Genomic DNA, 55,228 nt, shown 5'->3' on the forward strand with positions numbered 1-55,228 from the left:
CCTCGGGCCGGAAGGGTGCAGGCGGCCACCCCTGCGGATGGGGGGTTTCTGGTCGGTGCGGTCCTTCGGCAGGCGGCGACGATGATTCTCCTCATCCCGTCGCAAGGGGAAGATCACCGAGGGCTGCCAGTGGGTCAATCACGGCATGACCGGCAAAACCATCATCCGTGATGGAAAATGACGGTCCGCGTGATGGATTTCACTCACAGGCTTTCCGGGGTCCAGATCTGGAAGGGCAGGAACCGCTGGCCCGGATTGTCGGTCAGCCCGTGATCGCGGGCGTGGATCATCAGGGCGATGGTTTCCTGGCAGACCTGGCGCAGGGGGGTGCTGATGACGACGGACAGGGTGCGGTCCTGCAGGGCCTCGCGCGAATCCGGGGTCAGCTCGTTGACGACCAGCGCCACGTCGCCCGGCTTGCGCAATTCGCGCAGGGCGGCGATGGCGCCCTCCATGCCGCCGCCCGCGCAATAGATTCCGACGATGTCGTTGTGGCGTTCCAGCAGTTCGGTCACCGCCTCGTGGGTCAGCTGCCGGGTTTCCAGGTTCACCTGGGGGTTCAGCAGTTCGAAGTCGGGGGCGTATTCGCGGAAATAGCTGCGAAAGCCGGTTTCGCGCAGTTCGTGGCCATGAAAGCGGTGTCCGCCGATGAAGACCGCGACCTTGCCGGGCCTGCGGGCGATCCTGGAAATCAGCCAGCCCGCCGAACGGCCGACCTTGATGTTGTTGGTGCCGACATAGCTTTCTCGCACCCCTTGGGCGAAATCGGACAGAAGGGAAAAGGTGGGGATGCCCCGCGCGCGCAGGTCGCTGACAGCCGCCGTGACCTTGTGGTGATCCAGTCCCGTGGCCGCCACCGCATCGACCTTGCCCGCCATCGAGGTCAGCAGTTGTTCCAGTTCCCCCGGCAGGGTCGATTGCGCGAACCGCACCGTCACCCGCACCCGGTGCGTGGTGACCTGCGCCGCCTGATCCTGAAATTCGCGCGCGAAGTCCTGATAGAAGGGATGCCGTTCCTTCTGCAGGATCAGCGCCACGTGCAGCTCGGGCAGTTCCGCCATCAGCCGCGCGCGGATGGCGTTCGCGCCGTGGTATCCGATGCGCTGCGCGGCGTCCTGCACGCGGCGGGCGGTTTCCTCGCGCACCTTCAGGCGGCCGTTCAGCACGCGGTCGGCGGTGGCCAGGCTGACGCCCGCCTCGCGGGCCAGATCGGCGATGGTCGGACGGCGCATCAGGCCCCTCCTGCGGTTGTGATGTGATCCGTCAGAATCCTGAGGGTTTCACATCACGCCCCCGCCCGTCAATGTTGCCGGCTGCCCCGCAGATCGACGGGGTGCCGCTTGGCGACTGCCACATCCCGCCGATCTCGGGCCACCCGGCGGATCCGGAAATGCGCCGGACTGGTGGCAGGGCTTGCGAAGTCGCCAAGCGCCCCTTCCCGCCCGACATGGGCCGCGACCTGCCGCCAGTGATGGGGCAGCGCGGGGTCCATCAGGTAATCCTCCACATTGAGGGCAGCGAAGTGGATCCCCTCGCCGATTTTCCGCCTAAGTTGCGGGGTTCTTGATGTAATTGAAGCCGGTCATCGCGTCGCGCCTGCTGGCCTGCCCGGCACGCACCATCAGCGCGGCGTCGCGCCCGGTGCGGCCATCGCCGTTTGCGCGTAAAGGAAGGTCGGCAAGGCGACGGCGATCGCATCCATGTCCCCCGCCGCGTCCGTTGCCCCGATCACGCGCTTCATCGCGCGATGCGGCGTCTCATAGACCGTCAAGACCTGCGGCAGCGCGATTGCACAGGCCTTGCCCGGGTAGCCCGCGCCGATGACGCCGGAACCGATATGCGCCGTCTGTCCCCTCCACCCTTGCGCCATGCCAGGGCCGTGCCGCATCGCGCAGCAAGCGCGGGGTTGAGGGGCAACCCTCAGACACTTTCGGGCATGAAGATCTGGATTTCGGTGGCGACCGATCCGGCCTTTCCGTCCAGCCGGCCGATCAGGCGGGCCATGGTTTCCACGGCCAGCCGCGCCTCCAGCATGGGCTTCTGGTCGATGATCGCCTGCACCTTGCGGGCCTTCAGCATCAGGCGGCGTTCGGGCGTCAGTTCGTGGGTGACGATGGCCAGGGGGCGGTCCTGGCGCAGGGGGGCAAGCGCGGCCACCAGTTCCGAACAGCCGGTGGTACACAGATAGACGCCGCGCAGGTCGGGATTGGCCCGCGCCGCCCGCAGGGCCATGGCGGCGGCGGTGGCCTTGTCCTCGTGGGTTTCCAGCACGTCGCAGACGCGGAGGGCGGGGTGCCGCTCGGCCAGCACATCGACAAAGCCGCCGCTGCGCGCGCCATGGCCCGGCATGTCGAAGCGCCCGATCAGCACCAGCGCCTCGCCCCCGCCCTGGCCGACCAGGTATCCCATCAGGTCGCCCGCCACGCGCCCCGACTGGCGGTCGTCGGGACCGACGAAGGCGGCGCGGCCCCGTGCGGGAACGTCGTCGGCCATGGTCACGACCGGGATGCACGGCGGCAGCGCCTCGATGGCCCGGACGATCTGCGGGGCGGCGGGGACCGTCAGGATCATCCCGTCGGCCCAGGCGGCGGCCCGGGCGATCTGGGCTGCGATGCGGTCGGGCTGCGCGGGGTCGATCTGCTGGACCTGGAACACCAGGTTCAGGTCGCGGTGGATGGCGCGGGCCTGGTCGATGCCTTGGCGCAACTGGTCGTGGAAGGGATTGGACGGCGGCTGGATCAGGATCGCGATGCGCTTGGCGGCCGTGGGCCTGATCACCAGCGTCCGGTCCAGCCCCAGGCGGCGTGCGGCCTGCAGGATCGCCCTTTCCTTGTCCGCCGACACCCCGCCGCGCCGGTTCACCACCCGGTCCACGGTCGCCAGCGACACCCCCGCGGCTTGGGCCACGTCCTCCAGCGTCACCTTGGCCATGACCCCCCTTTTGCGCGCAAGACTGGCGGCTTGAGGGTTTCCCCTCAAGTCCTTCCTTCGCCGGGCGCGCCCTGGACGGTATTGATGACCGAGACCGGAGGCGAGCGATGACCATCACCATCACCACCGCGCCCTGCTGCTGGGGCGTGGACGACATCACGAACCCGAACCTGCCCCCCTGGCGGCTGGTGCTGGATGAGGCCGCCGCCGCAGGCTATGGCGGGCTGGAGCTTGGGCCATACGGCTACATGCCGCTGGATGCCGGGACGGTCTCGGCAGAACTGGACCGGCGCGGGCTTTACGTCGTGGCGGGCACGATCTTCGACGACCTGGTGGATCCTGCGGGCCGTGACCGCCTGGAACGCCAGGCCCGGCAGATCTGCGCGGTCATCACCGCATTGCCGAAGCCGCCGAAGGCAAAGGGCCAGCGGTTCGCCGCGCCCTATCTGACGGTGATGGACTGGGGGCACGAGGCGCGCGATTTCGCCGCCGGCCATTCCGGCCGCGCGCTGCGGCTGGACGATGGGGCTTGGGCGGGCATGGTCTCCAATATCCGTGCCATCGCCCGCATCGCCCGCGATCACGGCGTCCGTGCGGTGATCCACCCCCATGCGGGCGGCCACATCGAATTCGCGGACGAGATCGACCGCATCACCCGCGACGTTCCCGCCGATGAGGCCGGGCTGTGCCTGGATACCGGCCACACCTTCTATGCCGGCATGGATCCCGTCGCCACGCTGGACGCCCATTGGGACCGGCTGGATTATATCCACTTCAAGGACATCGATGCCGCGAAACATGCCGAGGTCATGGCCCGCCGCATCCGCTTCTTCGATGCCTGCGCGGCAGGGGTGATGTGTCCCATCGGCGACGGCTGCATCGACTATCCGGCGATCCGGGCGCTTCTGGACCGGCGCGGCTATGCGGGCTTCATCACCGTGGAACAGGAACGCGATCCCCGGAATGCGGGCGGGTCGCTGGCCGATGTCCGCAAGTCCCGCCGCTATCTGGAGCAGGTGGGCTTTGCCCACGCCAAGGAGGAAACCCGATGATCGACGGCACCCGTCTGCCGAAATCCCCGATCCGCTGGGGCATGGTGGGCGGCGGCAGGGGCAGCCAGATCGGCTATGTCCACCGCTCCGCCGCGATGCGCGACGGCTACTTCGACCTGAAGGCCGGGGCCTTCGACCTGGATCCCGACCGGGGAAGGGCCTTTGGGGCTGACCTGGGGCTGGACCCCGACCGCTGCTACCCCGACTACGAAGCGATGCTTGCGGCGGAATCCGCCCGCATGGACGGCATCCGCTGCGTGACCGTCGCCACGCCGAACAACACGCATTACCCCATCACCCGCGCCGCGCTTCTGGCGGGCCTCCACGTCATCTGCGAAAAGCCCCTGACCTTCACCATCGCCGAGGCGCTGGATCTGCAAGCCATCGCCGCCGAGCGTGGTCTGGTCGTTGGCGTCACCTATGGCTATTCCGGCCACCAGATGATCGAGGAAGCTGCCTGCCTTGTCGCCGAGGGCACCCTGGGGGATATCCGCATCGTCGCGATGCAGTTCGCCCACGGCTTTCACAGCGCGGCGGCAGAGAGGGACGACCCGGCCGCCCGCTGGCGGGTCGATCCGGCCTTCGCCGGTCCCAGCTACGTCCTGGGCGATCTGGCAACGCATCCCCTGTATATCGCGCAGGTGATCTGCCCCGACCTGCGCATCAGGCGGCTGCTTTGCACGCGGCAAAGCTTCGTCGCATCCCGCGCGCCGCTGGAGGACAACGCCACCGTGCTGATGGAATACCACGGCGGCGCGGTGGGGACGCTGTGGACATCGGCGGTCAACGCCGGATCGATGCACGGGCAGAAGGTGCGGATCGTCGGATCCAAGGGCTCGGTAGAGTGGTGGGACGAGCATCCCAACCAGTTGCGCCTGGAGATCCAGGGAGAGCCTGCGCGCATCCTGGACCGGGGCATGCCCTATGTGCACCCCCAGGCGCTGGCCGACGACCGTATCGGCGCGGGCCACCCCGAGGGATTGTTCGACGCCTGGGCGAACCTGCATTCCCGCTTCGCGCGGGCCATCGAGGCACATGAGCAAGGCGATCCGTCCCGCCTGGGGGGCCTGCGCTATCCTGGCATCGCGGCAGGGGTCGAGGGCGTCCGCTGGGTGGAACATTGTGTGCGATCCGCCGATGCCGGCGGGGTCTGGATCGACTACGCCTGACTTCCGCAAGCCGTTGTCGCAAGGTCTTCGTCTTGGCGCTGCTCTGCCCGTCTGCAGCCATGGGTGGTAATGCATGGGCTTGCGGCAAGGGGGACAAAGGCGATCGATTTCCTGATCCAGCCGGGCGGATCGCCACCGGGGCCGGGCTGAAGCTGCCCGCCGGGCCGGCAGGGTGTTGATCTGCTGCCCGAAGGCCGCGCAGTTTCTGCATCCCCTGCCGCGGCCACGCCCTGAACCTGTTCAGGCCTGATGAAACCCGTCTTGCTGCACAGGCGAAGGCGCCGTGCCTTCAAAGGGTCAACAGGGAACAGGCCGAAGGGCCGGGAAGGTGATGATGAGGACACTGACCGCGACGCTGATGCTGACCAGCGCGATCGCGTGGGCGACGGGGGCCACAGCGCAGGAGGGCGATCCGATCAAGATCGGCGTGCTGCATTCCCTGTCCGGCACCATGGCGATTTCCGAAACCACGCTCAAGGACACCGTCCTGATGATGGTCGAGCAGCAGAACGCCAAGGGCGGGCTTCTGGGTCGCCCGATCGAGGCGGTGGTGGTGGACCCGGCCTCGGACTGGCCGCTGTTTGCCGAAAAGGCCCGCGAGCTTCTGACCGTCAGCGAGGTGGACGCCATCTTCGGGTGCTGGACCAGCGTCAGCCGCAAGTCCGTGCTGCCGGTGATCGAGGAGCTGAACGGGCTGCTGTTCTATCCGGTGCAATACGAGGGCGAAGAATCCTCGAAGAACGTCATCTATACCGGCGCCGCCCCGAACCAGCAGGCGATCCCGGCCGTCGATTACATGATGGAGGAACTGGGCGTCGAGAAATGGGCGCTGCTGGGCACCGACTACGTCTATCCGCGCACCACCAACAACATCCTGGACGCCTATCTCAAGGACAAGGGCGTGGCCGAGGGCGACATCTTCGTGAACTACACCCCCTTCGGCCATTCCGACTGGTCGAAGATCGTCGCCGACGTGGTGGCGCTTGGGGCCGACGGCAAGAAGGTCGGCGTCGTCTCCACCATCAACGGCGACGCCAATGTGGGCTTCTACAAGGAACTGGCTGCGGCAGGGGTTTCAGCCGACGACATCCCGGTGATGGCCTTCTCGGTCGGCGAGGAAGAACTGGCGGGCCTTGATACCGCGAACCTGGTCGGGCACCTGGCGGCCTGGAACTATTTCCAGACGGCCGAATCCGACCCCAACGCGGCCTTCATCAAGGAATGGCACGCGTTCATCGGCGACGAGGATCGCGTCACCAACGACCCGATGGAAGCCACGATGATCGGCTTCAACGCCTGGGTCGCGGCGGTCGAGAAAGCCGGCACCACCGATGTCGATCCGGTGCTGGACGCGATCGTGGGGGTCGAGGTTCCGAATTTGACCGGTGGCACCGCGACCGTCCTGCCGAACCACCACCTGACCAAGCCGGTGCTGATCGGCGAAATCCGCGAGGACGGTCAGTTCGACATCGTCAGCCAGACCGAACCGGTGCCGGGCGACGCCTGGACGGACTTCCTGCCCGAAAGCGCCAAGCTGGAAGCCGACTGGCCGGGCAAGACATGCGGCATGTTCAACACCGAAACGAATACCTGCGTGCAGGTCCAGTCGAACTACTGACCCCGCGGCGGGGCGGCCTCTGGCCGCCCCCTTCCTTCCGTTCGGGAACGCGCCCATGATCCGTCCGCTGCTTGCCCTTGTCCTGACCCTGCTGCTGACCGTGCCCGCAGGCGCGAACCCCGCCCTGGAAGCGGTCATTGCCGACAACCTCGAGCAGATAGAAAAGCCGTCGCGCCGCACCGTCGAGCCGCTGGTCGCCGAGATCGCCGCCACCGGCCCCGAGGGTCTGGCGCTGCTGTCCGCCTGGGCCGACCGCTCGCTGGGGGTGACGGATGAAGGGCGGCTGCTGATCGTGGATGGCGACACCGCCACGGATGCCGTGACCGGCCAGCCCGTTCCCGGCGCCGATCCCAAGATGCTGCGCCCCAATTCCGGGGTGCGCGGGGTGATCGAATCGGCGCTTGTGGCACGCGAGATCTCCAGCCCCGATGCGGCCCGCCGCGCCGCGGCGCTGGCGGCCATCGCCCGCGACGGCACCGCCGGCCACCTGGCGGCCCTCCGCGCCGCCCCGCCCGAACCCGACCCCGCCCTGGCCGCGCAGCGTGCCCGCGCCACCAACCTGCTGGCGATCCGGTTCGACCCCGACCCCGCCGCCCGCGTCGCCGCCATCGAGGCCATGGCCGGGGATGTGAGCCTGGATTTCCGCGCCGCGCTGAACCCGCTGCTGGCCACGACGCGCGTCGCCGCGCCCGGCGAACCGTCCGGCGCCAACATCGCCCGCGAACTGACCATCGGCCCCGACTTCCCGCGCGAGGCGGCGGTGGCCCTGCTGACCAGCCAGGGCCTGCTGCAACCGCGCCTGACGCCCGCCGATCAGCGCAACGCCTTGGCGGCGAACATCGTGAACGGCACCGTCGCCGGCATCCCGGTCGCCGATCTTTCCGATCCCGCCGCCCGCGACCGCGCCTACGAGGCGCTCGAGGCCGCGGGCGCGGTTCCCGCCGCCGCCACCGAGGCCGATGCGGAGGCCGCCATCCGCACGCACCGCTTCTTCGAGATCCATGCCGAACCCGACAGCGCCGTGACCGATGCGGCCAGCGCCGCGCAGACCCGCGCGCAGGTGCGGCTGGCGGCGATGACCGGCATCGACCTGGGGCTGGACGCGCTGTCGCTGGCCTCGATCTATTTCCTGGCGGCCATCGGGCTGGCGATCACCTTCGGGGTGATGGGCGTCATCAACATGGCGCATGGCGAATTCATCATGATGGGCGCCTATACCGGCTACGTCGTCCAGACGATGATCGCCAACCGCACCCTGTCGCTGCTGGTGGCGCTGCCGCTGGCCTTCGCGGTGGCCTTCGTGGCCGGCGTGGTGCTGTATCGGCTGGTGATCCGCCATCTGGCCAGACGCCCGCTGGAAACGCTGCTGGCGACCTTCGGCGTCTCGATCGCCTTGCAGCAGCTTGCCAAGAACATCTTCGGCACCCAGGCCCGCCCGCTGACCGCGCCGGCCTGGCTGGAGGGCGCGATCACCATCAACGACGTGATCGGGGTCAGTTCCATCCGGGTGGCGATCTTCGTTCTGGCGCTGCTGTTTCTGGGCCTGTTCCTGTTCATCATGAAGCGCACCCGCCTGGGGCTCGAGGTTCGCGCCGTGACCCAGAACCCCGGCATGGCGGCATCCATGGGCATCAATCCCGACCGCATCGCGATGATGACCTTCGGGCTGGGATCGGGCATCGCGGGGATCGCCGGCGTGGCCATCGGGCTTTTCGCGCAGGTCACGTCCGAACTGGGCCAGCAGTATATCGTGCAAAGCTTCATGACCGTGGTCGTCGGCGGCGTCGGCAACATCTGGGGCACGCTGGCCGGCGCCGGGCTGATCGGCGGGCTGTCCAAGGGGATCGAGTTCCTCAACCCCGCAAACACGCTTGCCGCGCAGACCTTCATGATCCTGTTCATCATCATCTTCATCCAGTTCCGCCCGCGGGGCATCATCCCGCAGCGCGGCCGCGCAGCCGAGGCGTGACATGACCCGAAAGCCCCTGATCCTTCGCAACCCCTCGATCCTGGTCGTGCTGGCGGTGCTGGCGGTGCTGACCCTGGGCGTCACGCTGCTGAGCCAGGCCTACGGGACCGGCGCCATCCCCACCTCGACCGTCAAGGTGCTGGGCAAGACGCTGTGCCTGGCGGTGGCGGCGGTGGCGATGGACCTGGTCTGGGGCTATCTGGGCATCCTGTCGCTGGGGCAGATGGCGTTCTTTGCCCTGGGCGGCTATCTGATCGGGCAATGGCTGATGTATGCGCGCACCGAAGCCATCGTCGCCGCCTCGCTGGCGCAGAACCCGATCCCGCCCACGCAGGCCGAATTGCAGGAAGGCGTGGCCAACCAGATCTTCGGCGTGGTCGGGTCGTCGGACCTGCCGGCGGTCTGGGCCCTGGCCTATTCGCTGCCCGCGCAACTGCTGCTGGTGGTGGCGGTGCCCGGCCTTCTGGCGCTGATCTTCGGCTGGCTGGCCTTCCGGTCGCGGGTCAACGGGGTCTATCTGTCGATCCTGACGCAGGCGATGACGCTGGCCCTGGCGCTGTGGCTGTTCCAGAACGACAGCGGCTTTCGCGGCAACAACGGGTTGTCGGGGCTGCAGAACATCCCCGGCCTTGACGGGGTCGATCAGGCGACGCTGTCGATGTGGTTCCTCTGGGCCTCGGCCCTGGCCCTGGGGCTGGCCTATCTGCTGGCCGCCTGGCTGGTCAGCGGCAAGTTCGGCAGCGTGGTCCGCGCCATCCGCGACGACGAAACCCGCGTGCGGTTCCTGGGCTATCCGGTCGAGGGCTTCAAGCTGCTGGTCTTCACCCTGGCGGCGATGATCACCGCCGTCGCCGGGGCGCTGTATTACCCGCAGGCGGGGATCATCAACCCGGCCGAACTGATGCCGATCGCCTCGATCTATCTGGCCGTCTGGGTCGCCATCGGCGGGCGCGGGCGGCTGTATGGTGCGATCATCGGCGCGGCGGTGGTGTCGCTGCTGTCCAGCTGGTTCACCGGCGGGCGGGCGCCCGCGATCCACCTGCCGGGCTATGTGGTCAACTGGGTGGACTGGTGGCAGGTGGCCCTGGGGCTCAGCTTCGTGCTGGTGACGCTGTTCGCGCCCAAGGGCATCGCCGGCATCGTGGACTGGCTGGGCGGGGTGCTGCCGCCCCGCCGCCGCGGCGCCGACCTGGGGCCCGACCAGGGCGCGCTTCGCGAACAGGAGGCGCGGGCATGAGCGCGCTGCTGGAAGTGGACAGCGTTTCCGTCAGCTTCGACGGCTTCAAGGCGATCAACAACCTGTCCTTCAACATCGCCGAGGCCGAACTGCGTGCCGTGATCGGCCCCAACGGCGCCGGCAAGACCACCTTCATGGACATCGTGACCGGCAAGACCCGCCCCGACAGCGGCGACGTGAAATGGGGCACGCCGCCGCAATCCCTGCTGCGCCTGAACGAGGCGCAGATCGCCCGCGCGGGCATCGGCCGCAAGTTCCAGCGCCCCACGGTGTTCGAGGATCAGACCGTCGCCGAAAATCTGACCATGGCGCTGAAGGCCCCGCGCAACCCCTTTGCAGTGCTGTGGTGGCGACCGACGCGCGCGGCGGCCGATCGCGTGGCCGCCCTGGCCTCCGAGGTGGGGCTTTCCCCGATGGCCGCGCGCAAGGCGGGCGAGCTGTCGCACGGCCAGAAGCAGTGGCTGGAGATCGGCATGCTGCTGGCCTCGGATCCGCGGCTGCTGCTGGTCGATGAACCCGCCGCCGGCATGACGCTGGCCGAACGCGAACAGACCACGTCGCTGCTGGTGCGGCTGGCGCGGACCCGCGCCGTGGTGGTCGTGGAACACGACATGGATTTCGTGCGCCGGCTGAACTGCAAGGTCACGGTGCTGCACCAGGGCTCGGTTTTGGCCGAGGGCTCGCTGGACCATGTGACCCGCAATCCCGACGTGATCGACGTCTATCTGGGGCGATGAGATGCTGGAAGCCACCGACCTGACCCTGCATTACGGCGGCAGCCAGATCCTGCACGGCATCGACATCGCGGCCGGGCCGGGCTCTGTCACCTGCGTGATGGGCAACAACGGCGTGGGCAAGACCTCGCTGATGAACCTGCTGGCCGGGCGGCATCCCCGGTCCGGCGGCACGATCCGCTTCGACGGCGAGCAGCTGGGGCGGATCACCGCGCAGCAGATGGCGCGGATGGGCGTGGGCTATGTCCCGCAGGGCCGGGCGATCTTTCCCATGCTGAGCGTGCGCGAGAACCTGGAAACCGGCTTTGCCTGCCTGCCCCGCGGCGAACGCCGCATCCCCGCCGAGATTTTCGACAGCTTTCCGGTGCTGGCCGAGATGGCGCACCGCCGCGGCGGCGACCTGTCGGGCGGCCAGCAGCAGCAGCTTGCCATCGCCCGTGCGCTGATCACCCGTCCCCGGCTGCTGCTGCTGGACGAGCCGACCGAAGGCATCCAACCCAACATCATCGCCCAGATCGGCCGCGTGATCGCCGGGCTGCGCGACCGGGGCGACATGGCCATCGTCCTGGTCGAGCAGTATTTCGATTTCGCCTGGGATCTGGGCGACGCCTTCCTGGTGCTGGAACGCGGCCGGGCGGTGATGTCGGGCGCCAAGGCCGGGCTGCGGCGCGCCGATCTGCACGCCCGGCTGGCCGGCCACGCGGCAGCGTGATCGGATCAGGGGCCAAGATATCCCCAGATCAATGCCCTGCCACGGATTGACAGCTTCCGCCATGATGGAACAAAACAAGAACTATGCTGTTTGTTCCCAACTGCCTCGGAGCCATTTCTGTCATGTCTGTCCGGTCCCCCGCCCTTGCCGCTTTGCGCGAGCAGATCGCGCGGATGGAGGGTGAGGGTGGACCGGCGCGCGGGGTGCTGCCTTTCGGCGTGCCGGACCTGGACCGTCGCCTGCCGGGAGGCGGTCTGGCGCTTGGCTGCCTGCACGAGGTGGCGGGCGGCGGCAACGGGGCGGTGGATGGCGCGGCGGCTTCCTGCTTTGCTGCGGGTATCGCGGCGCGGCTGCCGGGACAGGTGCTCTGGTGCGTGACGCAGGCCGATCTTTTTGCCCCCGGTCTCGAACAGGCAGGCCTCGGTCCTGACCGGGTGATCTATGTCGAGGCTGGCGACGATGTTTCGGTGCTGGCCTGCATGGAGGAAGGGCTGCGCCATGGCGGTCTGGGCGCGGTCGTGGCCGATGTCGCGCGGCTGTCGATGACCGCCTCGCGCCGGCTGCACCTGGCGGCCAAGGGTTCGGGCACCACCGGCATCGCGCTGCGCCGCTGGCGGCGCCAGCAGGAGGCCTGCGACTTCGGCCAGCCGACCGCGGCGATGACCCGCTGGCGGATCTCGGTCCTGCCCACTGCCCCCTTGCCTGTTCCCGGTCTCGGCCGGGCCCGCTGGCTGATCGAACTGATCCGGGCACGGGCGGGGGAAAGTCTCGATATCGAACTGGAGGCGTGTGATGGCACGGGTCATCTCGGTCAGCCTGCCGCTCTGGCCGATCGACCGGCTCAGGCGGCCGGCGCCTGAGGCAGCAGCTTCGGAGGAGAGGCCGCTGGTGCTGGCCCGCCGGGTCGGCAGCCGCCGGCTGGTGACGGCCGCTTGCGCCATGGCCCAGAAGCTGGGTCTCTCGGTCGGCATGCCGGTGAGCAAGGCCCAGGCGATGGTCCCGGACCTGCAGGTGCTGCCCCATGATCCGGCTGCCGATGCCGCCTCGCTGGAGCGGCTGGCGCTCTGGGTGCTGCAGCGGGTCTCGCCGATCGTGGCGGTCGATCCGCCCGACGGGCTGGTGATCGACTCGACCGGCACGGATCATCTTCATGGCGGCGAGGAGGCGATGCTGGAAACGCTGATCGGCCGGCTGGTGATGGCGGGCGTCGCGGCCCGCGCCGCTGTCGCCGATACCTGGGGCGCGGCCCATGCCCTGGCCCGTCATGTCGCAGCGCCGATGCATGTGGCCGCGCCAGGCACGACCGAGGCTTTGATCGCCCCCCTGCCCCTCGCGGCCCTGCGGCTGCCGCCGGCGACGCTCGCCAGCCTGCGCAGCCTGGGCTTTGCCTGCATCGGCGATCTTCTCCACCAACCCCGCGCACCGTTGACCCGGCGCTTCGGCCCGGAGCTTTGCCGCAGGCTGGATCAGGCCTTGGGCCGTGCGTCGGAACCCATAGAGCCCTTGCGCCCCGCCGATCTGGTCGAAGTGCGCCGCAGCTTTGCCGAACCCATCGCCGCGGCCGAGACCATCGCCCGCTATATCGGCAAGCTGGTGGCCCAGCTCTGCGCGGCCTTGGAGGAACGCGGCCTCGGGGCGCGCAGGCTCGATCTGCTCTGCTGGCGGGTCGATGCCCATGTGCAGACCGTCCGCGTGGGTCTGGCCCGCCCGCAGCGCGATCCGCAGCGGCTGACCCGGCTTCTTTGCGAGAAGATCGAGACCATCGCGCCCGGCTTCGGCATCGAGATCCTGTCGCTGACGGCCGTGATGGTCGAGCCGCTGGAGGCGCGGCAGGTGCCCGGTTCGCTGCTGGAGGCCCCTGCCCCCGATCTCTCGGGCCTGGTCGACGTGCTGGCCAACCGCGTCGGCGCGCGGGGCGTCTATCGCCTGGCGCCGGTCGCCAGCGACGTGCCGGAACGCTCCGTCACCCGCGTCGCGCCCTTGTCCGATCCTGTGGGCGCCGGCTGGCCCGATCACTGGCCGCGGCCCGCCCGCCTGCTGCCGCGCCCCGAGCCGATCGAGACGCTGGCACTCCTGCCCGATCATCCCCCGGTCTGGATCGCCTGGCGCGGCATCCGCCGCAAGGTGGCCCGCGCCGATGGACCCGAGCGCGTCTTCGGCGAATGGTGGAAGCGCGATGCCGAGATGATCGCGGTCCGGGACTACTTCCGCATCGAGGACGAGGCCGGCGAGCGCTACTGGGTGTTCCGCGCCGGCGACGGCGAGAACAGCAAGACCGGTTCGCACCGCTGGTTCCTGCACGGGGTGTTCGGATGAGCGGTGTCATCGGATGACCGGGCCCCGCTACGCCGAACTGCAGGTGACCTCGCCCTTCTCCTTCCTGCGCGGCGCCTCCTCGGCCGAGGAGCTGTTTGCCACGGCGGCGATGATGGGCATCGAGGCGCTTGCCGTCACCGACCGCAACACGCTTGCGGGTGTTGTCCGGGCCTGGGAAGCGGCCAGGGCCACCGGCGTGCGGCTGGTGGTGGGCTGCCGGCTGGACCTCGGCTGCGGCATGGCGCTGCTGGTCTATCCGATCGACCGGGCGGGCTACGCCCGGCTCTGCCGCCTGCTGACGCTCGGCAAGTCCCGCGCCGGGAAAGGCAAGTGCCATCTTGAGTGGTCAGATGTCGCCGAGCACGCCGAGGGGCTGATCGCGGTTCTGGTGCCGGACATGGCCGACGACACCTGCGCGCTGCGCCTGCGCCGGCTGCGCGATGTCTTCGGCGACCGCGCCTATCTGGCCCTGACCCTGCGCCGCCGCCCCAATGACCAGCTGCGGCTACATGAGTTGTCGAACATGGCCACCCGCCTGCGGGTGCCGACGGTGGTGACCAACGACGTGTTCTATCACGAACCCGCCCGTCGCATCCTGCAGGATGTGGTCACCGCCATCCGGCATAATACCACTGTCGAGGCCCTGGGCCTCCGCCGCGAGCGCCATGCCGACCGGTATCTGAAGCCGCCCGTCGAGATGCACCGGCTGTTCTCGCGCTACCCGGAGGCTCTGGCGCGGACGGCAGAGATCGTGGCCCGCTGCCGCTTCTCGCTGGATGAGCTGCGCTATCAGTATCCCGAGGAGCGGGACGACCCAAGCCTTACCCCGCAGGAGACGCTGGAGCGGCTGACTTGGGAGGGCGCGGCCTCCCGCTATCCCGAGGGCGTGCCCGACGAGGTGAAGGCGTCGCTGGCCCATGAACTGCGCCTGATCGGCAAGCTGTCCTACGCCCCCTACTTCCTGACCGTCCACAGCATCGTCCGCTTTGCCCGATCCCGCGGCATCCTCTGCCAGGGCCGCGGCTCGGCTGCGAACTCGGCCGTCTGCTATGTGCTGGGCATCACCGCCATCGACCCGGGCCGCAACGACCTGCTGTTCGAGCGGTTCGTGTCCGAGGAGCGACGCGAACCCCCCGACATCGACGTGGACTTCGAGCACGAGCGCCGTGAGGAGGTGATCCAATGGGTTTACGCCACCTACGGCCGCGACCGGGCCGCGCTGTGCGCCACGGTGATCCGCTACCGGGCCAAGGGCGCGCTGCGCGATGTGGGCCGCGCCATGGGCTTGCCCGAGGATCTGATCCAGACCATCTCCGGCCAAATCTGGGCCTGGTCCGAGGAGGGGGTCAGCGAGGCGCAGATCCGCGCGCTGAACCTGGACCCCTCGGACCGGCGCCTGCGGCTGACGCTGGATCTCGCCCGTCATCTGATGGGCTTTCCCCGGCACCTGTCGCAGCATCCGGGCGGGTTCGTGCTGACCCAGGACCGGCTGGACGATCTGGTGCCGATCGAGCCTGCCGCCATGGCGGACCGGCAGATCATCGAATGGGACAAGGACGACATCGACGCGCTGCGCTTCATGAAGGTCGATGTTCTGGCCCTGGGCATGCTGACCTGCATGGCCAAGGGACTGGCCTTGATCAAGGACCACAAGGGCGTCTCCTACGATCTGGCCACCATCCCGCCCGAGGACCCGCGCACCTATGCGATGATCCGCAAGGCCGACACCTTGGGCACCTTCCAGATCGAGAGCCGGGCGCAGATGGCCATGCTGCCGCGCATGAAGCCCCGCACCTATTATGACCTGGTGGTGCAGGTGGCGATCGTGAGGCCCGGGCCCATCCAGGGCGACATGGTCCATCCCTATCTGCGCAGGCGCGAGGGGCTGGAGCCCGTGGAGTATCCCACCCCGGAACTGGAGAAGGTGCTGGGCAAGACCCTGGGCGTGCCGCTCTTCCAGGAACAGGCCATGCGGGTCGCGATCGAATGCGCGGGCTTCACCCCGGGCGAGGCCGATATGCTGCGCAAATCCATGGCCACCTTCAAGTTCACTGGGGGCGTGTCTGCCTTCAAGGAGAAGCTGGTTTCGGGCATGGTGGCGCGCGGTTACGCACCCGACTTCGCCGAGCGCACCTTCCGCCAGCTCGAGGGCTTCGGCTCCTACGGCTTTCCCGAAAGCCACGCGGCATCCTTTGCGCTCGTGGCTTATGCCAGTGCCTGGCTGAAGTGCTGGCACCCGGATGCCTTCTGCGCGGCGCTGCTGAACAGCCAGCCGATGGGCTTCTATGCGCCGGCGCAGATCGTTCGCGACGCGCAGGGCCATGGCGTCGCCATCCGGCCCCTTTGCGTCAACGCCTCCCGCTGGGACTGCACGCTGGAGCCGACGGGCAGGCCCGAGGACGAGGGCAGGCGGTTTGCGGTCCGCCTCGGGCTGCGGATGATCAAGGGGCTGGCCAACCGCCATGCAGCCGCCATCGTCGCGGGACGGGCGGACCAGCCCTTCGCCTCGGTCGAGGATCTGTGGCACCGTGTGCGCGTGCCGATCGCCACCCTGACCCGCATCGCCGAGGCGGACGGGTTCCGGCCCAGCCTCGGGCTCAGCCGCCGCGAGGCACTCTGGGCGCTGAAGGGGCTCGGGCCGGAGGAGCTGCCGCTGTTCGCCGCGGCGCGCGAGATGTCAGACAGACAGGAGGATGAGACCGCAGCGGAAGCGCAGGAGCCGGCCATTGCGCTGAGGCCGATGACAGACGGGCGCGAGGTCGTCGAGGACTACGGCCGCACCGGCCTCAGCCTGCGCCGCCATCCGGTGGCGTTCCTGCGGGAGAGCCTAAGTAAGCGGCGGATGCTGACCTGTGCCGAGGCCATGGCGGCCCGCGACCGCACCTGGTGCGCGACGGCCGGCCTGGTGCTGGTCCGCCAGCGGCCCGGATCGGCCAAGGGGGTGATGTTCATCACGATCGAGGACGAGACGGGTGTCGCCAACCTGGTGGTCTGGGCGAAGGTCTTCGAGGCGCATCGCCGGATCGTGCTTGGCGCAGGCATGATCGGCGTGCAGGGACGCATCCAGCGGGAAGGCGAGGTGGTGCACTTCGTGGTGCATCGCATCGAGGATCTGTCGCGGGAACTGGCGAGCGTCGGAGAGCGCAGGACGGCGTTCCCGCTCACCCAAGGGCGCGGCGACGAGGGGCCGACCGCGCCGGAGGGGGACATCCTGCCCCAGGCTCCCCAGCCGCACGACATCTTCATCCCGGACCTGCATCTCGATGCCATCAGGGTGAAGGGGCGGGATTTCCGGTGAGCATGAGGCACGGGGGCGCAGCCCCTCAAGTAGCGCAGTCGTCCGGCGCTTCGAGCGGTGTCAGGTTGCCAAGCGACGTGTGCGGCCTGACGGCGTTGTAGCCGTAGCGCCAAAACGCGGTCTTGCGGCGAGCATCGTCCAGAATGTCAAAGCTCTCCTCGTTCAGCAGTTCGTCACGCAGACTGCCGTTGAACGCCTTGATGAGGGTGACAGCGGCGGAAGTAGAAGACCTGACCTCGGCGGGTAATGCGGAGGCCCACATGTCGGATGCCATCGGCAGGACAGTTTCGCGGGAATTCACGGATTTATGGCTGGGGCGGTAGGATTCGAACCTACGGTACACGGTACCAAAAACCGATGCCTTACCACTTGGCCACGCCCCAACTGTGGGTGGGTGAATAGCCAAGCGAAGCGGGGGGTGCAAGACGAAAAATGCCGAATCTTGTGCCCTTTCGCCTGCCGCATTATGCGGCCGGGATGGAACAGGTGGATCTTCTCATTCTGGGGGCGGGCGCGGCGGGGTTGTTCTGCGCGGGGACGGCGCTGCGGCCCGGGCGGCGGGTGATGGTGCTGGATCACGCCCCCCAGCCGGCCGAGAAGATCCGCATCTCGGGCGGGGGGCGGTGCAATTTCACCAACCTCGCGACGGCGCCAGACCGCTTCCTGTCGCAGAACCCGCGCTTTGCGGCAAGCGCGCTTGCCCGCTTCACCGCGCGGGATTTCGTGCGGCTGGTCGATCGCGCCGGCATCGCCTGGCACGAGAAGGCGCAGGGGCAACTGTTCTGCGACGGCAAGGCCACGCAGATCACCCGAATGCTGCTGGACCGCATGGCGGGGGCCGAGTTGCGGCTGGAAACCGCACTGCAGGCGGTTCGCCACGATGGCACCGGCTTCGTGGTGGACACCTCGGCCGGGGCGATCCGGGCAACCGGCCTGGTGGTGGCCACCGGCGGCAAGTCGATCCCCAAGATCGGCGCCACCGGCCTTGCCTACGACATCGCGGCGCAGTTCGGGCTGCGGCTGGTCGAGACGCGTGCCGGGCTGGTGCCCCTGACCTTCGCCGAACAGGAACTGGCGCTGTCCCGCCCGCTCGCCGGCGTGTCGGTCGAGGCGCGGATCCGCCATCGTGGCGGCCAGTTCCGCGATGCGTTGCTGTTCACGCATCGCGGCCTCAGCGGGCCGGTGATCCTGCAGATCTCCAGCTTCTGGCAGCCGGGCGAGACGCTGCAGATCGACCTGGCGCCCGATCAGGATGTCGCGGCCCTTCTGAAGGCGGCAAAGTCCGCGGGCGGGCGCACCCTGGTCGCATCGGCCCTGGGCCGGTTCCTGCCGTCGCGGCTGGCCGCCGCGATCTGCGACGAGACCGGGCTGGCGCAGGCCCGGCTGGCCGACCAGCCGAACAGCCGGCTGGACGCCATCGGGGCGCGGGTGAACCGCTGGCAGATCCGGCCCGTGGGCACCGAGGGCTATCGCACGGCCGAGGTGACGCTGGGCGGCGTCGACACGCGCGACCTGGACGCGCGGACCATGCAGGCGCGCGCCGTGCCGGGACTGTTCTTCATCGGCGAATGCGTCGATGTGACGGGATGGCTGGGGGGCTACAACTTCCAGTGGGCCTGGGCATCCGCCGATGCCGCGGGCCGGGCCGACTAGCCCATCACCGGATCGGCCTTGGCCAGCCTGTCGAACGCCATCAGCGAGGCGATCAGGGCCGGCATCCGCTCCAGCGGGATCATGTTCGGCCCGTCCGAGGGCGCGCGGTCGGGATCCTCGTGCGTCTCGATGAAGACGCCCGCCACGCCCAGCGCCACCGCCGCGCGGGCCATCACCGGGGCGAATTCGCGCTGGCCGCCCGATGACCCGCCCTGCCCGCCCGGCTGCTGCACCGAATGGGTGGCGTCCATTACCACAGGATAACCCGTGCGCGCCATGATCGGCAGCGACCGCATGTCGGCGACCAGGGTGTTGTAGCCGAAGCTGACGCCACGTTCGGTCAGCAGGATCCGGTCGTTCCCGGTCGAGGCGACCTTGTCGGCGACATTGGCCATGTCCCAGGGGGCCAGGAACTGCCCCTTCTTGACGTTGATGACCGCCCCGGTCTTGCCCGCCGCCAGCAGCAGGTCGGTCTGGCGCGACAGGAAGGCGGGAATCTGGATCACGTCCACCACCTGCGCGGCCTGCACCGCCTGCGGGGCGTCATGCACATCGGTCAGGACCGGACAGCCCAGCCGTTCCCGGACCTGGGCCAGGATCTGCAACCCCTCGTCTATGCCCACCCCCCGGCGTCCCGACAGCGAGGTGCGGTTGGCCTTGTCGTAGCTGGCCTTGAAGACATAACCCGCGCCCGCCTTCGCGCAGGCCTCGGCCATGCGCTCGCCGATCATCAGCGCGTGGTCCAGCGTTTCCAGCTGGCAGGGTCCGGCGATGACCACCAGGGGCAGATCGTTGCCGCAGGACAGGTCGCGGATGCGGACATGCCTGGCGGGAGTCATCTGGACGGGGGTCATGTGGATACCTGTTCGCGAAGGATGGATGCGGTCAGCGACAGCATCAGATAGATACCCGAAAAGATCAGGAAGGCCACCAGGGTATTCTGGAATGCCTTCGGATAGGTCGCTTCGTCCGGGGCCACCGGGGCCACGGAAAGCGACAGGTAGCGGACCTGCTTGTTGGCCTCGATCCGCGCGGCCTCCATCTGCGAGGCCGCCGCCGCCAGCAGTTCCTGCCGCGTCTGCAGCTCGCCCTCGGCGATCCGCAACTCACCCGAGATCAGCGCCAGAGAATTGCGGTCCTGCCCGCCGCGGGTCAGCTGTTCGCGCGTCCGGGCGATCATCTCCTCGAGCCGGGCGATGTCGCCGCGCAGGCCGGCCACGCGGCTTTCCAGCGGTTGCGCGTTGGACAGGATCTGCCCCAGTTCCAGCCGCTTCGTCGCCAGCTGCGTCTCGAGCGCCGCGATCTGGTTCATCACCACCGCCCCCTCGGCCACCGGGTCCAGGACGCCCAGCGTCTGCTGCAATTCCTGCACCCGGCGCTGCGCGGCCAGAACCTTGGCCTCGGCGTCCTGGTAGATGGCGATGGCGCCCTCCATCTGGTCGTCGCGCAGGCGCGAGGTCATCTGGTCCACCTGTTCCTCGGCATAGGCGATGAGCGCCAGCGAAAACTCCTGGCTGAGCCGCGGATCGGGGGCGATCACCGCCATGTCGATCATGCCTTCGGTGGGATCGTAGCCGATCTTCACCGATTTCCGGTACAGTTCGAACATCGCCTCGTTCGTCGCCCCGGGCGGCAGGCGCTTGATCGGGTCGATGGCAGGATCCTGATAGGCCTGCCGGAAGCCCTTGTCGGCGTCCAGCCGCAGCATCGCGTCGCGCGAGGTCAGATAGCTTTGCACCGCCACCGAATCGGCGTTGGTTCCAAGCTGCGACCCGCCCAGAAGGCCGCCCAGCCCGCCTGCCGCCCCGGCCCCCTGGCCTTCGGCCGACTGGATGCGGAACTGCGATTCGGTGGCGTAAAGCGGGGTCGCGACGACGAAGTAATACCAGGCCGCCGCCGCCGTCGGCAGGATCACGAAGACCAGCAGGCGCAGGGCCAGCATCCCCAGCCGCCGCCGCCGGCGCCGGGCGATGTCCTGCTGGATCCGGAAGATCTCGGCGGCGCGGCGTTCCTCGGTCAGAACCTCCCGGGCGGGAAGATCGGGACGCGGCGGCGTCCGCGTGGCGGGGGCCGGCGCCTGCTTGCGCGGCATGATCGCCGGGGCGTTCGCGGCGGGCTGCGACTGGGTGCGGCTTCCCTCGCTGGACAGGATCTGCCCCAGGGCCGCGCGGTGCGAGGGGTCGATGCCCCTCTGGCGCAGGCGCAGGACGGCCTCCTCGTCCGAGGCGACGGGGATCTGGTGCAGGCTGGCGATACGCCGGGCGATGCGCAACTGCCGATCCGACAGGTTTTCGCGGCGCACCTGGGCCAGCTGCGATTCCAGGTCGTCATCGGCGGGGGCGGCGGGTGCCGAGGGCGGGACCGGGGCCGGGGAGGTCGTCGCGGCGGGGCCGACATGGGACAGACCGTCATCGACCGGATCGGTGCGCATCAGCCGCTCTCGCAGGGTGTCCTGCGGCGCCGCCTCCGCCGGGGCGGGCCGCCTGCGGACCGCAACGCGAATGTCGGCATCGGCAGAGGACGCCCCCGGCCGGACCGATTCCTCGGCCGAGACGTGATAGCGGCGGACCTTAGGCGGTGTAGTCATAATACTGTTTCGCCTCGGCAAGGGATTCGAAATGGTAAAGCCGCCCATCCCGCAGGATGGCCGCGGACCGGCAGAACTTCTCGATCGTGGCGGGCTGGTGGGACACGATCACCACCGTCGATGTCTTCAGCCGGTCGTAAAGCACGGCACCCGCCTTGCGGTTGAACTCGACATCGGTCGTCTGCGGCATCCCCTCGTCGATCAGGTAGATGTCGAACTCGAGCGCCAGCAGCAGCGAAAAGGTGAACCGCTGCCGCATCCCGGCTGAATAGGTCCCGATCGGCCGATCGAAATATTCCGCGATGTCGGTCAGCCAGCGGGTGAAGGCCGACACGTAGTCGGGATCAAGCCCATAGATGCGGGCGATGTAGCGGGCGTTCTCGTTGGCGGAATGCTTGCCCACGACGCCGCCCATGAAGCCCAGCGGAAACGAGATCCGGCAGCCGCGCCGGATCGTCCCCTCATCGGGCTTTTCCAGCCCGCACATCATGTTGATGAGGGTCGTCTTGCCGGTGCCGTTCGGGGCCAGGATGCCCAGCGAATTGCCCGGTTCGACCCGGAACGAGGCACGGTCGAGGATGATCTTGCGCCGCGTCCCCGTCCAGTAGGACTTCGAGACATTGTCGAACTCCAGCATCCCCACGTCCCGCGCGTCCTCCGCCGACTCAACCCTTAGGTGCAGCAGAAGGGTCTGTCCACATCCTCGTTGGTGATGCACGTCGGCGCGTCGCTTGTCACCCTTCAATCCCCGCGTATTTTCACTATCTGTTCTGGATGCAGACGCTTGAACAGTCGATCCGAAACTGCCGCCTTTGCGCGCCGCGCTTTGCCGCGACCGCCACGGCCCATGAACCCCGTCCGGTGACCTGGTTCAAACCCGATGCCCGTATCCTTGTGGTCGGGCAGGCGCCGGGGATGCGGGTGCATCTCAGCGGGCGGCCCTTCACCGATCGTTCGGGCGACAGGCTGCGGGACTGGATGGGGGTCGGCGAGCCCGTCTTCTATGACCGCGACCGCATCGCCATCGTGTCGATGGCCTTCTGCTTTCCGGGCTATGACGCGCGCGGGTCCGATCTGCCGCCCCCGCCCCTCTGCGCCAGGACCTGGCGCAGCCGGGTGCTGGACGAACTGCGCCCGCGCCTGACCCTGCTGGTGGGCGGCCACGCGATCCGCTGGCACCTGGGGCTGCGCGACGTGACCGGCGCCGTGGCGGGCTGGCGCGACCACGCGCCGGCGGTCTTTCCCCTGCCCCACCCGTCCTGGCGCAACACCGGCTGGCTGCGCCGCAACCCTTGGTTCGAGACGGACCTGCTGCCGGCGCTGCGCGCGGCCGTGCGGGCGGAACTGACGCGCAACGACTAGCGTCCAGGCCCCGTTGACAGGCGGCACGGGCCGGGCCATGCCCGTGGCCATGAACGACATCCAGATCGCCCGCGCCGCCCGCAAGCTGCCCATCGAACGGATTGCCGCAAGGCTGGATCTGGCCGAGGGCGACATCCTCCGCTATGGCCCCGACAAGGCCAAGATTTCGCATGACGCGCTGGCGCGGCTGGACGGGCGGCCGCGCGGCCGGCTGGTGCTGGTGACGGCAATCAACCCTACCCCGGCGGGCGAGGGAAAGACCACGACCACCGTGGGCCTGGGCGACGCGCTGAACCGCATCGGCAAGCGCGCCACCATCTGCATCCGCGAGGCCAGCCTGGGGCCGAACTTCGGCATGAAGGGCGGGGCGGCCGGCGGCGGCCATGCCCAGATCGTCCCGATGGAGGAGATGAACCTTCACTTCACCGGAGACTTCCACGCCATCACGGCAGCCCACAACCTGCTGGCGGCGATGATCGACAACCACATCTACTGGGGCAACGATCTGGACATCGACACCCGCCGCATCACCTGGCGCCGCGTGATGGACATGAACGACCGCGCGCTGCGCGACATCGTGGTGGGGCTGGGCGGCGTCTCGAACGGCTTCTCGCGCCAGACCGGCTTTGACATCACCGTGGCCTCGGAAGTCATGGCGATCCTGTGCCTGGCGCGCGACCTGGACGACCTGCACGCCCGGCTGGGGCGGATCGTCGTCGCCTACACCCGCGACCGCAGGCCCGTCACCGCCCGCGACCTGAAGGCCCAGGGCGCGATGACGGTCCTGCTGCGCGACGCCTTGCAGCCGAACCTGGTCCAGACGCTGGAAAACAACCCGGCCCTTGTCCACGGCGGCCCCTTCGCCAACATCGCCCACGGCTGCAACAGCGTCATCGCGACCGACGCCGCCCTGCGCCTGTCCGACTATGTGGTGACCGAGGCGGGCTTCGGCGCCGATCTGGGGGCCGAGAAGTTCCTGGACATCAAGTGCCGCCTGGCCGGCCTCTCTCCCTCGGTGGTGGTGCTGGTGGCGACCATCCGCGCGCTGAAGATGAACGGCGGTGTCGCCAGGGACCAGCTGGGGGCCGAGGACGCGGCGGCGGTGACGCGCGGCTGCGCCAACCTGGGGCGCCATATCCAGAACCTGCGCGGCTTTGGCCTGCCGCTGGTCGTGGCGCTGAACCATTTCGATGGCGACACGCCGACCGAACGCGCGGCGCTTCAGGACTACTGCGCCCAGCGTGGTGTTGCCGCCGTCCCCTGCCGCCACTGGGCCGAGGGGGCCGCCGGGGCCGAGGATCTGGCCCGCCAGGTGGTGGACCTGGCCGAATCCGGGCAGGCGGATTTCAGGACGCTCTACCCCGATTCGATGCCGCTGTGGCAGAAGATCGAGACGATCTGCACCCGCATCCACCGCGCTGCCCGGGTCGAGGCCCTGCCGGGCGTCCTTGCCCAGCTTGAGGCATGGGAAGCCGCCGGCCACGGGCACCTGCCGGTCTGCATTGCCAAGACGCAGTATTCCTTTTCGACCGACCCCGACCTGCGCGGCGCGCCCGAGGGCCATGTAATCCCGGTGCGCGAGGTGCGGCTGAACGCCGGCGCGGGCTTCGTGGTGGCGATCTGCGGGCAGATCATGACCATGCCGGGCCTGCCCCGCCATCCTGCCGCGGAACGCATCGGCCTGAACGACCTGGGCCAGATCGAGGGGCTGTTCTAGGCCGCCAGCGGCACCAGCGGCGTCGGCGCGTGTCTGTGGCCATGAAGGACGACATGCAGCGCCACCAGCGTGCCCAGCGTGGGTCGCAGCGCCGCAAGATCCTGGTCGGCCGTGCCGAAGCCGATCCGCGCCGGAAAGGATCCGTCCGGCCTCTGGCTGGCGATGACGTCGGACAGCATAGGCATGGCGTCGAAATCCGGGTCGATCAGGCACAGCCCGTAAACCATCTGCACCAGCGGCAGCAGCCTTGCCCGGCGCTGCGCCCAATCGGCGAAGCGCAGGCAGTTGGCAAAAGCCTCGCCATAGACGCGCGGATGCGAGAACCGCGCGCGGCGCGTCCCGAAGTCATAGCTGAGGGCAAGCAGCTCGCAGAAGGACGCGATGATCCGATCGTCCAGATCCTCGTCCGCGACGGGACGCCGCAGGACGGCCTCGACCTCTTGCAGCAGATGGCGGTCGGGCCGGTCGGTCATCGCCAGCCGGGCGGTCAGCGGCAGCCGCCCCGTCAGGACCACGCTGCCACGCAGATCGCGGGGAAGAAACCGCATGAAGGGCCTGCAGCAGGACCCCGAACTTTCGCCGGCGTCCTGGAAGGCCGTCAGGAACCGCGCGTGCATGTCCGGGGTCAGGTGGCCGCCGATGAAGGTCTCCAGCGGCACCTTGCTGCCTCGCAGATCCGAACAGACCCGCGCGGCGCAGGCAATGTCGGGCAGGTATTCGGCCAAGGCGGCAGTGGTGCCGTCGTCGGGCTGTGCCAGGCGCCCGATCTGGTTGCGCAACCACTGCTGGCTGCGCGCGCCAATCAGCGTCAACAACTGCGTGCAGGCAGGATCCTGGGGCATGATCGCGCTCCTCCCGAAGCCGGTTTCCTGATTAGACCCCGGCCTGACGGATTGGCAACGCTCGCAGGCGGTTTTGGTGGCGCTTCTTGTCGAAAATGCGATGAAAACTTGCACGGCCGGCGCAGGGATCCGGCGCCGCTGTGGCCTGATCCCGGCCAATTCTCGCCTACTTGGGCGGACCGTCGCCAACGTCCGGGCCGCTGGACCGGCAGGAGGTCAGTGTTGTGGAGGGCATAAATTGTCCACTGGAACTGCTTAAGTCATTATTTTAATAAGCGTGGACCTACACAGTGGCGGAGATCCTGTCCATTTTACCGGCCTAGGGTCAGGACTCACAACCAGAACATGACGGTTGCGGCGATGCAGATGGCGGAGAGGAAGAGCTCGCCGCATCTGTCATAGCGGGTCGCGATGCGGCGCCAGTCCTTGAGACGGGCAAAGAGGTTCTCGATCCGGTGGCGCTGCCTGTAGAGCTTGCGGTCGTGGCTGGCAGGGTTTCGGCGCCCACGCCGGGCCGGGATGCAAGCTGCGATCCCCCTGTCCTCAAGCGCCTGACGGAACCAGTCGGCGTCATAGCCTTTGTCGGCCAACAGCGTCCTGGCGGGAGGCAGATCACGCAGCAGGGCCAGCGCACCTTTGGCGTCGCTCATCTGTCCGGGTGACAGGAAGAAGGTCAGCGGCCGCCCCAGCCCGTCGCAGATCATATGCAGCTTCGAGTTCAGGCCGCCTTTGGTCCGCCCGATGGCCCGCGGCCGAGTCCCCCTTTGAGAGGCTTGCCGCCGTCCGGTGAGCCTTGAGGTGCGTGCTGTCGATCATGATGACATCGCCATCCGGCCCCGGGCGTGCAAGCTCGACAAAGATCCGGGCAAACACACCCAGGCGCGACCAGCGTACGAACCGGTTGTAGAGCGTCTTCGGCGGCCCGTAGACGCCAGGAGCGTCCTTCCACTGCAGCCCATTCTTCTTGACGTAGATGATGCCGCTCAACACCCGCCGGTCATCCACGCGCGGCTTGCCTCGGGATCTCGGAAAGAACGGCCGCAACCGATCCATCTGCGCCTCGGTCAGCCAGAAGTGCTCGCTCATCTCATGCCCCCATCTTTGGGAGCTTGAATCATGTAGCCCGCGCAACCTCAAACAGGTTTATGGGTCCTGACCCTACAACCGGGTTGCGGCGTTTGCGCGGAAATGGCGGACAGATCGCCAGCGCGAACAGCAGACCACGGGAACGCAACACCTTCGTTCCGCTGTCCTTCCGACCGGGCGAAGCCTTCCAGTTCGACTGGAGCGAAGACTACGGGCATCTGGCCGTCGACCGCACCAAGCTTCAGATGGCGCATATCAAGCTGTCGCACAGTCGGGCCTTCCTGTCGCGCGCCTACCCGCTGCAGACCCACGAGATGCTGTTCGATGCCCACTGGCACGCGTTCCGTGTGTTCGGCGGCGTGCCCGAGCGGGGCATCTACGATAACATGAAGACCGCAGTGGACCGGGTTGGTCGGGGCAAGGAGCGGCAGGTCAACCTCCGCTTCCTCGCCATGGCTAATCACTATGTCTTCGAGCCGCCGTCCATTGGGCTCCGACCAATGGCGCCGCAATGGACGGCTTCTGCAATCCGGCCGCAGGTTGGGAGAAGGGTCAGGTCGAGAAGAACGTTCAGGACTCCCGCCACCAGATCCTGCAGGAGATGCCGGACTTTCCCGACCTTGCCATGATGAACGCCTGGCCGGAGCAGCGTTGCCTGGAGGTGTGGCAGGAGACCCCGCATGGCACGCTGCCGGGCACGATTGCCGATGTCTGGGCTGAGGAGCGGACCGCGCTGATGCCGTTGCCGCCCGCCTTTGACGGCTTCATCGAACTCAGCAAGCGCGTCTCGCCCACCTGCCTGATCAGCTTCGAGCGCAATCGCTACAGCGTTCCGTGCTGCGGGCTTACGCGGCCCCATCAGGGGCCACGGTCCCTTCGCACCCTTTGCGAACCGGCCCGTCAGCCTGCGGATCTATCCGGACCGGCTGGTCGTGGCGGCCGAGGGCAACATCCTGTGCGAACATTGCCGCATCATCCAGCGCAGTATTCGAGCGAGTCTGGGCCGGCCGTGGTCCGGCTGAAGCCACGAAGGTAGGGGAACAGGTCGCGGTTGACGAAGTCGATCAGGTCGGCGCCGGTCAGTGCGGCGTTGTGCTCGAGCTTGCCATCTCGCTTTGGCGCGGCCCAGCGCTGGCAGCGACAGGGTTCCGCGAGAAGGGGCTGGTAGGTTTGGCCTTCCAGGGCGGCGGTGTCCTCGCGCTCGACTTCCAGGTCGTCGAGGTATTTGAGGAACAGAAGCCAGGACGTTTGCTCTGCGTAGTCCAGTTCGGACGCCAGCCCTTCGTGGTTGCGCAACGCGCGGTCGATGTTGTTGAAAGCGTTCTCGAACATTCTGGTCCCTCGGCAATGTCGAGGGAGATTACGGCCCGCTCAGGATCACCGCAACCGGCCAACGGGAGTGACGCGGAGGCTGACCGAAAGTGCCCAAACCGCCTTCATCAAGCGCCCGCCCCAAAATGGACAAGCTATGCCTGCTGAAATGGACAAAAACACCCGAAAATGGACAATTTATGCCCGCAGCGACACAGACAGCGGTGCCGCCGCCTAGCCGCATCGGGAATAGCCGCAGTCGGGGCAGGTCATGCAGCCCTCGACCATGCGCATCCCGTGCTGGCCGCAGTTCGGGCAGGCCGGTCCTGCGGGCGGTCCATCCAGGGGCGCGGCCTGGGCATGGGGATCGGTCTTGAGACCCATCCCCTCGCCCGCCAGGAAGCCGATCTCGATCATGTGGCGTTCGATGACGCCGCCGATCGCCGCCAGGATCGAGGGCACGTAGCGGCCGTTCATCCAGGCGCCTCCCCGCGGGTCGAAGACGGCCTTCAGTTCCTCGACCACGAAGGTCACGTCGCCGCTGCGGCGGAACACGGCGCTGATCATCCGGGTCAGGGCAACGGTCCAGGCGAAATGCTCCATGTTCTTCGAGTTGATGAAGATCTCGAAGGGGCGGCGGCGGCCCGACTGCACGATGTCGTTGATGGTGATGTAGATGGCGTGTTCGCTGCCGGGCCATTTCAGCTTGTAGGTCGCGCCTTCCAAGGCGGCGGGGCGGTCCAGCGGCTCGGTCAGCGAGGCGGCTTCGGCGTTATCGGGCCGGGTCGCGGCCAGGGGCCTGTCGCCCACCGACAGGACGCTGCCGGTGACGGCGTTCGGGCGATAGGTCGTGCAGCCCTTGCAGCCCAGATCCCAGGCCGAGAGATAGACGTCCTTGAAATCCTCGAACGAGATGTCGGCCGGACAGTTGATCGTCTTCGAGATCGAGCTGTCCACCCATTCCTGCGCGGCCGCCTGCATGGCCACGTGATCCTGCGGGGACAGGGTCTGGGCGTCCACGAAATGATCGGGCAGATCGGCGTCGCCGTGCAGGTCGCGCCACAGCCCGATGGCGTAATCGACGACCTCCTCCTCGGTCCGGGTGCCGTCCTTCTGCAGGACCTTGCGGGTATAGGCATGGGCAAAGACCGGTTCGATCCCGCTGGAGACGTTGCCCGCGTAAAGGCTGATCGTCCCGGTCGGCGCGATGCTGGTCAGCAGGGCGTTGCGGATGCCGTCGCGGGCCACTGCCTCGCGCACGTCATCGTCCATCCGGCGCATGAAGCCCGAGGCCAGGAAGGCGTCGCGGTCGAACAGCGGAAAGGCGCCCTTCTCGCGCGCAAGATCGGCGCTTGCCAGATAGGCGGACCGGGCGATGGCCTTCATCCAGGCGCGGGTGCGCTCGACGGCCTCGGGCGCGCCATAGCGCTGCCCCAGCATCAGCAGCGCATCGGCCAGGCCGGTCACGCCCAGGCCGATGCGGCGCTTGGCCTGCGCCTCGGCCGCCTGCTGGGGCAGCGGAAAGCGCGAGGCGTCCACGACGTTGTCCATCATCCGCACGGCCACGCGCACCAGGTCGTCCAGCGCCGCCATGTCCAGCCGGGCCTGGGGGGTGAAGGGATCGGCGACCAGCCGCGCCAGGTTCACCGATCCCAGCAGGCAGGCGCCGTAGGGCGGCAGCGGCTGTTCGCCGCAGGGGTTGGTGGCGCTGATCGTTTCGGCATAGTGCAGGTTGTTCTGCCGGTTGATGCGGTCGATGAAGATCACGCCGGGTTCGGCGTAATCATAGGTCGCGCGCATGATCCGGTTCCACAGCTCCCGCGCCTGCACGGTTCGGTGGACCCTGCCGCCGAAGACCAGGTCCCAGGGCCCGTCGGCCTTGACGGCCTCCATGAAGGGGTCGGTCACCAGCACCGACAGGTTGAACATCCGCAGCCGGGCGCTGTCCTGCTTGGCGGCGATGAAATCCTCGATGTCGGGGTGGTCGCAGCGCAGGGTGGCCATCATCGCCCCGCGCCTGCTGCCCGCCGACATGATCGTGCGGCACATCGAATCCCACACATCCATGAAGGAAAGCGGCCCCGAGGCGTCGGCGCCCACCCCCTTCACCGCAGCCCCCTTGGGCCGCAGCGTGCTGAAGTCATAGCCGATGCCGCCGCCCTGCTGCATGGTCAGGGCAGCCTCTTTCAGCGCGTCGAAGATGCCGCCCATGCTGTCCTGGATGGTGCCCATGACGAAGCAGTTGAACAGCGTGACCGACCGCCCCGTGCCCGCCCCCGCCAGGATGCGGCCCGCGGGAAGGAATCTGAAATCCTGAAGGGCGGCCAGGAAACGGTCCTCCCACAGGGCGGGATCGGCCTCGACCTGCGCCAGAGCCCGGGCGACGCGGCGCCAGCTGTCATCTACCGTCGCCTCCAGCGGGCGGCCCTCGTTGTCCTTCAGGCGATACTTCATGTCCCAGATCTGTTCGGCGATCGGCGCGGCGAAATGGGTCATGGGGTATCCCTTGGGGCGGCAGGCTGTGAAGCCACAAGATATGGGCTTACCGAACCCCGATCAAGCGATCAGAACCCCAGCCCGCGCCGCACGGCATCCTGGGCCGCCAGCGACAGCGTCTTGCGCGTGTGGCCCAGAACGGGGACCGGGTCGTGCAGCACCACGGTGACGCTGCCCTGGCGTGGAACGGCCAGCACCATCAGCAGATGCGGCCCCAGCTCCATGTCGCCCCACCAGCCGTAGAACCGCCGATCCTCTTGTTCGGGGGCGCGGTAAAGCGCGCTGACCGGCTGGATCGCCAGTCCTTCCGGCAGGGCGGGATCCAGGAAGCCCTGGAACAGCGTCGGCTTGAAGGGCAGCAAGCGCCGCCCGTCGGTCGAGGTGCCTTCGGGGAAGAACAGCAGCCGATGGCCCGCCCGCACGCGGGCCGCGAATTCGGCGGCCTGGCTGCGGGCCAGCCTGGGGTCGCGCACCACGAAATGGGTGTCGGTGACGCGCGTCAGGATGTTGACGCCCGGCCAGCCCGCGACCTCGGCCTTGCTGACGAAGAAGACCGGCATGGCGGCGTTCAGGACCAGGATGTCCAGCCAGCTCGAGTGGTTGGCGACCACCGCCCCGGGGCCGCGCATCGGCTGGCCCTGCCGCTTCCAGCCGATCCCCATGCAGGCCAGCACCAGGCGGCAGACCATCTGGACATGCGGGCCGGTCCAGGGGCGCCGCCGCCCGTGGACCAAACGCTCGGCCCCGCGCAGGGGCAGGATCAGCAGCACCCCCAGCAGCAGCACGAGGATCGCCGCCGCCCCGCGCCGCAGGACCCGCAGCCAGTCGCGCAGCCCGCGGGGCCGCGACAGCGGCGGCGGATGCCCGGCCTGCCACGTGACCGGGCCGGCCGGCGGGCGATCCGCGGGGTCAACCGGGTCCGGCACGATCATTGCGGCTGCCAGCGGCTTTCGTAGAACTGGCGGTGCTTGTCGGACATGGCCTTCGTGTCCATCAGCAAGAAGACGTCGGTGGTGTTGAAGGCGCGGTCGATGAAGGCCCCCTCGCCCACCATGCCGCCCAGCCGCAGATAGGCCTTGATCAGCGCGGGCATCCCGATCAGCGCCTCGCGCCGGTCCAGCCGGTCCGGGGGGATCAGGTCCATGCGCTGAAACCCCTCGGGGCGGGCGCGGGGCCTCAGCGCCGCCGGCGCCTGATGGTGATAATGCAGCCAGCTGAGCGAGGGCGCCAGGGCCGCTGGGTCGGTGCCGTGGAAGCTGGCCACCCCGAACAGGATCTGGATGCCGTGGTCCAGCACGTAGTCCGCCAGGGCGTTCCACAGCATGAACATGCCCGCCCCGCCCCGGCAGGCGGGATCGACGCAGGACCGGCCCAGTTCCAGCACCGGCCGCCCGCAGTCGCGCAGCGGCGCAAGATCGTATTCGCTGTCGCAATAGAAGCGTCCGAACCGCCTGGCCTGATCGCCCCGCAGCAGCCGATAGACGCCCACCACATGATCCAGATCCCTTTCCGACCGGCGGTTGTCGATCAGGCACAGATGATCGACGACCGGATCGAATTCGTCCCGTTCCAGCCGGCGCGCGTGATCGACAAGCGGACCGTCACCGCCCAGTTCCTCGACAAAGACGCGGTAGCGCAGGCGCTGCGCGGCCAGCAGATCCTGTTCGGACAGGGCAAGCCGGATGTCGAGGAACGAGGGTTCGGACCTGGGGCGGGCGGCTGCGGCGGACATGGGCATCGGTCTTTCTCTAGGGGCGGCGGCAGGGCATTGACGCGATCCGGCAGACCATGCGGCGGCCCCTGCCGATGATCGAGGGCGGCTTGCAGCTTACAATCGGGGGTTGCAATTTTCCGCGCATGACGGCCTAGTTGCGATGCTGCCAGACGACATCCAGGGACACCCGGCTTCCATCAATGACGCGCTTTCCGGCCTCGGCGAAATTGACGGTGATGCGGTCGCCGATGCGCGACTGCACCTGGCCCTCGCCCCATTCGGGCGCGCCGGGATGGCGGACGATCATGCCGGGTTCCAGGATTTCGTTCACGGCAGCCCCCCTTGTGACTTCGTGGAAGGTAATGTCGCATGATCCAGGATACAACGCGCATCGCGCAGGCCGATCTGGCGCAACTGCTGGGATCGCGCCTGTGCCATGACCTCGTCTCGCCGCTGGGGGCGATCGGCAACGGCGTCGAGCTGCTGGAGATGTCGAACGAGTTTCCCGGCATCGGCGCCAGCCCCGAACTGAAGCTGATCGCGGAATCGGTGGCCTCGGCGCGGGCGCGGATCCAGCTGTTCCGGGTCGCCTTCGGTCACGTGCAGGGCGACCAGCGCATGTCGCACACGGGTCTTGCGCAACTGCTGGACGGGTTTTCCGGGCAGGGCCGGCTGCGCGTCCGGCTGGAGGCCGAGGGGGATTTCGCGCGGATCGAGCTGCGGATGATCATGCTGGCCATGATGTGCATGGAAAGCGCCATGCCCTGGGGCGGGGCAGTGCGCGTGTCCCATGTCGGCGGCGGCTGGAGCCTGAGCGGCGAGGCCGAGCGGATCAGGCAGGACCCCGGCCTCTGGGCCTGGCTTGGCGGCGGCGAGCCGCGCAGCCCCGCCCCTTCCGAGGTTCACTTCGCCCTGCTGGCCCAGGCGATGTCCGCGGCCCACCGCCAGCCGGAATGGCATCTGGACGACAGGACGGCCCGGATCGCCTTCTGATCCCGTGGGCGCCTGCGTCAGGCGCGAACCGCCCCGTCGCCCGTCACCAGATACTTGAAGCTGGTCAGTTGTTCCGCCCCCACCGGTCCGCGCGCGTGCATCTTGCCCGTGGCGATGCCGATTTCCGCGCCCATGCCGAACTCGCCGCCGTCGGCGAACTGGGTCGAGGCATTGTGCATCAGGATCGCGCTGTCCAGGCCGGCGAAAAAGCGCCGCGCCGCGGCCTCGTCCTCGGTCAGGATCGATTCGGTGTGCTGGCTGCCGTGGCGGCGGATATGGTCGATGGCCTCGTCCACGCCATCGACCAGCTTCGCCGCGATGATCATGTCCAGGAACTCGCGCCCGAAATCGTCGGGCTGCGCCGGGACGGTGCCGGGAATGGCGGCCAGATCGCCCGCGGCCCGAACCTCGACGCCCGCATCCAGCAGCGCCCGCACCAGGGCCTCGCGCGCGGCGGGGTCGTAACGGCGGTCGATCAGCAGGCATTCGGCCGCGCCGCAGATGCCGGTGCGCCGGGTCTTGGCGTTCAGGACCACGCGGCGGGCCTTTTCGGGATCGGCGGCGGCGTCCACATAGACGTGGCAGATCCCCTCCAGATGCGCGAAGACCGGCACGCGGGCCTGCTGCTGGACCAGGGCCACCAGCCCCTTGCCGCCGCGCGGGATGATGACGTCGATCAGCCCCTGGGCCTGCAGCATCGCGGTGACGGCGGCGCGGTCGCGGGTCGGGACAAGCTGGATCGCGGCCTCGGGCAGGCCCGCCTGGCGGAGGCCCTCGACCATGCAGGCATGGATGGCCTGGCTGGAATGCAGGCTTTCGGACCCGCCGCGCAGGATCACGGCATTGCCCGACTTCAGCGCCAGCGCCCCTGCATCGGCGGTCACGTTGGGCCGGCTTTCATAGATCACGCCGATCACGCCGATGGGCGTGCGGACGCGCTGGATGTGCAGCCCGTTCGGGCGGTCCCATTCGGCGATGACCTGTCCCACGGGATCGGGCTGGGCCGCCACGGCGCGCAGACCGTCCTCGATGCCCTCCAGCCGGGCGTCGTCCAGGCGCAGGCGGTCCAGCATGGCGCCGGTCAGCCCCTTGTCGCGCCCGAACTGCATGTCCTTGCCGTTGGCTGTCAGGATCAGCGCGCGGTCGCGGCGCAGGGCATCGGCGGCGGCCGTCAGCGCATCGGATCGGGACCGGGCGCTGGCCTGCGCCAATGCGATCGCGGCGGCCCGCGCGGCCTTGCCCATGGTGTCGATCAGCGCCGGTGAATCGGTCATGACAGCCCTTCCCTGTTCAGCGGGGCCGTCATAGCGAAGATCGGCAGGCGGCGTTAGACGGAAAGCGAACGAAATGGCGCGGTTGACGGGGCTCGAACCCGCGACCCCCGGCGTGACAGGCCGGTACTCTAACCAACTGAGCTACAACCGCGCATTTCATGGGCGAGGGGTGTGTGGCGCGGTTGACGGGGCTCGAACCCGCGACCCCCGGCGTGACAGGCCGGTACTCTAACCAACTGAGCTACAACCGCACACTCACCACCCCGGCCGGATCGCCCGCCGGGGTGAGGCGCGGTTTACGCAGGCCGATCGTCCGCGTCAAGGGCGCGGCGGAAAAAATCGCCCCGCGACCGCGGATAGCTGATCCGCCCCCCGCAGCATGGCTCTGCCACCCCCGTGGTGGCCGGTCCCGAGGTTGGCAGGCCGCGCAGGACCCGCACCGCCAGCCAGCCGAAGGCCTGCGCCTCCAGCATGTCGCCGTCTAGGCCGGCCGCCTCGACCGGCAGGACGGTGCAGGGAAGATCCGCGGCCAGCCGCGCCATGATCGCCGGATTGCGCCTGCCGCCGCCGCAGACCAGAACCGTCGCCGGAACCTGCGGCAGCCAGCGAAGGCCGGCGGCGACCGCGCCGGCCAGGGCGGCCACCAGCGTCGCCGCGGCCTGGGCATCGGGCAGCGCCCCGACCAGCGCGGACAGTTCCGCGAACTGGTCGCGGTCCAGCGACTTCGGCGGCGGCCGGTCGAAGAACGGGTGGCGCAGGAACTGCCCGACGATGCCCATCTCCGGCACGCCGGATGAGGCCACAGCCCCGTTTTCGTCATGGGTGCGGCGCAGCCTGCGGCGCATCAGGTCGTTGAGGGGGGCGTTGGCGGGGCCGGTATCGAAGGCAAGGCAGGCCCCCGGCGCCTCGGGCGCGGCGGCCTGGGGATCGACCCAGGTGATGTTGCCGACGCCGCCCAGGTTCAGGAAGGCCACCGGCCGCGCGGGCAGCAGCCCCTGCCCCACGGCCCAGTTGGCGCAGGCCCAGTGGAAGAAGGGCGCCAGCGGCGCGCCCTCGCCGCCCCGGCGCACGTCCTCGCGGCGGAAATCCCAGACCACCGGGCGGTCCGCCCGCCGCGCCAGCAGCGCGCCATCGCCTGCCTGATGGGTGCCCCGGCCCTGCGGATCATGGGCCAGAGTCTGGCCGTGATAGCCGATCAGTTGGGCTTCGGGAAAACCGGCGGCCACGGCGGCATGGCTCTCGACCGAGATCGCGGCGGCCTCGGCCACGCCCGCGTCGCCGGGCCAGCGGCCCAGGGCGGCGTGCACCACGGCGGCTTCGTTGTCCGACGAGGCGCGAAAGGCGCTGCGGCCGAACGACCCGATCCGCACCCCGTCGGTGTCGATCAGCGCCGCGTCCACCCCGTCCAGCGAGGTGCCCGACATCATTCCCAGAACCCGGATCATCGCGCTTTTCCTTCCTTGCCCCAGCCGGTATATCCCCCCCGACCAGAAGGAAAAAGCCGATGACCACCCATAGCCCGAAGTCCGATTTCCTGCGCGTGATGTTCGAGCGCGGCTATGTCGCCGACTGCACCGACTTGGCCGCGCTGGATCAGGCGCTGCTGGAGGGGCCGGTCACCGCCTATATCGGCTATGACGCGACGGCGGCCTCGCTGCATGTCGGCCATCTGCTGAACATCATGATGCTGCGGTGGTTCCAGAAGACCGGCAACCGCCCGATCACCCTGATGGGCGGGGGCACGACGAAGGTGGGCGACCCGTCCTTCCGGTCCGAGGAACGCCCGCTGCTGACGCCGGACGCGATCCGGTCCAACATCGACGGGATGGCCCAGGTCTTTGCGCGCTATCTTTCCTATGGCGACGGCGACGGCGCCTTGATGCTGAACAACGCGGAATGGCTGGACGGGCTGAACTATCTGGAGTTCCTGCGCGACATCGGCCGGCATTTCAGCGTGAACCGGATGCTGTCCTTCGATTCGGTCAAGTCCCGCCTGGACCGCGAACAGTCGCTGTCCTTCCTGGAATTCAACTACATGATCCTGCAGGCCTACGACTTCCTGGAACTGCACCGGCGCCACGGCTGCCGGTTGCAGATGGGCGGGTCCGACCAGTGGGGCAACATCGTCAACGGCATCGACCTGACGCGCCGGGTGGACGATGCGGTGGTGTGGGGCCTGACCTCGCCGCTGCTGACGACCAGCGACGGGCGCAAGATGGGCAAGTCGGCCGGGGGCGCGGTCTGGCTGAACGCGGCGATGCTGTCGCCCTACGAATTCTGGCAGTTCTGGCGCAACACCACCGATGCAGATGTGGGCCGCTTCCTGAAGCTTTACACGGAACTGCCGGTCGAGGAATGCGACCGCCTGGGCGCGCTCGAGGGTGCCGAGATCAACGAGGCCAAGGTGCGGCTGGCCAATGAGGTGACGGCCCTGCTGCACGGCCCGCAGGCCGCCGCCGGCGCCGAGGCCACCGCCCGGCAGGTGTTCCAGGAGGGCGGGACCGGCGGCGATCTCGACGTGGCGACCGTCGCGGCCGATGCGCTGTCCGGCGGCATGACCGTGGCGCAACTGCTGGTGCAGACGGGGATCACCGCCTCGGGGAAAGAGGCCAAGCGGCTGATCGCGGAAGGCGGGTTGCGGCTGAACAACGAGCCCGTGTCGGACCCGCAGATGGCGGTGGATGCGGCGCTGATCGGCAGCGGGCTGAAGGTATCGGTGGGCCGCAAGAAGCACAGGATGGTGCGCGTCGGTTGATGCAGGGGCTGCATGGCAGCCCTGCGTCGCCGCGCTGCGGCGTCCGGTCGCTGGACAGCGGCCGTCCGCGTTCCTATCTGACAGTGCGGGAGGAACACTCCGACCCGAAAGACAGGACTATGGCAGAAAACACCGCTCAACCCCTCAGCATCAGCGCCCGCAAGCTTGCGGCGCAGGCCGATGCCGTGCTGGACCAGATGTTCGGGTATTTCACGCGCGAGGACGCATCCCGGGTGACCGAGACCCGTCGCGCGGCCTGATCGAAGGCCAGGCCAGCAGGATTTCCGGGGGCGTTCGCGCCCCCTTTGCATGTCTGCCGGGCGTCGCCCTGCCCTACCGCCGGCTACCGGGGCACCGCGCCGGGATAGCCAGTGGCGCGCAGGCGGTTCAGCGCCCTGACCAGCCCCTGCCGGTCTGCAAAAGGCCCCGCCAGGATCGCCTTGCCCGGCTTGTTCCCCAGGGTCTGGTCCCGCTGCGCAGTCCTGAAGCCCAGATCCGACAGCCGCCGCAGCGCGGCCAGGGCGGCCGGCCCGTCGGCATAGGTCCCGATCTCGACATAGCGGGCATGGGGCGGGATGACCTCGACCGAAGAAGCCCGGGGCGGCACCGGGGCCGCTGCCTGGCGCACCGCCGCCGCGTCCTGCCGTGGCGCAGGCCCGGACTTCCGGCCGAGGGCGGGATCGGCAACGGCAGCCACCACGGCTGCCTTCGGTTCGGGCGTGGGCGACGCGGGTGCCACGGCTTGCGGCAGCGGCTGCTGTCCGGCCAGGGTTGCAGGCGCCAGTTTGGGCGCCGTCATGCCGGGGCACAGGCCCTGCGTCACGTCGCCCACCGCCGCCGCGCCCGCCCCCGTGCCCGGCCGATAGCCCAGCCTTTCGCACAGGCCCGGCGGGGCAGAGCCTGCAAGGGCGCTGCGGACGCGCCGCTCGGCCGCAAGCTGGTCCTGAAGTTCGGCGTCCAGGACCGCCTGGGCCGGATCCGGTGGAACGACCGCCAGAGGCTCAGGGGCCGGCTGGGTCGCCAGATCGCCCTCGCGCAGTCCCTGCGCCAGCATCTCTGACAGCACCTCCTCGGGCGCGGGTTGAGCGGGATCGGCATCCGCCGCTGGCTCAGCGCCCATGCTGGGCGGAAAGCCGCAGATCGGCGCGCCGGTCTTGTCGAGGCGGGCGATCCAGTCCGTCCCGTCGCGCAGGAACACGCAGCCGGTGCGGTCGATGTATTGCGCCCCCGGAAAATCCACGGGCGGCGGCGGCTCCGGGGCGGCCCAGGCCCGCCCCGCCAGCAACAGCACCATGACCAGCCAAGCCCGGACCGCCATTCGTTCCCCGCGATTCCATTATCCCGGCCCCAGCCTTAGGGGAGACGCGTGAAGTCCGGGTTAACGCGGCCTATTTGGTGCCGAACATCCGGTCGCCAGCATCGCCCAGGCCCGGGACGATATAGCCGTGATCGTCCAGCCTTTCGTCCAGCGCGGCGGTGAAGATCGGCACGTCGGGATGGGCCTGGCGCATCCGTTCGACCCCCTCGGGGGCGGCCAGCAGGCACAGGAAGCGCAGGTTCGTGGCGCCCCGCGCCTTCAGCATGTCGATGGCCGCGACCGAGGAATTGCCCGTCGCCAGCATCGGATCGACGACGATGGTCAGCCGCGCGTCCAGTTCCCTGGGAACCTTGCAGTAATATTCCACCGGCATCAGCGTCGCGGGGTCGCGGTAAAGGCCGACGAAGCCCACCCTGGCCGAGGGGATCATTTCCAGGATCCCGTCCAGCAACCCGTTGCCCGCCCGCAGGATCGAGATCAGCGCCAGCTTCTTGCCCTCGAGCGTGGGGGCGTCCATCGCGCAGAGCGGGGTTTCGATGCGCGTGGTGGTCAGTTCCAGTTCCCGCGTCACCTCGTAGGCCAGCAGCAGGCTGATTTCCCGCAGCAGACGGCGAAAGCCCGCGGTGGAAACGTCCTTCTTGCGCATGATCGTCAGCTTGTGCTGGACAAGCGGGTGGTCGATGACGGTCAGGTGCTGGGTCACGGGAACTCCTTCAAAAGCCTTTCGCGGGTCGCCTGGTCGCAGAAGGCGGCCTCGGCGGCCCAGCGGTTGATCTGCGAGAACTCGGTATCGCCCCAACCGAAGGTGTGGGCAAGCCGGTCGTATTCGTACCGCATCGTCGTGTGAAAGAACGGCGGATCGTCGGTGGACACGGTCACCCGCACCCCCGCATCGGCCAGCCGGGCGATCGGGTGGGACTGCCAGTCGCGATAGACGGCCAGGGCGACGTTGGAACCCGGGCAGACCTCCAGCGTGACGCCCGACTGCGCCAGATCGCGGACCAGGGCCGCATCCTCGGTCGCGCGCACGCCGTGGCCGATGCGAGTGCAGCCCAGCGACAGCGCGTCGCGGATGCTGTTGGGGCCGCGCCATTCGCCGGCATGACAGGTCAGGCCCAGCCCGGCCTCTTTCGCGCAGTCGAAGGCCCAGGCATAGTCGGTGGCGCGGCCCACGGCTTCGGCCCCGCCCATCCCGAACCCCGTCACCCAGCCGCCCGCCGTTTCGGCCGCGCAGATCGCGGTGCCGCGCGCGCGTTCGGGTCCGAAATGGCGGATCGCGGTCAGGATGGCGCGGCTGTCGATGCCCTGGGCGCGGGCCTGGGCGGCAACCTCGGTCATGGCGGCAAGATAATCGCGCCAGGCGGAAAGATCGGCCCCGCCGCAGAACTCGGGCGAGACGAACAACTCGGTGTAGATCACGCCCTGTTCGGCCGACCGCTCCAGCACCTCGGCCAGCAGGCCGGCGTAATCGCGCGGCGTCTGCAGGACGCTGGTCGCGGCCTCGTAGCAGCGCAGGAAGCCGTCGAAGCCGTCATAGGCATAGTCGCCCCGCTCGTCGAAGACGCCGGTCAGATCGGCGTGCTTCTCGGCCGCGAGGCCCCGGATGAAGCCGGGCGGCGCGGCGCCTTCGAGGTGCAGGTGCAGTTCGATCTTCTTCACAGGAACGACCTTCCATGATCGGGCGCAGGCAGGCCCAGATGCGCCAGGATCGAGGCGCCGATGTCGCTGAACCCCACCAGCCCGACCGGGCGCGCCCCCAGACCGTGCCCCAGCACCGCCACGCGTTCGCGGGTGTGGTCGGTGCCGTGCCAGGACGGATCGTTTCCGTGGTCGGCGGTGAAGATGGCCAGATCGCCAGGCCGCAGCGCGGCCAGGAAGCGGCCCGCGACGCCATCGAACCATTCCAGCTGCGCCGCATAGCCGGGGATGTCGCGGCGATGGCCGAAGATCGAATCGAATTCGACGAAGTTCGCGAAGGTCAGGCTGCCGGGTTCGGCCTGCGTTCCCAGGCGGATCAGATGGTCGGCCAGATCCGCGTCCGACGACCCCTTGTGCAGGCGGGTGATGCCGCGATGGCTGAAGATGTCGCCGATCTTGCCGATGGCGTGGGTGACACGGCCTTCGCCCTGGGCGATGTCGAGGATCGTCCGGCCCGGCGGCGCGATCGCGAAGTCGCGGCGGTTCCCGGTGCGGCGGAAGCTGCCGGGGGCCTCGCCCACGAAGGGGCGGGCGATCACCCGGCCCACGCGCATGGCGTGCAGCATGGGGGCCAGCGATTCGCACAGGCGGATCAGCCGGTCCAGGCCGAAATGCTCCTCATGCGCGGCGATCTGCAGCACGCTGTCCACCGAGGTGTAGCAGATCGGCCAGCCGCTGCGGATATGCTCGGCGCCGAAATCCTCGATCACCTGCGTCCCCGAGGCGTGGCAGTTGGCAAGGATCCCGCGCGTCCCCGCCAGATCGCAGATGCGCGCGGTCACTTCGGGGGGAAAGGCGGGGGTCGTGTCGGGAAAATAGTGCCAGTCCCAGGGCACCGGCACGCCCGCGATCTCCCAATGGCCGGACGGGGTGTCCTTGCCCTTCGAGATCTCGGTCGCCGCCCCCCACAGCCCCTGCGGCTGGGCCATCAGCCCCGGCGCCTCTTGCCCCGAGGCCAGCCGCACCGCCGCACCCAGGCCAAGCCGGGCCAGGTTCGGCATCTGCAGACCCTGCGCCTGGGCGATATGGGCCACGGTATTGGCCCCGGTGTCGGGCAGGCGGTCGTTGAAGAAGCGGTCGGCGTCGGGCGCCCCGCCGATGCCCACGCTGTCCATCACCACCAGAAAGGCCCGCCGGTCGGTCATCGGGCGATCCTGTCGCGGATCAGGGGGCCGGCGGGCCGGGCATCATTTCCCAGGCGATAGGCGGCGGCGACGGCGGCGACCGCCACATCCGCCGCGGCGTCGTCGGCGGCATGGACCAGCGCCAGCGGCCGGCCGGGGCCAACGGCCTCGCCCAGCTTCGCCAGCATCGACAGGCCCACCCGGGGGTCGATGGCCTCCTGGGCGCGGACGCGCCCGCCGCCCAGCGCCACCACGGCATGACCAAGCGCGGTCACGTCGATCTGCGCGACACGGCCCTCGGGCGCGGGGACCGGCCGGATCACCGGGGCCGGGGCCAGATGGGCGTCGGGCCGGTCCAGCAGGTCGGCGGGGCCGCCCTGGGCCACGACCATGCGGGCAAAGACCTCGGCCGGGGCCCCCGAATCCAGCAGGCCGGCCAGATCCCCGGCCCCCTGCCCCACAAGCTCCAGCACCTCGGCGGCAAGGGCCAGCGTCAGATCGCGCAGCGCGCCGGCTTCGCCCCGCAGGACCCGGATCGCCTCCGCCACCTCGAGCCCGTTGCCGGCGCTGCGGGCCAGGGGTTGGTCCATGTCGGTCATCAGCGCCGACGTCGGGCAGCCCGCACCGTTCGCGGTTTCCACCAGGGCCTGCGCGAGCCGCCGCGAGGCTTCGGGGTTGCGCAGGAAGGCCCCCGATCCGGCCTTCACGTCCAGCACCAGCGCCTGAAGGCCCGCCGCCAGCTTCTTGGACAGGATCGAGGCGGTGATGAGGTCGATCGATTCCACCGTCGCCGATTCGTCGCGGATCGCGTAAAGCCTGCGGTCCGCGGGCGCGAGATCGCCGCTGGCCGCGACGATGGCGCAGCCGGTGCTGCGGACGATGCGGCGGAAATCATCCTCGGCCTGGTCGCAGCGGTATCCCGGGATCGCTTCCAGCTTGTCCAGCGTGCCCCCCGTATGGCCCAGCCCGCGCCCCGAGATCATCGGCACGAACAGGCCGCGCGCGGCCAGCAGCGGCGCCAGGATCAGGCTGACGGTGTCGCCGATGCCGCCCGTGGAATGCTTGTCCACCACCGGCCCCGGCAGATCCCACTGCAGGACATGGCCGGAATCGCGCATGGCCCGGGTCAGCGCCACCCGGCCCGGCACGCCGATGCCCCGGGTCAAGACCGCCATGGCGAAGGCCCCCGCCTGCGCATCGCTGACCGACCCGTCGGCCAAGCCCTGCGCGATCAGCGCGGCGCCCGGGCCGTCCAGGCCGCGGCCGTCGCGGACCGCGGCGATGACGGGGCGCGGGTCGGTCATTCCGCCCGGGCCATGTGGCCGGCGTCGAAGCGGCCGGGCAGCAATTCGCCCACGGTCGTGGCCAGCGTCGCCCCGCCGGTGGTGGCCAGCAGCACCGGCGTGTCGTTGCGGCCGAACTCGGCCAGCTTCTGCCGGCAGCCGCCGCAGGGAGGCACGGGCGACGGGCTGTCGGCGATCACCGCGACCTCGATCAGTTCCGTCTCGCCCGCCGCGACCATCGCGGCGATGGCCCCGGCCTCGGCGCAGGTGCCTTCGGGATAGGCCACGTTTTCGACGTTGCAGCCGCGATAGACCGCACCCGACGCGCCGCGGACCGCCGCACCGACCTTGAACCTGGAATAGGGGACATAAGCCATTTCGCGCACCTCTCGGGCGGCATCCAGCAGCGACATCCAGCGGCTCCTTCACATGATCGTGGCAGTTTCGCCCAGCCCTTGCACCAACGCAAGACGAAGGCTTCTGTTCGGGGCGTGGAAAATGGTTTAACGCTCAACCAATCTGGAACGCAGGGGGTCGCGATGGAAGAACGACGGCAGGATACCGCCCGGCAGGAGGCGCTGGATTATCACGAGTTCCCGCGTCCGGGTAAGCTGGAGATCCGGGCCACCAAGCCCCTGGCCAACGGCCGCGACCTCAGCCGCGCCTATTCCCCCGGCGTGGCCGAGGCCTGCCTGGAGATCAAGACCGACCCCGCCGCAGCCAGCCGCTATACGGCGCGCGCCAACCTGGTCGCCGTGGTGTCCAACGGCACGGCCGTCCTGGGCCTTGGCAACATCGGTGCCGCCGCGGCCAAGCCGGTGATGGAGGGCAAGGCCGTCCTGTTCAAGAAATTCGCCAACATCGACTGCTTCGACATCGAGGTGAACGAATCCGACCCCGAAAGGCTGGCCGACATCGTCTGTGCGCTGGAACCGACCTTCGGCGCGGTCAACCTCGAGGACATCAAGGCCCCGGACTGCTTCATCGTCGAGAAGCTGTGCCGCGAGCGCATGAAGATCCCGGTCTTTCACGACGACCAGCACGGCACCGCCATCGTGGTGGGCGCGGCGGCAACCAACGCGCTGCACGTCGCCGGCAAGCGGTTCGAGGACATCAAGGTCGTCTCGACCGGCGGCGGGGCGGCGGGCATCGCCTGCCTGAACATGCTGCTGAAGCTGGGCGTCCGGCGCGAGAACGTCTGGCTCTGCGACATCCAGGGCCTCGTGTACAAGGGCCGGGTCGAGGACATGACGGTTCAGAAGGCGGCCTTCGCCCAGGACACCGCCGCCCGCAGCCTGGCCGAGGTGATCGACGACGCCGACCTGTTCCTGGGCCTGTCGGGCCCCGGCGTCCTGAAGCCCGAGATGGTGGCGCGGATGGCCCGCCGCCCGATCATCTTCGCCCTGGCCAATCCCACCCCGGAAATCCTGCCCGACGAGGCCCGCGCCGTCGCCCCGGACGCGATCATCGCCACGGGCCGCAGCGATTTCCCGAACCAGGTGAACAACGTCCTGTGCTTCCCCTTCATCTTCCGGGGCGCGCTTGACGTGGGCGCGACCACCATCAACCCCGAGATGGAGCTTGCCTGCATCGAGGCCATCGCCGCCCTGGCCCGCGCCACCACCGCGGCCGAGGCCGCCGCCGCCTATCGCGGCGAGACGCTTACCTTCGGGCCCGAATACCTGATCCCCAAGCCCTTCGACCCGCGGCTGGTGGGCATCGTCAGTTCCGCGGTCGCCCGCGCGGCGATGGAAACCGGCGTGGCCACCCGCCCGCTGGAGGATCTGGAGGCCTACAAGCGCAAGCTGGACAGTTCGGTGTTCCGGTCCGCCCTCATCATGCGTCCGGTGTTCGAGGCCGCCGCGACCGCCACCCGCCGCATCGCCTTCGCCGAGGGCGAGGACGAACGGGTGCTGCGCGCCGCCAACGCCATGCTGGAGGAAACCACCGACGTGCCGATCCTGATCGGCCGCCCCGAGGTCATCGCCATGCGCGCCGAACGCGCGGGCCTGCCGATCCGCCCGGAACGCGACTTCGAGATCGTGAACCCCGAAAACGACCCGCGCTATCGCGATTATTGGGAAACCTATCACCAGCTGATGGCCCGGCGCGGGGTCAGCCCCGACATCGCCCGCGCCATCATGCGCACCAACACCACCGCCATCGCCGCCGTCATGGTCCACCGGGCCGAGGCTGACAGCCTGATCTGCGGCACGTTCGGGCAGTATTCCTGGCATCTGCGCTATGTCCGCGAGATCCTGGCCCGCGACGGCCTGGCCCCGGTGGGCGCGCTGTCGATGATCATCCTGGAGGACGGCCCCCTGTTCGTCGCCGACACCCAGTGCCACGAGGATCCGACCCCGCATCAGGTGATGGAAACCGTGATGGGCGCGGCGCGCCACGTCCGCCGCTTCGGCCTGACGCCCAAGATCGCGCTGTGCTGCCATTCGCAGTTCGGCAACCTCGACACCTATACGGGCCGCAAGATGCGCGAGGCCCTGGCGCTGCTGGACGCGAGAAACCCCGACTTCATGTATGACGGGGAAATGCACGTGGACTCGGCGCTCAGCCCGGAACTGCGGGAACGCATCTTTCCGGGATCGCGGCTGGAAGGGGTGGCCAACGTCCTGATCTTCGCGGGGACCGACGCGGCATCGGGGGTGCGCAACGCCCTCAAGATGCGGGCCAACGGTCTTGAGGTGGGGCCGATCCTGATGGGCATGGGCAACCGCGCCCATATCGTGACCCCCTCGATCACCACCAGGGGCCTGCTGAACATGAGCGTGCTGGCCGGCACCCCGGTCGCCCATTACGGCTGATCCCGCGCCCGATGATTGGCCGGATGATTCGCCTCGTGTCCCGGCAGGCGCCGCGCCGGGGCGGCGTCTTTGCAAAAGGCGTTTGACACCTTGCGAACCTGCGGCAGTCTTTGCAAAGCTCTCGCGGCCGGACGGGCATAATTTGCCGCCCCTGCGTCACCTGTTCCGCTAACATCGTTGCGCGGCACCCTTGGCGCGGCTTAACACGGGCGCCAGAGTGAGGGAGACAAGATCATGTCGTATCGCGACACCTACGCGGCGTGGCAGGCCGACCCTGAAGGGTTCTGGATGGAGGCCGCCCGCAAGATCGACTGGGACCGCCCGCCAAGCCGGGCCTTCTTCGACCAGGGGCCGGCCGGCGAATGGTTCGCGGACGGGATGCTGAACGCCTGCTGGAACGCGGTTGACCGCCATGTGGAAGCCGGGCGCGGCGATCAGCTTGCCGTCATCCATGACAGCCCCATCACCCGGTCCAGCCGCGGCATCACCTATCGCGAACTGCGCGACCGGGTTGCCAGCCTGGCCGGGGCGCTGCGCGCCAAGGGCATCCAGAAGGGCGACCGGGTCATCATCTACATGCCGATGGTCCCCGAGGCGATCGAGGCGATGCTGGCCTGCGCGCGCCTTGGCGCCATCCATTCCGTCGTGTTCGGCGGCTTCGCCGCGCATGAACTGGCCGTCCGCATCAACGACGCCACCCCCAAGGCGATCATCGCCGCCTCCTGCGGGCTGGAGCCGGGGCGCATCGTCCCCTACAAGCCGCTTCTGGACCGCGCCATCGAGGAGGCGACCCACAAGCCCGACTTCTGCGTGATCTTCCAGCGCGAACAGGAGGTCGCGCAGCTGATCCCGGGCCGCGACGTGGCCTGGCACAGCTTCCAGTATGGCGTCGAACCCGCCGACTGCGTCCCGGTCGAGGGCAACCATCCTGCCTATGTGCTCTATACCTCGGGCACGACGGGCCAGCCCAAGGGGGTGGTGCGCCACACCGGCGGGCATCTGGTGGCGCTGGCCTGGTCGATGAAGAACGTCTATGACACCGACGCGGGCGACGTCTTCTGGGCCGCATCCGATGTCGGCTGGGTCGTCGGGCACAGCTATATCTGCTATGGCCCCCTGACCGTGGGCGCCACGACGATCGTCTTCGAGGGCAAGCCGGTCGGCACGCCCGACGCCGCCGCCTATTGGCGCGTGATCCAGAACCACCGCGTCAAGGGCCTCTTCAGCGCCCCCACCGCGATCCGCGCCATCCGCCGCGAGGATCCGGAGGGGAAGCTGATCGGCGACTACAACCTGCGCCACTTCAAGACGCTTTTCCTGGCGGGCGAGCGGGCCGATCCCGATACCGTGCGGTGGGCCGAACAGAAGCTGGGCGTGCCGGTGATCGACCACTGGTGGCAGACCGAAACCGGCTGGCCGATCGTGTCCAACCCGGTCGGGATCGAGCTTCTTCCGGTCAAGCACGGCAGCCCGTCGGTGGTGCTGCCGGGCTATGACGTGCAGATCCTGGATGAAGGGGGCCACCCGCTTCCGGCGGGCACCCTGGGCGCGGTCGCGATCAAGCTGCCCTTGCCGCCGGGCACGCTGCCGACCCTGTGGAACGCCGAGGACCGGTTCCGCAAGGCCTACCTGTCCCATTTCCCCGGCTATTACGAAACCGGCGACGCGGGCTACATCGACGATGACGGATACCTCTACATCATGGCCCGCACCGACGACGTCATCAACGTGGCCGGCCACCGCCTGTCCACCGGCGCGATGGAGGAGGTGCTGTCGGGCCATCCCGCCGTCGCGGAATGCGCGGTGATCGGCGTGGCGGACAGCCTGAAGGGGCAATTGCCGGTCGGGTTCCTGTGCCTCAAGAAAGGCATCAACACCCCCGATGAGCAGATCGTGAAGGAGGTTGTCGGCATGGTCCGCGACCAGATCGGCCCGGTCGCCGCCTTCAAGACCGCCTGCGTGGTGGACCGCCTGCCCAAGACCCGGTCGGGCAAGATCCTGCGGGGGACGATGGTCAAGATCGCCGAGGGCACGCCCTTCAACACCCCCGCCACCATCGACGATCCCGCGATCCTTGACGAGATCGCCACCGTCCTGCGCAGCGTGGGCTATCCGCAGCAGGCCGGCTAACAAAGATTCGGTGAACAAAGCGGGCGCCTTTGCGTTTCGGTCGCGGAGGCGCCCATGACCGAAAAAGCCCGATCCGTCTTCGATCACGTCCATCTGCGGACGGCCGATTTCGACAAGGCAAGACAGTTCTACCTTGCGCTGTTCGACGCCCTTGGATGGGCGGATGAGGTCGAGAGCGGGCGCGACTGGATCCAGATGGGCGGCTTCTACCTGGACCAGGTCGATGGCGGCAACCCGCCCAGCCGGATCCACCTGGCCTTCAGCGCCGGTTCGCGCGCCGAAGTCCAGGCGTTCCACGCCGCAGGGCTGGCGGCCGGCGGCAGGGACAACGGCCCGCCAGGGCTGCGCGACTACCACCCGGGCTACTATGCGGCCTACCTGCTGGACCCCGACGGCAACAACATCGAGGCCAAGTTCGACGAACGCGGCGGCTAGCCCAGATCGGCGCCCAGATCGCGCATCAGCGTCACGAAGGACGGGAAGGACGTGGCGATGGGCGATCCGTCATCGACCGACACCGGCGCGTCGGCGGCCAAGCCCAGCACCAGAAAGGACATGGCGATGCGGTGGTCCAGATGCGTGATCGCCGTGCCGCCTCCGGGAACCGAGCCCCGGCCGTGGACGGTCATGCTGTCATGCGTCTCCTCGACCTTCACGCCATTGGCCTGCAGCCCCCGCGCCATCGCGTCGATGCGGTCGCTTTCCTTCACCCGCAGTTCCGCGACCCCGTTCATGACCGTCCTGCCCTCGGCGAAGGCCGCGACCACCGACAGGATGGGAAATTCGTCGATCATGCTGGCGGCGCGTTCGGGCGGCACCGTCACCCCGGTCAGCGGCCCGTGGCGAACCACCAGGTCGGCGACCGGCTCTCCGCCTTCTTCGCGCGGGTTCTCGAAGGCGATGTCGGCGCCCATCTCCAGCAGCGTCACGTAAAGCCCGTCGCGGGTGGGGTTGCGGCTGACGCCGGGCACCCGGATCTCGGACCCCGGCACGATCAGCGCCGCGGCGACTGGGAAGGCCGCGCTTGACGGGTCGCGCGGAACGGCGACGGGCTGGGCGCGCAGTTCGGGGCGGCCCTGCAGGGTGATGACATGGCCTTCCGCAGTCGTCTCGGCCCGGATCCGGGCGCCAAATCCCGCCAGCATCCGTTCGGAATGGTCGCGCGTCGCCTCGCCCTCGATCACCACCGTCTCGCCGGGGACGTTGAGACCCGCCAGCAGGACCGCCGACTTGATCTGCGCGCTTGCCACCGGGGTGCGATAGCGCAGGGGCAGCGGATCGGCGGCGCCCTGGATCGTGATGGGCAGCCGCCCGCCTTCGCGCGCCGTGACCTGCGCGCCGAACAGCGCCAGCGGATCGGTCACCCGCGCCATCGGGCGACGCGACAGGCTGGCATCGCCGGTGAAGGTCGCGGTGATCGGCGTGGTGGCCATCGCCCCCATGATGAGCCTTACCCCGGTCCCCGAATTGCCGCAGTCGATCACGGTTTCGGGTTCGGAAAACCCGCCGATGCCGACCCCGTGGACCGACCATTCGCCCGGACCCAGGCGTTCGACCTGCGCGCCGAAGGCCGCCATGGCCTTGGCGGTATCCAGCACGTCCTGGCCCTCCAGCAGCCCCGTGATCCGCGTCTCGCCCACCGACAGCGCGCCCAGGATCAGCGCGCGATGGCTGATCGACTTGTCCCCCGGCACCCGGGCCAGACCGCGCAGCGGGCCGCTGCGGCGGGCAGTCATCGGACGGGGCTCAGGGGAATGGGACATGGGCATACCTGTTGATTGCGCCGCCGTTCTAGCGCCACGATCCCTGCCGGGCCAGCCCGTTCTTGCGCGCGCGGACGGGGCCTCCTAGAAGCCGGCCCAGAAGCCAAGACCGAGGGTTCCATGACTGAACTGGATGCGCTGAAGGCCCTGGCCGATCCCGAAAGGGCCGAAGGGATGCAGGCCCGTCACAAGGCGCCGCGGGTCTATCTTGGGGTGGCCCATCCGGTGCTCGACGAACTCGTGGCCGGATGGCGCGCCGCCCGGGACATCGAGGGACGCGTGGCCCTTGCCCGAACGCTATGGGACAGCGACATCCACGAGGCCCGCATCGCCGCGGCCAGGCTGCTGATCCAGGCCCGCATCCGGCCCGATGACGCCGTCTGGACGCTGATCGCCGGCTGGGTGCCGGATCTGGACGGCTGGGCCATCGCCGACCAGACGGCGATTGCCGCGCAGAAGCGGCTGGTGGCCGATCCCGCGCGGCTGGACCAGGTGGAAGCCTGGCTGGATCATCCGAACCCCTGGACCCGCCGCGCCGCCCTGACGGGCACCCTGCCCTGGGCCAAGATGAACAACCCGAAGCCCGCCGATCTGGCCATCCGCGAGCGCGTCCTGACCTGGGCTGCCACCTTGGCGGACGACCGCGACGGGTTCATCCAGACGGCCATCGCCGGCTGGCTGCGCGATCTTTCGAAACGCGACGCGCCCCGCGTCAGCGCCTTCCTGGCCGATCACGGGCCGCGGCTGAAGCCCTTCGCCCGCGCCGAGGTCCTGCGGCTGGTTCAGGACCGATAGACCTCCAGCGTCGGCAGGTCGGTCAGGGACACACCCAGCAGTTGCAGCGCCGGCAGCGATACCTGCGATCCCCCGCTGGCCGGGCCGTCCAGCGGGATCAGGTCCACCTTGGCCGACCTTCCGGTGCTGGGATCGACGATCCGGCCCAGCCCGCGTTCCCGGACCAGCGGCGTCTTGATCCAGAACCCGCCCTCGGACGGATTGCCCAGGGATGCGATGGTGGTGCCCAGCCTCGTCTCGGCGGTCTCGGCGGGCCTTGCGGCGGCGGCGCGCTGTTCGGGCGTCGTGGTGTCAAGCTGCGCCGGGGTGGCGCGGGCCGCAGGGCGCGGGGCGGGCGCCCGGGTGACGGCGGAGGCGGCCGCGGCCTGCTCGGCGGTCATCCGGGTTTCGGGAACTTCTGCCCGGCGGTTCGGCATCATCGCGCCGGGCGCGCAGCCCGTCAGCAAGGCGCCTGTCAGGATCAGCGTCGGAATGGCGGTGATGATGCGCATGGATGGTGTCCCTTCTGTCCCGGTTCGCCGGCAGCCTAGCCCGCGCCGCCCGACCCCGTCCAGACCCCGACACCTTGCCTGTGCCCACCCGCGCGCCTAGATTGATCCCATGCAACATGCGGCCCCCCTCATTGACCCCTTCGCGCGGCCGATCACCTATCTGCGCGTATCCGTCACGGACCGCTGCGATTTCCGCTGCGTCTACTGCATGGCCGAACACATGCAGTTCCTGCCCAAGGCCGAGCTTCTGACGCTCGAGGAGCTTGAGCGGCTGTGCAGCGCCTTCGTCGATCTGGGCGTGCAGAAGCTGCGCATCACCGGGGGCGAGCCGCTGGTGCGCCGCAACATCATGAGCTTCTTCCGCGCCATGTCGCGCCACCTGGGCCACGGCCTCGAGGAACTGACCCTGACCACCAACGGCAGCCAGCTTGCCCGCTTCGCTACTGAACTGGCCGATTGCGGGGTGCGGCGGGTGAACGTGTCGCTGGACACGCTGGATCCCGGCAAGTTCGCCTCGATCACCCGCTGGGGCCGGCTGCCGCAGGTGCTGGACGGCATCCGCGCCGCCCGGGCCGCCGGGCTGCGCGTCAAGATCAACGCCGTCGCCCTGAAGGGCGTCAACGACGCCGAACTCTTCGACCTGGTCCGCTGGTGCGGCGACGAGGGTCACGACCTCACCTTCATCGAGGTCATGCCGATGGGCGATCTGGGCAACGAGGACCGGCTGGACCAGTACTGGTCGCTGACGGATCTGCGCGCGCGCCTGGCCGAACGCTTCACCCTGATCGACCTGGCCGAACGGACCGGCGGCCCCGCCCGCTATGTGCGCCTGCAGGAAAGCGGCCAGAAGATCGGCTTCATCACGCCCCTGACGCATAATTTCTGCGAAAGCTGCAACCGCGTCCGGCTGACCTGCACCGGAGAGCTGTTCATGTGCCTGGGCCAGGAAGACCGCGCCGACCTGCGCGGGCCGCTGCGCGCCTCGGCCGATGATGCGGCGGTCCGGGACGCCATCCGCGCCGCCATCGCGCGCAAGCCGAAGGGCCACGACTTCGACTATTCGCGCCAGACCGTCCGCGGCCAGATGTCCCGCCACATGAGCCATACCGGCGGCTGAGCCGGCCTGATCTTCTGTGTTCAAATATCCTCGGGGGGTCCGGGGGCGAAGCGCCCCCGGCCGCCGCGGGACGCATCATTCCGCCGCAGCCTGCGCCGCGGCTGCCGCGTCGATCGCGCGGGCCCGTTCCTCGACCAGCTGCACGATGTGGTCGATCATCTGCTCGTTCGTCATTTTGTGGCTCTGCCGCCCGGCCAGATAGACCATGCCGCTGCCCGCGCCGCCGCCGGTAAAGCCGATATCGGTCATCAGCGCCTCGCCCGGGCCGTTCACGACGCAGCCGATGATCGACAGCGAAAGCGGCGTCTTGATGTGCTCCAGCCGCTTTTCCAGGACTTCCACCGTCCTGATGACATCGAATCCCTGCCGCGCGCAGGACGGGCAGGAAATGATCTGCACCCCCCGCGTCCGCAGCCCCAGCGACTTGAGGATCTCGAAGCCGACCTTCACCTCCTCGACCGGATCGGCCGACAGGCTGACGCGGATCGTGTCGCCGATCCCCATCCACAGCAGGTTGCCCAGGCCGATGGCCGACTTCACCGTGCCGCCCACGAAGCCGCCGGCCTCAGTGATGCCCAGATGGATGGGCGCGTCCGTGGCCTCGGCCAGTTGCTGATAGGCGGCCGCGGCCAGGAACACGTCGCTGGCCTTCACGCTGATCTTGAACTCGTGAAAGTCGTTGTCCTGCAGGATCCTGATGTGATCCAGACCGCTTTCCACCATCGCATCCGGGCAGGGCTCGCCGTATTTCTCAAGCAGGTGCCGTTCCAGCGACCCGGCATTGACGCCGATGCGGATCGAGCAGCCGTGATCCTTCGCGGCCCGGATCACCTCGCGCACGCGGGCCGCGTCGCCGATGTTGCCCGGGTTGATGCGCAGGCAGGCGGCGCCCGCCTCGGCTGCCTCGACGGCGCGCTTGTAGTGGAAATGGATGTCGGCAACGATCGGCACCGGACTTTCCCGGCAGATCTCGCGCAGCGCCCGCGTCGTGTCCTGGTCGGGGGCGCTGATGCGCACGATGTCGGCCCCGGCATCGGCGGCGCGGATCACCTGATCCAGCGTCGCCCGCACGTCGCGGCCGTCGGTGTTGGTCATGGTCTGCACGCTGATCGGCGCATCGCCCCCCACCGGCACGTTCCCCACCATGATCTGGCGCGATTTCCGACGCTCGATGTTGCGCCAGGGACGGATCGGGTTCAGCGACATGGGGGGCCTCCGCGGGTTCGCCCCTTGCAGATAAGCCATCGCGGCCAGGGCGGCAACCGCCGCACGGCGCTTTGATCGCCCTCAGGCAGGCAGCCGCAGGGCGGTCATGACGGTGCCCAGCGTGCTGCGCGGCAGCATCAGCAGCATCCTGCCCTCGATGCGCAGGGTGACCACGCCCTTGGCCATGTTCGACGTGCCGACCCTCGCCGCGGGCGAGAACTCGATCCCCTCGATGGGCCATTCAAGCCCCGTGCTGATGCCGCGCGCAGGACCCATCGGATACAGCGATACCCGCGTGCCCGGCATCAGCGGCAGGGTCAGGCGGGGCGGTGCGACGAACACCACGTCGTCGGACGCCAGCAGGATCACCAGCGGCCGCGCCGTGCTGGCCATCGTGGTCAGGACCGCCAGGGTGTGGTCCAGCCGCAGGCCGGAAAAGCCCACCGCCATCACGAAGGGCGCGGCGATCCGGGTCAGGCATTTGGCAAAGTCGGTGCTGTCCTGTTCGGCGACATGATGGATGCGGTGCGAGGGGATCAGCCTCTGCGCCTGCGGCGTGATGCTGTCCAGGTCGCCGATCACCCAGTCGGGCGGCCGTCCCAGCGCAAGCGCCCGGTCGGCCCCGCCGTCCGCCGCGACCAGCAGCGGCGCCACCGCCAGCGCGATCTGCAGATCATGGGGCGAAACCGCCCCGCCCCCGATCACGGTCACGCCCCGGTCCGAGATGACCAGGGGCGGGATCATTCACCGCGTCCGATGCCGGAAAAGACCCGCTTGAAGGGCAGGATCCACAGGATGCCCAGCGCGACATAGACCGCGACCTCGACCAGGACCGGCTGGCGGCCGAAGCGCAGGTCCATCCAGTTGACCACCGTCACGGCCGCGACGATGTAAAGCGGCAGACCGACGACCAGGATCAGCAGCGACAGCCTCTTGCGGGTCTTCAGGTTCACCGGGCGTCTCCTCGTTCATCTCGGGTCCAGTATCCCACGGGGCCCCGGGGCGCGAAACCCCCGGGCTTGCCGTCAGTCGGCAAAGGGATCCGTCACCAGGATGGTATCGTCCCGTTCCGGGCTGGTCGAGAGCAGCGCCACCGGGCACTGGATCAGCTCCTCGACCCGGCGCACATACTTGATCGCGGCCGCGGGAAGATCGGCCCAGCTGCGCGCCCCCTGGGTCGAGTCCTGCCAGCCTTCCATTTCCTCGTAGATGGGCGTGACCTTCGCCTGCAACGCGGCGGCGGTGGGCAGATAGTCGTATGTCACCCCGTCGATCTCGTAGCCCACGCAGATCCGCAGGGTCTCGAAACCGTCCAGCACGTCCAGCTTGGTCAGCGCGATGCCGTTCACGCCGCTGATCGCGCAGGTCTGGCGCACCAGCACAGCGTCGAACCAGCCGCAGCGGCGCTTGCGCCCGGTGACGGTGCCGAACTCGTGCCCCCGCTCGCCCAGGCGCTGGCCGTCGGCGTCGTGCAGTTCGGTCGGAAACGGCCCCTCGCCCACGCGCGTGGTATAGGCCTTGACGATCCCCAGCACGAAGCCGATGGCCGAAGGCCCCATGCCTGTGCCCGACGCCGCCATCCCCGACATGGTGGTGGAGCTGGTGACATAGGGATAGGTGCCGAAGTCGATGTCCAGCAGCGACCCCTGCGCGCCCTCGAACAGGATGCGCTTTCCGGCCTTGCGGGCATCGGCCATGATCTTCCACACCGGCCGGGCATAGGGCAGCAGCTTCGGCGCGACCTCGACCAGCTTCGCCTTCAGCTCTGCCCGGTCGATGGGTTCGGCGCCCAGGCCCTGCCGCAGCGCGTCGTGATGGGCCAGCAGCCGGTCCAGACGCGCGTCCAGCGTTTCCTCGTCGCCCAGGTCGGCCACGCGGATGGTGCGGCGGCCCACCTTGTCTTCATAGGCCGGGCCGATGCCGCGGCCGGTGGTGCCGATCCTGGCCTTGCCGGCGGCCTCCTCGCGCAGCTTGTCCAGATCCTGGTGCAGCGGCAGGATCAGCGGCGTGTTTTCCGCGATCATCAGGTTGTCGGTGGAAATCGCCACGCCCTGCGCCGACAGCTTCTCGATCTCGGAAAACAGCGCCCAGGGGTCCAGCACCACGCCGTTGCCGATCACCGCCAGCTTGCCTTCCCGCACGATCCCCGAGGGCAGCAGCGACAGCTTGAAGACCTTCCCGCCGATGACCAGCGTGTGCCCGGCATTGTGGCCGCCCTGGAAGCGGGCGATCACATCGGCCCGCTCGGACAGCCAGTCGACGATCTTGCCCTTGCCCTCGTCGCCCCATTGCGCGCCGACAACTACCACATTGGCCATGAAGGGTCCTTCCATTGCCCGGAAAATGTCCGGTGCAGGGTCTAGCGCAAGGCTCTGGCGGTGGAAAGCAGCGATTTGCCGCCCTTTTCCTTTCCCCCCGCAGCCATTAGGTTCACCGGCGGACTGGAAAGGTGCGGCATGTCGTTTTTCACCAAGTTGCGCGAACGGCTGACAGGGTCTTCGTCAAGGATCGGCGCGGGTCTGGACGGCATCGTGGAGGCGGCCCACGCCGACCCGCAGCCCGCGCCCGCCCCCGCGCCCGCCCCTGCCCCCTCGGGCGGTCTGGTGGGTCGCCTGTTCGGAGCCTCGCCCAAGCCCGAGGAACCGCGCCGCGCCCTCG

At 68.9% G+C, this 55,228-nt stretch carries 50 protein-coding genes, 3 tRNA genes and 2 pseudogenes (1 of these 55 cut by a window edge); 23 read left to right on the forward strand and 32 right to left on the reverse strand.

All coding sequences use genetic code 11. The annotated features are described in order from the left end of the window. Positions 1-203: 203 nt before the first annotated feature. The 4 genes from ACZ1HC_RS15120 to ACZ1HC_RS15135 form a co-directional block, all read right to left on the reverse strand. Positions 204-1,232, reverse strand: coding sequence for a LacI family DNA-binding transcriptional regulator (locus ACZ1HC_RS15120; RefSeq protein WP_472700688.1), 1,029 nt, complete (start codon positions 1,230-1,232; stop codon positions 204-206). A 68-nt stretch (positions 1,233-1,300) separates the two neighbouring features. Beyond that, complete coding sequence (locus ACZ1HC_RS15125) at positions 1,301-1,492, reverse strand: hypothetical protein (protein ID WP_472700689.1); 192 nt, start codon at positions 1,490-1,492, stop codon at positions 1,301-1,303. A 129-nt stretch (positions 1,493-1,621) separates the two neighbouring features. Continuing rightward, complete coding sequence (locus ACZ1HC_RS15130) at positions 1,622-1,870, reverse strand: hypothetical protein (protein WP_472700690.1); 249 nt, start codon at positions 1,868-1,870, stop codon at positions 1,622-1,624. 50 nt (positions 1,871-1,920) lie between these two features. Beyond that, positions 1,921-2,931, reverse strand: a complete 1,011-nt coding sequence (locus ACZ1HC_RS15135) for a LacI family DNA-binding transcriptional regulator (RefSeq protein WP_472700691.1) — start codon at positions 2,929-2,931, stop codon at positions 1,921-1,923. Between the two features lie 107 nt (positions 2,932-3,038). On the opposite strand from ACZ1HC_RS15135, the gene ACZ1HC_RS15140 reads away from it, so the two are divergent. From ACZ1HC_RS15140 to ACZ1HC_RS15185, 10 genes are all read left to right on the forward strand, one after another. Then, complete coding sequence (locus ACZ1HC_RS15140) at positions 3,039-3,983, forward strand: TIM barrel protein (protein WP_472700692.1); 945 nt, start codon at positions 3,039-3,041, stop codon at positions 3,981-3,983. Continuing rightward, positions 3,980-5,152 (forward strand): Gfo/Idh/MocA family protein, encoded by a 1,173-nt coding sequence (locus ACZ1HC_RS15145; protein WP_472700693.1) that lies wholly within the window; start codon positions 3,980-3,982, stop codon positions 5,150-5,152. The genes ACZ1HC_RS15140 and ACZ1HC_RS15145 overlap by 4 nt, the downstream gene beginning before the upstream one ends. Before the next feature lie 334 nt (positions 5,153-5,486). Continuing rightward, complete coding sequence (gene urtA, locus ACZ1HC_RS15150) at positions 5,487-6,770, forward strand: urea ABC transporter substrate-binding protein (RefSeq protein ID WP_472700694.1); 1,284 nt, start codon at positions 5,487-5,489, stop codon at positions 6,768-6,770. A gap of 55 nt (positions 6,771-6,825) precedes the next feature. Continuing rightward, complete coding sequence (gene urtB / locus ACZ1HC_RS15155; RefSeq protein ID WP_472700695.1) at positions 6,826-8,739, forward strand: urea ABC transporter permease subunit UrtB; 1,914 nt, start codon at positions 6,826-6,828, stop codon at positions 8,737-8,739. Between the two features lies 1 nt (position 8,740). Further along, on the forward strand, positions 8,741-9,976 hold the full coding sequence (gene urtC / locus ACZ1HC_RS15160; RefSeq protein ID WP_472700696.1) for an urea ABC transporter permease subunit UrtC: 1,236 nt from the start codon (positions 8,741-8,743) through the stop codon (positions 9,974-9,976). Then, on the forward strand, positions 9,973-10,713 hold the full coding sequence (gene urtD, locus ACZ1HC_RS15165) for an urea ABC transporter ATP-binding protein UrtD (RefSeq protein ID WP_472700697.1): 741 nt from the start codon (positions 9,973-9,975) through the stop codon (positions 10,711-10,713). Before urtC ends, urtD begins: the two co-directional genes overlap by 4 nt. A 1-nt stretch (position 10,714) precedes the next feature. Further along, the gene (urtE, locus tag ACZ1HC_RS15170) at positions 10,715-11,422 is read left to right on the forward strand and encodes an urea ABC transporter ATP-binding subunit UrtE (protein ID WP_472700698.1); all 708 of its coding nucleotides are present in this window, start codon (positions 10,715-10,717) and stop codon (positions 11,420-11,422) included. Positions 11,423-11,544: 122 nt separating this feature from the next. After that, entirely contained in the window at positions 11,545-12,282 is a 738-nt protein-coding gene (locus ACZ1HC_RS15175) for an ImuA family protein (RefSeq protein ID WP_472700699.1), read from the forward strand. After that, positions 12,215-13,738 carry a Y-family DNA polymerase gene (locus tag ACZ1HC_RS15180; protein WP_472700700.1) on the forward strand — a complete coding sequence of 508 codons (1,524 nt, stop codon included), beginning with the start codon at positions 12,215-12,217 and terminating at the stop codon, positions 13,736-13,738. Before ACZ1HC_RS15175 ends, ACZ1HC_RS15180 begins: the two co-directional genes overlap by 68 nt. Positions 13,739-13,751: 13 nt before the next feature. After that, complete coding sequence (locus ACZ1HC_RS15185; protein ID WP_472700701.1) at positions 13,752-17,036, forward strand: error-prone DNA polymerase; 3,285 nt, start codon at positions 13,752-13,754, stop codon at positions 17,034-17,036. Between the two features lie 6 nt (positions 17,037-17,042). Here the strand turns inward: ACZ1HC_RS15185 and ACZ1HC_RS15190 are convergent. Then, positions 17,043-17,238 (reverse strand): annotated as a pseudogene (locus ACZ1HC_RS15190) (integrase core domain-containing protein); the annotation flags it as partial. A gap of 106 nt (positions 17,239-17,344) precedes the next feature. Further along, positions 17,345-17,419: transfer RNA gene (locus ACZ1HC_RS15195), tRNA-Gln, on the reverse strand. 94 nt (positions 17,420-17,513) lie between these two features. Here ACZ1HC_RS15195 and ACZ1HC_RS15200 point away from each other — a divergent pair. After that, a complete protein-coding gene (locus tag ACZ1HC_RS15200; protein WP_472700864.1) occupies positions 17,514-18,689 on the forward strand; it encodes a BaiN/RdsA family NAD(P)/FAD-dependent oxidoreductase in 1,176 nt (391 codons plus the stop codon). On the opposite strand, the gene kdsA is transcribed toward ACZ1HC_RS15200, so the two are convergent. From kdsA to ACZ1HC_RS15215, 3 genes are read right to left on the reverse strand one after another with little or no spacing between them, the layout of a single operon-like run. After that, on the reverse strand, positions 18,686-19,543 hold the full coding sequence (gene kdsA, locus ACZ1HC_RS15205; RefSeq protein ID WP_472700702.1) for a 3-deoxy-8-phosphooctulonate synthase: 858 nt from the start codon (positions 19,541-19,543) through the stop codon (positions 18,686-18,688). The two genes, ACZ1HC_RS15200 and kdsA, sit on opposite strands and share 4 nt — an antisense overlap. Further along, positions 19,540-21,276, reverse strand: coding sequence for a KpsE/RkpR family capsule polysaccharide export protein (locus tag ACZ1HC_RS15210; RefSeq protein ID WP_472700703.1), 1,737 nt, complete (start codon positions 21,274-21,276; stop codon positions 19,540-19,542). The genes kdsA and ACZ1HC_RS15210 overlap by 4 nt, the downstream gene beginning before the upstream one ends. Further along, positions 21,260-21,913, reverse strand: a complete 654-nt coding sequence (locus tag ACZ1HC_RS15215; RefSeq protein ID WP_472700704.1) for an ABC transporter ATP-binding protein — start codon at positions 21,911-21,913, stop codon at positions 21,260-21,262. The genes ACZ1HC_RS15210 and ACZ1HC_RS15215 overlap by 17 nt, the downstream gene beginning before the upstream one ends. 137 nt (positions 21,914-22,050) lie before the next feature. On the opposite strand from ACZ1HC_RS15215, the gene ACZ1HC_RS15220 reads away from it, so the two are divergent. Both ACZ1HC_RS15220 and ACZ1HC_RS15225 read left to right on the forward strand, forming a co-directional pair. Then, positions 22,051-22,638: a uracil-DNA glycosylase family protein gene (locus tag ACZ1HC_RS15220; protein ID WP_472700705.1), complete on the forward strand. Its 588-nt coding sequence runs from the start codon at positions 22,051-22,053 to the stop codon at positions 22,636-22,638. A gap of 37 nt (positions 22,639-22,675) precedes the next feature. Next, positions 22,676-24,355 (forward strand): formate--tetrahydrofolate ligase, encoded by a 1,680-nt coding sequence (locus ACZ1HC_RS15225; RefSeq protein WP_472700706.1) that lies wholly within the window; start codon positions 22,676-22,678, stop codon positions 24,353-24,355. On the opposite strand, the gene ACZ1HC_RS15230 is transcribed toward ACZ1HC_RS15225, so the two are convergent. Both ACZ1HC_RS15230 and ACZ1HC_RS15235 read right to left on the reverse strand, forming a co-directional pair. Then, a complete protein-coding gene (locus ACZ1HC_RS15230) occupies positions 24,352-25,197 on the reverse strand; it encodes a hypothetical protein (protein WP_472700707.1) in 846 nt (281 codons plus the stop codon). The two genes, ACZ1HC_RS15225 and ACZ1HC_RS15230, sit on opposite strands and share 4 nt — an antisense overlap. A 332-nt stretch (positions 25,198-25,529) precedes the next feature. Next, a protein-coding gene (locus ACZ1HC_RS15235) for an IS5 family transposase (protein WP_472699348.1) occupies positions 25,530-26,283 on the reverse strand; the annotation gives its coding sequence in 2 pieces (ribosomal slippage) (positions 25,530-25,946 and positions 25,948-26,283; 753 coding nt in all). Between the two features lie 73 nt (positions 26,284-26,356). Here ACZ1HC_RS15235 and istA point away from each other — a divergent pair. Continuing rightward, positions 26,357-27,269: pseudogene (gene istA / locus ACZ1HC_RS15240) on the forward strand (IS21 family transposase); the annotation flags it as partial. Here istA and ACZ1HC_RS15245 read toward each other — a convergent pair. The 5 genes from ACZ1HC_RS15245 to ACZ1HC_RS15265 form a co-directional block, all read right to left on the reverse strand. After that, positions 27,256-27,615 carry a type I restriction-modification system subunit M N-terminal domain-containing protein gene (locus ACZ1HC_RS15245; RefSeq protein ID WP_472700708.1) on the reverse strand — a complete coding sequence of 120 codons (360 nt, stop codon included), beginning with the start codon at positions 27,613-27,615 and terminating at the stop codon, positions 27,256-27,258. The pseudogene istA and the gene ACZ1HC_RS15245 sit on opposite strands and share 14 nt — an antisense overlap. A gap of 213 nt (positions 27,616-27,828) precedes the next feature. Then, a complete protein-coding gene (locus tag ACZ1HC_RS15250; RefSeq protein ID WP_472700709.1) occupies positions 27,829-30,090 on the reverse strand; it encodes an adenosylcobalamin-dependent ribonucleoside-diphosphate reductase in 2,262 nt (753 codons plus the stop codon). Positions 30,091-30,158: 68 nt separating this feature from the next. Continuing rightward, complete coding sequence (gene olsA / locus ACZ1HC_RS15255; RefSeq protein ID WP_472700710.1) at positions 30,159-31,022, reverse strand: lyso-ornithine lipid O-acyltransferase; 864 nt, start codon at positions 31,020-31,022, stop codon at positions 30,159-30,161. After that, the gene (olsB, locus tag ACZ1HC_RS15260) at positions 31,019-31,822 is read right to left on the reverse strand and encodes an L-ornithine N(alpha)-acyltransferase (RefSeq protein WP_472700711.1); all 804 of its coding nucleotides are present in this window, start codon (positions 31,820-31,822) and stop codon (positions 31,019-31,021) included. The genes olsA and olsB overlap by 4 nt, the downstream gene beginning before the upstream one ends. 133 nt (positions 31,823-31,955) lie before the next feature. Beyond that, a complete protein-coding gene (locus ACZ1HC_RS15265) occupies positions 31,956-32,135 on the reverse strand; it encodes a DUF3553 domain-containing protein (protein ID WP_472700712.1) in 180 nt (59 codons plus the stop codon). A gap of 38 nt (positions 32,136-32,173) precedes the next feature. Between ACZ1HC_RS15265 and ACZ1HC_RS15270 the strand changes: the two genes are divergently transcribed. Continuing rightward, the gene (locus ACZ1HC_RS15270) at positions 32,174-32,797 is read left to right on the forward strand and encodes a histidine phosphotransferase family protein (RefSeq protein WP_472700713.1); all 624 of its coding nucleotides are present in this window, start codon (positions 32,174-32,176) and stop codon (positions 32,795-32,797) included. A 17-nt stretch (positions 32,798-32,814) separates the two neighbouring features. Here ACZ1HC_RS15270 and ACZ1HC_RS15275 read toward each other — a convergent pair whose 3' ends face one another. From ACZ1HC_RS15275 to ACZ1HC_RS15290, 4 genes are all read right to left on the reverse strand, one after another. Beyond that, complete coding sequence (locus ACZ1HC_RS15275; protein ID WP_472700714.1) at positions 32,815-34,071, reverse strand: glutamate-5-semialdehyde dehydrogenase; 1,257 nt, start codon at positions 34,069-34,071, stop codon at positions 32,815-32,817. Between the two features lie 74 nt (positions 34,072-34,145). After that, positions 34,146-34,222, reverse strand: a tRNA-Asp gene (locus ACZ1HC_RS15280). A gap of 23 nt (positions 34,223-34,245) precedes the next feature. Further along, positions 34,246-34,322: transfer RNA gene (locus tag ACZ1HC_RS15285), tRNA-Asp, on the reverse strand. A 45-nt stretch (positions 34,323-34,367) separates the two neighbouring features. Next, the gene (locus ACZ1HC_RS15290) at positions 34,368-35,516 is read right to left on the reverse strand and encodes an anhydro-N-acetylmuramic acid kinase (protein ID WP_472700715.1); all 1,149 of its coding nucleotides are present in this window, start codon (positions 35,514-35,516) and stop codon (positions 34,368-34,370) included. Positions 35,517-35,575: 59 nt separating this feature from the next. Between ACZ1HC_RS15290 and tyrS the strand changes: the two genes are divergently transcribed. Further along, positions 35,576-36,826: a tyrosine--tRNA ligase gene (gene tyrS, locus ACZ1HC_RS15295; RefSeq protein WP_472700716.1), complete on the forward strand. Its 1,251-nt coding sequence runs from the start codon at positions 35,576-35,578 to the stop codon at positions 36,824-36,826. 119 nt (positions 36,827-36,945) lie between these two features. After that, complete coding sequence (locus ACZ1HC_RS15300) at positions 36,946-37,086, forward strand: hypothetical protein (RefSeq protein WP_472700717.1); 141 nt, start codon at positions 36,946-36,948, stop codon at positions 37,084-37,086. 83 nt (positions 37,087-37,169) lie between these two features. On the opposite strand, the gene ACZ1HC_RS15305 is transcribed toward ACZ1HC_RS15300, so the two are convergent. From ACZ1HC_RS15305 to ACZ1HC_RS15330, 6 genes are all read right to left on the reverse strand, one after another. Continuing rightward, on the reverse strand, positions 37,170-38,144 hold the full coding sequence (locus ACZ1HC_RS15305) for an SPOR domain-containing protein (protein WP_472700718.1): 975 nt from the start codon (positions 38,142-38,144) through the stop codon (positions 37,170-37,172). 70 nt (positions 38,145-38,214) lie between these two features. After that, complete coding sequence (gene upp / locus ACZ1HC_RS15310; protein ID WP_472700719.1) at positions 38,215-38,847, reverse strand: uracil phosphoribosyltransferase; 633 nt, start codon at positions 38,845-38,847, stop codon at positions 38,215-38,217. Next, on the reverse strand, positions 38,844-39,803 hold the full coding sequence (locus ACZ1HC_RS15315) for an adenosine deaminase (protein ID WP_472700720.1): 960 nt from the start codon (positions 39,801-39,803) through the stop codon (positions 38,844-38,846). The genes upp and ACZ1HC_RS15315 overlap by 4 nt, the downstream gene beginning before the upstream one ends. Next, positions 39,800-40,987, reverse strand: a complete 1,188-nt coding sequence (locus tag ACZ1HC_RS15320) for a phosphopentomutase (RefSeq protein WP_472700721.1) — start codon at positions 40,985-40,987, stop codon at positions 39,800-39,802. The genes ACZ1HC_RS15315 and ACZ1HC_RS15320 overlap by 4 nt, the downstream gene beginning before the upstream one ends. Continuing rightward, positions 40,984-42,270, reverse strand: coding sequence for a thymidine phosphorylase (locus ACZ1HC_RS15325; RefSeq protein WP_472700722.1), 1,287 nt, complete (start codon positions 42,268-42,270; stop codon positions 40,984-40,986). Before ACZ1HC_RS15325 ends, ACZ1HC_RS15320 begins: the two co-directional genes overlap by 4 nt. Then, on the reverse strand, positions 42,267-42,662 hold the full coding sequence (locus tag ACZ1HC_RS15330) for a cytidine deaminase (RefSeq protein ID WP_472700723.1): 396 nt from the start codon (positions 42,660-42,662) through the stop codon (positions 42,267-42,269). Before ACZ1HC_RS15330 ends, ACZ1HC_RS15325 begins: the two co-directional genes overlap by 4 nt. A 126-nt stretch (positions 42,663-42,788) precedes the next feature. Here ACZ1HC_RS15330 and ACZ1HC_RS15335 point away from each other — a divergent pair, with 126 nt between their 5' ends. The 3 genes from ACZ1HC_RS15335 (at position 42,789) to ACZ1HC_RS15345 (ending at position 47,633) form a co-directional block, all read left to right on the forward strand. Then, positions 42,789-45,068, forward strand: a complete 2,280-nt coding sequence (locus tag ACZ1HC_RS15335; RefSeq protein ID WP_472700724.1) for an NADP-dependent malic enzyme — start codon at positions 42,789-42,791, stop codon at positions 45,066-45,068. Positions 45,069-45,302: 234 nt separating this feature from the next. Further along, positions 45,303-47,198, forward strand: a complete 1,896-nt coding sequence (locus tag ACZ1HC_RS15340) for a propionyl-CoA synthetase (protein WP_472700725.1) — start codon at positions 45,303-45,305, stop codon at positions 47,196-47,198. A 54-nt stretch (positions 47,199-47,252) separates the two neighbouring features. After that, positions 47,253-47,633: a VOC family protein gene (locus tag ACZ1HC_RS15345; protein WP_472700726.1), complete on the forward strand. Its 381-nt coding sequence runs from the start codon at positions 47,253-47,255 to the stop codon at positions 47,631-47,633. Here ACZ1HC_RS15345 and aroA read toward each other — a convergent pair. Further along, positions 47,630-48,961 carry a 3-phosphoshikimate 1-carboxyvinyltransferase gene (aroA, locus tag ACZ1HC_RS15350; RefSeq protein WP_472700727.1) on the reverse strand — a complete coding sequence of 444 codons (1,332 nt, stop codon included), beginning with the start codon at positions 48,959-48,961 and terminating at the stop codon, positions 47,630-47,632. The genes ACZ1HC_RS15345 and aroA overlap by 4 nt on opposite strands. A gap of 120 nt (positions 48,962-49,081) precedes the next feature. Here aroA and ACZ1HC_RS15355 point away from each other — a divergent pair, with 120 nt between their 5' ends. Next, positions 49,082-49,756: a DNA alkylation repair protein gene (locus tag ACZ1HC_RS15355; protein WP_472700728.1), complete on the forward strand. Its 675-nt coding sequence runs from the start codon at positions 49,082-49,084 to the stop codon at positions 49,754-49,756. Here the strand turns inward: ACZ1HC_RS15355 and ACZ1HC_RS15360 are convergent. Continuing rightward, positions 49,744-50,247 carry a hypothetical protein gene (locus ACZ1HC_RS15360; RefSeq protein WP_472700729.1) on the reverse strand — a complete coding sequence of 168 codons (504 nt, stop codon included), beginning with the start codon at positions 50,245-50,247 and terminating at the stop codon, positions 49,744-49,746. The two genes, ACZ1HC_RS15355 and ACZ1HC_RS15360, sit on opposite strands and share 13 nt — an antisense overlap. A 109-nt stretch (positions 50,248-50,356) precedes the next feature. On the opposite strand from ACZ1HC_RS15360, the gene moaA reads away from it, so the two are divergent. Continuing rightward, positions 50,357-51,364, forward strand: coding sequence for a GTP 3',8-cyclase MoaA (gene moaA / locus ACZ1HC_RS15365; RefSeq protein ID WP_472700730.1), 1,008 nt, complete (start codon positions 50,357-50,359; stop codon positions 51,362-51,364). A 75-nt stretch (positions 51,365-51,439) separates the two neighbouring features. On the opposite strand, the gene ispG is transcribed toward moaA, so the two are convergent. From ispG to ACZ1HC_RS15385, 4 genes are all read right to left on the reverse strand, one after another. After that, positions 51,440-52,570, reverse strand: coding sequence for a flavodoxin-dependent (E)-4-hydroxy-3-methylbut-2-enyl-diphosphate synthase (ispG, locus tag ACZ1HC_RS15370; RefSeq protein WP_472700731.1), 1,131 nt, complete (start codon positions 52,568-52,570; stop codon positions 51,440-51,442). 81 nt (positions 52,571-52,651) lie between these two features. Next, entirely contained in the window at positions 52,652-53,314 is a 663-nt protein-coding gene (locus tag ACZ1HC_RS15375) for a thiamine diphosphokinase (protein ID WP_472700732.1), read from the reverse strand. Beyond that, a complete protein-coding gene (locus ACZ1HC_RS15380) occupies positions 53,311-53,523 on the reverse strand; it encodes a DUF2842 domain-containing protein (RefSeq protein WP_472700733.1) in 213 nt (70 codons plus the stop codon). The genes ACZ1HC_RS15375 and ACZ1HC_RS15380 overlap by 4 nt, the downstream gene beginning before the upstream one ends. Before the next feature lie 72 nt (positions 53,524-53,595). Further along, on the reverse strand, positions 53,596-54,888 hold the full coding sequence (locus ACZ1HC_RS15385) for an adenylosuccinate synthase (RefSeq protein WP_472700734.1): 1,293 nt from the start codon (positions 54,886-54,888) through the stop codon (positions 53,596-53,598). Between the two features lie 138 nt (positions 54,889-55,026). On the opposite strand from ACZ1HC_RS15385, the gene ftsY reads away from it, so the two are divergent. After that, positions 55,027-55,228: the start of a signal recognition particle-docking protein FtsY gene (gene ftsY, locus ACZ1HC_RS15390; protein ID WP_472700735.1), read on the forward strand. Its footprint extends 815 nt past the window's final position; only the first 202 of its 1,017 coding nucleotides appear in the window; its start codon is at positions 55,027-55,029; the stop codon falls past the right edge of the window.

The sequence above is a fragment of the Paracoccus sp. BR5-17 genome (assembly GCF_055693925.1).

Bases quoted from the DNA above. Each gene is read 5' to 3' on its own strand.
- ACZ1HC_RS15120 (WP_472700688.1), bottom strand. From the start codon at position 1,232: ATGCGCCGTCCGACCATCGCCGATCTGGCCCGCGAGGCGGGCGTCAGC.
- ACZ1HC_RS15125 (WP_472700689.1), bottom strand. From the start codon at position 1,492: ATGGACCCCGCGCTGCCCCATCACTGGCGGCAGGTCGCGGCCCATGTC.
- ACZ1HC_RS15130 (WP_472700690.1), bottom strand. From the start codon at position 1,870: ATGGCGCAAGGGTGGAGGGGACAGACGGCGCATATCGGTTCCGGCGTC.
- ACZ1HC_RS15135 (WP_472700691.1), bottom strand. From the start codon at position 2,931: ATGGCCAAGGTGACGCTGGAGGACGTGGCCCAAGCCGCGGGGGTGTCG.
- ACZ1HC_RS15140 (WP_472700692.1), top strand. From the start codon at position 3,039: ATGACCATCACCATCACCACCGCGCCCTGCTGCTGGGGCGTGGACGAC.
- ACZ1HC_RS15145 (WP_472700693.1), top strand. From the start codon at position 3,980: ATGATCGACGGCACCCGTCTGCCGAAATCCCCGATCCGCTGGGGCATG.
- urtA (WP_472700694.1), top strand. From the start codon at position 5,487: ATGAGGACACTGACCGCGACGCTGATGCTGACCAGCGCGATCGCGTGG.
- urtB (WP_472700695.1), top strand. From the start codon at position 6,826: ATGATCCGTCCGCTGCTTGCCCTTGTCCTGACCCTGCTGCTGACCGTG.
- urtC (WP_472700696.1), top strand. From the start codon at position 8,741: ATGACCCGAAAGCCCCTGATCCTTCGCAACCCCTCGATCCTGGTCGTG.
- urtD (WP_472700697.1), top strand. From the start codon at position 9,973: ATGAGCGCGCTGCTGGAAGTGGACAGCGTTTCCGTCAGCTTCGACGGC.
- urtE (WP_472700698.1), top strand. From the start codon at position 10,715: ATGCTGGAAGCCACCGACCTGACCCTGCATTACGGCGGCAGCCAGATC.
- ACZ1HC_RS15175 (WP_472700699.1), top strand. From the start codon at position 11,545: ATGTCTGTCCGGTCCCCCGCCCTTGCCGCTTTGCGCGAGCAGATCGCG.
- ACZ1HC_RS15180 (WP_472700700.1), top strand. From the start codon at position 12,215: ATGGCACGGGTCATCTCGGTCAGCCTGCCGCTCTGGCCGATCGACCGG.
- ACZ1HC_RS15185 (WP_472700701.1), top strand. From the start codon at position 13,752: ATGACCGGGCCCCGCTACGCCGAACTGCAGGTGACCTCGCCCTTCTCC.
- ACZ1HC_RS15200 (WP_472700864.1), top strand. From the start codon at position 17,514: ATGGAACAGGTGGATCTTCTCATTCTGGGGGCGGGCGCGGCGGGGTTG.
- kdsA (WP_472700702.1), bottom strand. From the start codon at position 19,543: ATGACCCCCGTCCAGATGACTCCCGCCAGGCATGTCCGCATCCGCGAC.
- ACZ1HC_RS15210 (WP_472700703.1), bottom strand. From the start codon at position 21,276: ATGACTACACCGCCTAAGGTCCGCCGCTATCACGTCTCGGCCGAGGAA.
- ACZ1HC_RS15215 (WP_472700704.1), bottom strand. From the start codon at position 21,913: ATGCTGGAGTTCGACAATGTCTCGAAGTCCTACTGGACGGGGACGCGG.
- ACZ1HC_RS15220 (WP_472700705.1), top strand. From the start codon at position 22,051: ATGCAGACGCTTGAACAGTCGATCCGAAACTGCCGCCTTTGCGCGCCG.
- ACZ1HC_RS15225 (WP_472700706.1), top strand. From the start codon at position 22,676: ATGCCCGTGGCCATGAACGACATCCAGATCGCCCGCGCCGCCCGCAAG.
- ACZ1HC_RS15230 (WP_472700707.1), bottom strand. From the start codon at position 25,197: ATGCCCCAGGATCCTGCCTGCACGCAGTTGTTGACGCTGATTGGCGCG.
- ACZ1HC_RS15245 (WP_472700708.1), bottom strand. From the start codon at position 27,615: ATGTTCGAGAACGCTTTCAACAACATCGACCGCGCGTTGCGCAACCAC.
- ACZ1HC_RS15250 (WP_472700709.1), bottom strand. From the start codon at position 30,090: ATGACCCATTTCGCCGCGCCGATCGCCGAACAGATCTGGGACATGAAG.
- olsA (WP_472700710.1), bottom strand. From the start codon at position 31,022: ATGATCGTGCCGGACCCGGTTGACCCCGCGGATCGCCCGCCGGCCGGC.
- olsB (WP_472700711.1), bottom strand. From the start codon at position 31,822: ATGTCCGCCGCAGCCGCCCGCCCCAGGTCCGAACCCTCGTTCCTCGAC.
- ACZ1HC_RS15270 (WP_472700713.1), top strand. From the start codon at position 32,174: ATGATCCAGGATACAACGCGCATCGCGCAGGCCGATCTGGCGCAACTG.
- ACZ1HC_RS15275 (WP_472700714.1), bottom strand. From the start codon at position 34,071: ATGACCGATTCACCGGCGCTGATCGACACCATGGGCAAGGCCGCGCGG.
- ACZ1HC_RS15290 (WP_472700715.1), bottom strand. From the start codon at position 35,516: ATGATCCGGGTTCTGGGAATGATGTCGGGCACCTCGCTGGACGGGGTG.
- tyrS (WP_472700716.1), top strand. From the start codon at position 35,576: ATGACCACCCATAGCCCGAAGTCCGATTTCCTGCGCGTGATGTTCGAG.
- ACZ1HC_RS15300 (WP_472700717.1), top strand. From the start codon at position 36,946: ATGGCAGAAAACACCGCTCAACCCCTCAGCATCAGCGCCCGCAAGCTT.
- ACZ1HC_RS15305 (WP_472700718.1), bottom strand. From the start codon at position 38,144: ATGGCGGTCCGGGCTTGGCTGGTCATGGTGCTGTTGCTGGCGGGGCGG.
- ACZ1HC_RS15320 (WP_472700721.1), bottom strand. From the start codon at position 40,987: ATGACCGACCGGCGGGCCTTTCTGGTGGTGATGGACAGCGTGGGCATC.
- ACZ1HC_RS15325 (WP_472700722.1), bottom strand. From the start codon at position 42,270: ATGACCGACCCGCGCCCCGTCATCGCCGCGGTCCGCGACGGCCGCGGC.
- ACZ1HC_RS15330 (WP_472700723.1), bottom strand. From the start codon at position 42,662: ATGTCGCTGCTGGATGCCGCCCGAGAGGTGCGCGAAATGGCTTATGTC.
- ACZ1HC_RS15335 (WP_472700724.1), top strand. From the start codon at position 42,789: ATGGAAGAACGACGGCAGGATACCGCCCGGCAGGAGGCGCTGGATTAT.
- ACZ1HC_RS15340 (WP_472700725.1), top strand. From the start codon at position 45,303: ATGTCGTATCGCGACACCTACGCGGCGTGGCAGGCCGACCCTGAAGGG.
- ACZ1HC_RS15345 (WP_472700726.1), top strand. From the start codon at position 47,253: ATGACCGAAAAAGCCCGATCCGTCTTCGATCACGTCCATCTGCGGACG.
- aroA (WP_472700727.1), bottom strand. From the start codon at position 48,961: ATGTCCCATTCCCCTGAGCCCCGTCCGATGACTGCCCGCCGCAGCGGC.
- ACZ1HC_RS15355 (WP_472700728.1), top strand. From the start codon at position 49,082: ATGACTGAACTGGATGCGCTGAAGGCCCTGGCCGATCCCGAAAGGGCC.
- ACZ1HC_RS15360 (WP_472700729.1), bottom strand. From the start codon at position 50,247: ATGCGCATCATCACCGCCATTCCGACGCTGATCCTGACAGGCGCCTTG.
- moaA (WP_472700730.1), top strand. From the start codon at position 50,357: ATGCAACATGCGGCCCCCCTCATTGACCCCTTCGCGCGGCCGATCACC.
- ispG (WP_472700731.1), bottom strand. From the start codon at position 52,570: ATGTCGCTGAACCCGATCCGTCCCTGGCGCAACATCGAGCGTCGGAAA.
- ACZ1HC_RS15375 (WP_472700732.1), bottom strand. From the start codon at position 53,314: ATGATCCCGCCCCTGGTCATCTCGGACCGGGGCGTGACCGTGATCGGG.
- ACZ1HC_RS15385 (WP_472700734.1), bottom strand. From the start codon at position 54,888: ATGGCCAATGTGGTAGTTGTCGGCGCGCAATGGGGCGACGAGGGCAAG.